We start from the raw sequence: 56,360 nt of genomic DNA, 5'->3' as shown, positions 1-56,360 counted from the left end.
CAAACGCCCATCCCCGGGCGATCCGCCGCCGTGATGGAGCGCGGATCGGGTAAGACTGGTAAGCGTGCAAGGAGGCTGGGACGCCGCTCGCGAGATCTCGCGGCGCGTGGGGCGAGGGGTCGCCGACGCGGGCCGCGCCACCGCACGCGCCGGCCGGGCCACCGTACGCGCGGGAAAGGCGACCGCCGGCGGCACCGCGCGGGCGGGCAAGGCCACGGCCAGGGGGGCGCAGAAGGTCGGGCAGGCCACCCGCCGCCTCACCTACGCCAACGGCGCCGACCGCACCGGGCTCGGCCGCCTGATCGAGCTCACCGCCGGTCACAGCGGCGGCGACGCGCTGGTCACGGTCGCGCTGGCGAGCACCGTCTTCTTCGGCGTGCCCGTCGGCGAGGCCCGCGGCCCCGTGGCGCTCTACCTGGTCATCACGATGCTGCCGTTCGCCCTGCTGGCGCCGTTCGTGGGGCCGATACTCGACCGGTTCAGGTCGGGCCGCCGCTACGTCATGGCGGGCACGCTGTTCGGCCGCGGCCTGCTGTGCTTCGCGATGGCCGCCGCCGTGGGGCCCGGCGACCTGCCGACGCTGTTCGTCGGGGCCTTGGGCGTGCTGGTGCTGTCGAAGGCGTACAACGTGTCACGCGCGGCCATCATGCCGAGCGTGCTGCCCGCCGACATCACGCTGGTCTCGGCCAACGCCCGGGTGGCGCTGTTCTCGCTGGTCTCGGCGGGTGTGATGGTGCCGGTCGCCGCGGGCCTGACCGCGTGGCTGGGCAGCGCGGCGGTGCTGCGTACGGCGATGGTCGCCTTCCTCCTGATCGGCGTGCTCGCCGTACGGCTGCCGCGCCACGTCGACTCTCCCGAGCTGGAAGAAGAGGAGGCGGGGGGCAGGCCGCTCCGCTGGCGGACCCTCCTGAACGTGGGCCCGGCGGTGGCCGAGGCGGTCTGGGCGAACGTGGCCATCCGCCTGTTCTCCGGCTTCCTGCTGTTCTTCCTGCTGTTCCTGGTGCAGGACAAGGGCGTGCCGTGGCTGGCCGTACGCGATCCGTTCTTCGACATCCCCAAGACGATCGCGCTGCTCGCGGCGGCGGCCGGGCTGGGCGGCCTGGTCGGCGCGATGGTCGCGAACTGGACCCGCAACCACTCCCCGCAGCTCATCACGCTGCTGACGCTGGCCGTGACCGGCGCGACCACGATCGTGGCCGCGGTGTTCTTCGGCCTCTGGACCGCGGTCGCGGTCTCGCTCGTCACCGCGTTCGCGCAGGAGCTCGGCAAGCTCGCGCTGGACGCGATCGTGCAGCGGGAGATCGGCGAGGAGGTGCGCTCGTCCACGTTCGGCGTGGTCGAGGCGGTGCTGCAGCTCGCCTGGGTGTTCGGCGGGCTGGTCGGGCTGGTGCTGTCACTGGCCGAGAGCAGCGCGGCCGGGCTGATCACGCTGGCCGTGGCGCTGACGGGCGCGTTCGGCTGGCTGATCGTCCGCCGGCGTCAGCGGATCCGCGCGGCCAAACTCGGCGCCGGCGTCGGGGGCCAGGCCCAGGACCAACGCGTACGGGACCTAGACGCGCGGGACCTTCAGGACCCCGACGAGCGGGACACCGACGTGCGTGACCAGGGCGCTTGGGACCATAGCGCGCAGAATCAGCGCGCTGACCGGCGGGATCAGCGCGTCGACACCATCGACTCGACCAAGCCGCTGACCAACCCCCACGGCTAGGCGTCGAGGTCGTCGGCCACCGCTCTGAGCACCTGCGCGATCTTCTTGGCGTGCGCCGCGTCAGGGTGCTTGCCCCGCTGGTAGGAGGTCGAGACGTCGTCGAGGAGCTTGATCAGGTCTTCGACGATGACCACCATCTCGTCCGGCTTCTTACGCTTGGCCTTGGGCTTGGGCTTGGCCAGCGTCGGCGGCTGCTCGAGGATCCGCACCGAGAGGGCCTGCTGGCCGCGGCGTCCTTCGGCCACGCCGAACTCGACCTTCTGGCCGGGCTTGAGCGGACCGGCGCCAGTGGGTAGCGCGGAGGAATGCACGAAGACCTCACCGCCGTCGTCGCGGGTGAGGAAGCCGAAACCCTTGTCGGCGTCGTACCACTTGACCTTGCCACTCGGCACAGGAGGAACCTCGTTCAAACAGTCGTAAAAGATGAATGGATGTAGGTTATGCCCCGCGAGGCTCGGTAGCGACCAGGAATATTCGTGGCATTTACCAGAGTTGGCCGGCCGAACGCCAACCGGCGAACCAGTCGGCGAATTCCGTCAGGTCCCCAAGCGCCACATCCGCTCCATGGTCCCGAAGTTCTCCCAGCGTGTAAGGCCCGGTCGCGACCGTCACGCTGACGGCTCCCCCGGCCCGCGCGGCCTCGATGTCCGCCACATGGTCACCAACATAGGCGGCGGCGCCGAAGCGCGCGAGTGCCGAACCCTTGTCCGCCCCGAAGACCGCCCCGACCACCTCGTCGACGGCGAGCCCGAGCAGCTCGACGGTGCTGGTCGCGTCACGCAGGTTCTTGCCGGTCACGACGATGATCCTGCCTCCTTGCGCGCGTACGGCCTCGATGGCCTCCGCGGCTCCGGCCATGGCCGTGTGCACCGGCACCCCGAGCTCCGGATAGATCTCCCGGAAAAGGCGCACCGCCTCGGGAATCGCCGCCGGCGGCAGCCAGTTCGCCAGCTCCTGTTCGAGCGGCGGGCCGAGTCTGGTGATGATCGCCTTGCTGTCGATGAGCACGCCGAGGCGCGCCGATAGCTCGTCGTAGACGGCCGCGATGCCCGACCGTGTGTCCGCCAATGTCATGTCTAGGTCGAAACCCACCGATGTCTGCACAAGGTGGAGGATGCCAAACGAGTCCGCATTACGGGTAACGGGCCCTTGTTGTGGGACGGTTGGGAGTGGGAAGAAAGGAATTACTTATCGGGAGGAGTGGCCGTGACAGAGCCCCCCAAACCGCCGGAAGCGGGAGATCGGCTGGTCGCCGCCGCCAACCGGCCCAGTCCGCTGGAACGGCCCGTTTCGCTCACCCAGCCGCGCCCGCACCGGCCCGCACTGCCACGGCAGGTGACGGGACCGGTCAGGGTGTGGCGAGGCGTGGTGGCGTTCCTGGCCTCGGCCGTCCGGCTGGCGTCGCGGCTGGCCGCGCTGATTCTGGCGCTGTACGCGATCTTCACGGTGTTCAGGGCCAACCCGGCCAACATCTGGTACCAGTTCGTCGCCTCGCTCGCCTCGTCGTTGTCGGTGGGGCTGGCCAACCTGTTCCAGCTTGCCGACATACGGTGGACGACACTGGTCAACTACGGGCTCGCGGCGCTGGTGTGGCTGATCGTCGGCTCGGTCGTCGCGGGGCTGATCCGTCGCGCCGCGCCGTGACGGCTACGCTCCTTTACGGAGGTATCAGGAAAGACATGACCAGATCGACGCGTGAGCGGATCATCGACGAGGCTCTGCGGCTCTTCGCCGAGCGGGGCTACTCCGCCACTTCGGTGGCCGAGATCGAGGCCGCGTCAGGGCTCTCGCCGGGCGCCGGAGGGCTCTACAGGCACTTCAAGTCGAAGTACGAGGTGCTCTCCGCGGCGATCAACGAGCATGCCACGCGCACCCGTACGCAGGTGGCCGACAGCCTGGCCGAGCTCGGCGACATGGAGTCCTCGGCCGACCTGGAGGCGCGGCTCTCGCACCTGTGCCGGGCCGGGCTGGCCAAGGTACGCGAGGAGTCGGAGCTGACCCGGGTGTTCTTCCGCGACCTGAGCCAGTTCCCCGAGCTGGTGGCGGTGGTGCGCGAAGGGCTGCTGCAGCCCATGTTCGACGCCATCACGACCTGGTTCCGCGCCCAGCCCGAGTACGAGGACGCCAAGCTCGACTGGAACGGCATCGCGGCGGTGCTCGGCGGCTCCGTGGTGCACTACCGGCTGTTCCAGGAGACGGTCGGCGAGTCGCCGGGACACGCGGAGAAGGACCAGTTCGTCACCGCCTGGGTACGCCTGGCCGTCGGCCTGCTACCGAGCCCCGCCCCGGTCAGCTGACCCGGTCGCGCGCTCAGCCGACCAGGCCGCGGCCGGACGGCGCTGAGCCGATCCCCCCGATACCGGACAGCGCTCAGCCGATCCTCCCGATACCGGACAGCGCTCAGTCGGCTCCCAGCAGCCGGTAGGCCAGCCAGGCCACGCCCAACGCTGTGCCGATCATGAACATCACGCCGCTGACGTCGAAGAACTGGACGACGAACGCCTGCACCCCCGGCTCGGCGCCCACCCGCAGGCCACCGACCAGCGCGCCGCCGAGCGTGTAGCCGAGCAGCGGCGCGCCGACTCCGATCACCCGGTCGCGCAGCGCCCAGCTCTCCGAGAACGCCACCAGCAACGAGCCGAACGCCCACACCAGCACCGGCACCCGGAAGATCGCCACCGCCGGCAGGCCGAACGGGATCAGCAGCGCGGCCAGCACCAGGATCGCCATCGCCGCGGTCTCGCGCGGATACTCCTTGACGATGCTGGTGGCGTCCCGACCGCCGGTGGCCATCGGGTTCGCGCTGGACATGGCCGTCCGACGCAGCCCCGCGAACGGCAGGCCGCGTACGGGCCGCCCGGTCAGGCCGTCCTCCGCGCGACGCCACCCGATCAGCCGGTCCTCCGCAAGGCGCCGGCCGAGCTGGACCCCCGGGGGCGGGGCCACGTCGTCGACGATCTTGGGGAAAAACGGCGTCGCTCCTCCGGCTTCCGCAACCCGCTCCGCCTTGGCCACAGCGCCCGGCGTCACGGTTCCCCGAGCGGCCCCGGGCGCGACCCTGGGCGCCGTTCCGGACGGGGTGCCCGGCGGGACACCGGACGCGGTGTCCGGCGCCGTCTCGGCCAGCCTGCGGGCCTCACGTTCGACCAGCGCCACCGGGTCGCCGAAGCGGGCGAGTAGCTTGACCACCTGGCGCGGGTTCTGGCTGCCCTGCCGTTCGACCTCGATCCTGGCCCGCAGCCGCTTGGCGAAGTCGAGCCGCTGGTCGGGTTTGAGCACGCCGTGAGCCGCGTCGGCGGCGGCGCTGACGTAGTTGAGTATGAGCTGGTCGGCTCGCTCAATCACGTGAGCCATGCTGCCCCAATCAGGGTGGACATACCATGGCAACGATGGAGTTCACGGAGTGGATCAGGGGGCGCACCGACGAGCAGCTGCGGGCGCTGGTCTCCGCGCGTCCCGAGCTGATCACCCCGGTGCCCGCGCATCTGGAGGGCCTCGCCGTACGGGCGGGCAGCCCTTCGGCGATCGGCCGGGCGCTCGACCGGCTCGACCGCTTCACGCTCGCCGTCCTCGAAACGCTGGCCGTCGCCGAGACACGCGCCACCGCCGCCGCCCACGCGGAAACAGCGCACGCGAACGCGGCGCATGCGGAAACAGCGCTCGCCGAGACGCAGCCCGTACGACCGGAGCCCATCACGAAGGCCGCCCTGCGCGAGCTGATCCGTGGCGCGCTCGCGACCGGCAAGCCGGAGCCCGCGCTGTCGACGGCGCTCGACCACCTGCGCGACCTGGCCCTCGTCTACGGCCCCGACACCGCGCTCGGCCTGGCCCCCGGTGTGCGGAAGGTGCTCGACGACCCGGCGGGGCTCGGCCCCCCGGCGGTCGAGGCGTTCCGGCACCACGCGCCCGAGCAACTGGAGGAGATGGCCGACGACATCGCGCCGGGCACCAAGGGCTCGGGCAAGGAACGTCTGGCCGCCGCCCTGATCCACCCCGGGAAACTGATCGAGGAGGTCTCGCCCGAGGCCAGGGCGGCGCTCGACCAGCTCACCTGGGGGCCGCCGACGGGCCGGGTGCCCAACGCCAGGCGCGAGGTGCGGATCGCCTCCGCCCGCTCGCCCATCGATCAGCTGCTCGCCCGCGGCCTGCTGGCGGCGACGGGTGAGGAGAGCGTGGCCCTGCCTCGGGAGGTCGGCCTTCACCTGCGCAACGGCCTCGTACACCGCGACCTGTACGCCGTGCCCCCGGCCCTGGAAGGGGCCACACGGGACCAGAAGCTGGCCGACCGCACAGCGGCGGGGCAGGCGTTCACGTTCGTGCGGACGGTCGAGGAGCTGTGCGAGCGGTGGAGCGCCGAGCCGCCGGGCGTGCTGCGTACCGGCGGGCTGGGCGTACGCGATCTGAAGCGCACCGCGACCGAGCTGGACGTGCCCGAGTGGGCCGCCGCGCTGACCGTGGAGGTCGCGCACGCGGCCGGGCTGATCGCGGCGGGCGGCAGCGTCGACGGCGAGTGGCTGCCGACCACCGGCTACGACCTGTGGCGGATCCGGCCGACCGCCGACCGGTGGGCGGCGCTGGCGGTCACCTGGCTGCACACCGACCGCGTCCCCGGCCTGGTCGGCGAGCGCGACGACCGTGACCGGCCGCTCAACGCGCTGCACACCGACCTGCGCCGCTCGTCCGCGCCGGCCGTGAGGTCGGCGGCGCTGGGCGTGCTCGCGTCGGCGCCCGGTCTGGCGCCCACGCGCGCGTCGGTGTTCGATCGGCTGGCGTGGGAACAGCCGCGCCGCCGTGGGCCGCTGCGGGAGCAGTTGACGGAGTTCGCGCTGCGGGAGGCCGAGCAGGTCGGCGTCACCGGGCTCGGCGTGCTGTCGGGACACGGCCGGGCGCTGCTGGCCGGCGAGGACGCCGCCTCGGTGCTGGCGCCGCTGCTGCCCGAGCCGGTCGACCATGTGCTGCTCCAGGCCGACCTGACCGCCGTCGCGCCCGGTCCGCTCACCAGCGAGCTGAACCGCTGGATGACGCTGGCCGCCGATGTCGAGTCCAAGGGCGGCGCGACCGTCTACCGGTTCGGCGAGGGCTCGATCCGCCGCGCGCTCGACGCGGGCCAGGGGGCCGAGGAGCTGCTGGCCATGCTGGAGCGCCACTCGGCCACGCCGGTCCCGCAGGCGCTGTCGTACCTGGTCGCCGACGTGGCCCGCCGTCACGGGCGGATCAGGGTCGGCACCGCGAGTGCCTACGTCCGCTGCGACGACCCGGCCCTGCTCGACCAGATCACCGCCGACCGGCGCTCGGCCGCGCTCCGCCTGCGCAGGCTGGCTCCGACGGTCATCGCCTCCCGCTCGTCGCGCGCCGCGCTGGTCGACGGGCTGCGGGCGATGGGGTACGCCCCGGTGGCCGAGTCGCTCGACGGCGATGTGATCATTTCCCAGCTCGACAAGAGGCGCACCGAGGGCCTGCCGCCGGCCCGGTCCGTGCCCCCGCCCAACGGCCTCGACGCCGAGGTGACGGCCGCCGCCGTACGGGCGCTGCGGGCGGGCGACGCGGCCCACCTGACGCGGCGCGAGCCCGCCGACGCCCCTGACGGCCAGATCCCGCGCGGCCCCGCGACCGCCACGATCTCGGCGCTGCAGGAGGCGATCAGGCAGGGCGTACGCGTGTGGATCGGCTACCTCGACTCCCAGGGCAACGCCACCTCGCGCATCCTGGAGCCCGCCCGGATGGAGGGCGGCTACCTGACGGCGTACGACGAGACCAGGGCCGCCGTCCACCGCTTCGCCCTCCATCGCATCACCGGGGTCGCCGACCTGTCTTGACGTCAGGTGTTGATCAGGCGAGGTTGGGACCGTGAGCGAGCTGACGTTGGGCCGGTTGGCCGAGGAGTCCTGGGGCAGGTTCGACGACTTCGACGCGGTCCATTACGAGGGGGTCTGGCACCGCGGCCACGCGCTGGCCGAGCGGGCGCGCAAGGTCTGCGGCGGGCTGGCCGAGGCGGGCGTACGGCCCGGCGACCGGATCGTGGTGATGATGGCCAACTCGCCGGAGGTGGGCCTGATCTACCAGGCGATCTGGGCGGCCGGTGCGGTGGTGACGCCCGTGGTGTTCCTGGTGGGGGCCGAGGAGTTGCGGCACATCCTGGTCGACAGCGGCGCCACCGCCGTCGTCACCTCGCCCGAGCTGGTGGAGACGGTCCGGGCCACCGACGTACCGGTCCCGATATTTGTGGACACGGTGGAGCTGGAGCGGGCGGCCGAGCGGGGACCCGTCGAGCGGGACGCCACCGATCTGGCGGCGCTCATGTACACCGGAGGTACGACCGGCCTGGCCAAGGGCGTCATGCTGAGCCATCGGGGGCTCTGGCAGGTGGCCAAGGACGCCTACGAGATGTCCCATCAAGAGGGGAAAAATCGCGCGATAGTGCCGGTGCCTCTCTCGCACGCGTACGGGCTGATCCTCACGGTCGCCGGGATGCACGCCACGGAGCCGCAGCAGGCGGTGCTGATGCGCTGGTTCGACCCGAAGGCGTTCCTGGAGCTGGCCGCCGCGCAGCGCGCCCAGTATGGGGCGGTCGTGCCCGCCATGCTCCAGATGCTGCTGGCCGAGCCTCTGGAGTCGCACCCCCTGCCCGACCTGGCCTTCCTCACCTGCGGCGCGGCGCCGCTCGGCAGGGAGACGCTGGAGGAGTTCGAGCGCCGGATGCCCGGCGTGCAGATACTCGAAGGCTACGGGATGACCGAGACCAGCGCCGTGACCACGTTCAACCCGCCGGGCCGGCGCCGGATCGGCAGCGTGGGCCTGCCGCTGCCCGGCTACACGATCACGATCCGCGACTCCTCGGGCGACAAGGCCGAGCCGGGGGACGTCGGGGAGATCTGCGTCAGCGGTGACTCGCTGATGCTCGGCTACTGGGGTGAGCACGCCACGGACCCCGCCGACACCGCGCTGACCGAGGGCGAGCTGCGTACCGGCGATCTAGGTTGCGTGGACGACGACGGCTACCTCTACGTCGTCGACAGGAAGAAGGACCTCATCATCCGCGGCGGGTTCAACGTCTTCCCGCGCGACGTCGAGGACGTGCTCAACGAGCACCCCGGCGTGGTGATGTCCGGCGTCGTGGGCCGTCCCGACCCGCGCGTCGGCGAGGAGGTGGTGGCCTTCGTGCAGCTCAAGCCGGGCGCCACGGCCACCGCCGACGAGCTGATGACCTGGGCCCGTGACCGGGTCGGCCGGGTGAAGTATCCCCGTGAGGTGATGTTCGTCGACTCGATCCCGGTCACGAGCGTGCTCAAGCTCGACCGCAAGGCGCTGCGGTCGAGGCTCGGCTAGTCGTTCTCGTCGATGGCTCCCATGGGGTGCGACTTGACGTTCTTGAGCTCGCCCAGCGCCCGCCCGCCGGAGTCATAGGCGGTCACCTTGCTCAGCACGGCCGGGCGGAAGAAATGATCCTTGTCGGCGTACACCCGCGATCGGCCGATGTAGAAGCCGTTCCGCACGTTGGCCGTCATCTTCCGCCCGTCCGCCCACTCGGCCTCCACCCGGGCCACCCGGGGAGCGACCCGACCGGCCACCACCAGGAAGGACGGGTCGCCGTCCCGGCCCGGGTTGATCTCCGACTGCGTCTCGATGTCGTAGGCGTCGACGCTGAGCGCCCCGCGCAGGGCCAGCTTGCCGGGCGGGTCCTCGCCCCAGTAGGAGAAGATCGGGTCCGTCGGGTAGCTGACCAGCCGGATGCCCGGGGTGCACAGGACGAACCCCTTGCGGCTGCCGACCAGCCGCGTCACGCCCAGTTTGTCCTTGGCCTCCACGAGCCAGCGGTAGTCCTTGACGCCCCCGTACCTGGGCAGCCGCCGGTCGCCGTCCATGTTGTGCACCGGACCGCCCTTGGGCATGCAGTCCTCGACGGTCGCGAACTGCGCGATCGTGTTCCGCGGCAGGCCGGGGATGTCCGGGACGTGCGCGGTGGGGGCCGGGCTCGTGGACCGCGCGCTCGCCGTCGGTGTGCTCGCGGGTGAGGTGGCGGGAGAGGAGGCCGCGGGAGGGGTCGCGAGTTGGTCGTGCGTCCGCAGCGCCACCACCCCGATGGCCACCACACAGGCTGCCGCCGCCATGGCCAGCCCCCATCTCGGCCACCGCAGCCGTGTCCGCCTCCGTAGGACACGCGTCAGCAGCAGCTCGGGATCCACGGGCCGGGCCCGGTCGGCCAGCCTGGTCAGGGCCTCGGCGACCGAACGTTCGTCGACTGGCATCTCAGGCCTCCAGATTGACGGGTTCGCCCACCAGCCCGCGCAGCCGCTTCACGGCCTGGTGGGTCTGGCTTCGTACGGTGCCGATCGAGCACCCCATGATCCTGGCGACGTCGGACTCCGGCAGATCCTCGAAGTAACGCAGAACCAGCACGGCCCGCTTCTTGGCGGGCAGCCTGCGCAGCGCCTGTTCGAGCGTGAGCCGGTCGTCGACCTGCGCGGTGTCGTCGCCGGCGATCCGCTCGGGCGGCGTCTCGACCACGCGCTCGCGGCCCCAGCGCGGGCTGCGCCACCGGCCGACCTGCTCGTGGTACATGACTCGGCGGACGTACGCCTCAGGATCGCCCCTGATGCTCCGCCATCGGTCCGCGGCCTTGGCCAGCGCGCTCTGGAGCAGATCCTCCGCGGCGTGCTGGTCGCCGGTGAGCACGTACGCCAGACGAATGAGGCTGTCCGATCGCGTCGTGACGAACGCCGTGAAGACTCGTAGGTCGTCCGGGTGCAACACGCCTCCCTGCTCTGGGTCTCGCCCTCTAGAGACGTGTGAGAGGGTCCATATCTATGGCGAGACCGCAGACCTGGCCGGGCGCGTGGCCATTCCGTGATAAATGTTGACCTGTTGGGAGGTGGCATGAGCCAGCAAGATCCATCGGGCGAATATCCGTACCAGCCCTACGGCGCACCATACGGCCAGCAGCCGCCACCGCATCATGGCTACGGCTATGGCTACGGCTATCCCCCGCCGCCTCGGCCGTCCGAGGGGCCCAGGGCCACCGCCATCGTCGCGCTGGTGCTCAATCTGCTCGCGATCGTCAGCTGTTGCAACATCCTGGCCATCCCCGGAGCCGTCCTCGCGGGCCTGGCGCTCGGCCGGTCGAGCACGGAGCCGGCCAGTGCCAAGAACCTGCTCGTATGGAGCTGGGTCCTGTTCGGGGTGGGCTTCGCACTGACGCTCGGCACCTTCGTCTTCCTCGGCGTCAACGGCTACCTCGACGACTGATTACCTGTTCGGGGACTGTTCTTGCCGTCGCGAGTGTTGGATAGGCGTCAACCGTAGAAGGGATGTCCGTGAACGACGGCCCGCTCATCGTCCAGTCGGACAAGACGCTGCTCCTCGAAGTCGACCATGAGAACGCCGGCGACTGCCGCAAGGCCATCGCACCGTTCGCCGAGCTCGAGCGCGCCCCCGAACACGTGCACACCTACCGCGTCACCCCGCTGGCGCTGTGGAACGCGCGCGCGGCCGGGCACGACGCCGAGCAGGTCATCGACGCGCTGATCAGTTTCAGCCGCTACCCGGTGCCCCACGCGCTGCTGGTGGACATCGCCGAGACCATGGACCGCTACGGCCGGCTCAAGCTGGAGAAGGACCCGGTCAACGGCCTGGTCCTGACCTCCACCGACCGGGCCGTGCTCGAAGAGGTGCTGCGGTCCAAGAAGATCCAGCCCATGCTGGGCGAACGGCTCACCGGCGACTCGGTGGCCGTGCATCCGAGCGACCGCGGCAACGTCAAGCAGGCGCTGCTCAAGCTGGGCTGGCCCGCGGAGGACCTCGCGGGCTACGTCGACGGCGAGCACCACAAGATCGAGCTGGTGCAGGAGGGCTGGAGCCTGCGGCCCTACCAGCAGGACGCGGCCGACTCCTTCTGGCACGGCGGCTCCGGCGTGGTCGTGCTGCCCTGTGGGGCCGGCAAGACGATCGTCGGCGCGGCCGCGATGGCGCACGCCCAGGCCACCACGCTGATCCTGGTCACCAACACGGTGAGCGCCCACCAGTGGAAGCAGGAGCTGCTCAAGCGCACCTCGCTGACCGAGGACGAGATCGGCGAATACTCCGGCAGCAAGAAGGAGATCCGCCCGGTCACCATCGCCACCTACCAGGTGATGACGACCAGGCGGAAGGGCGTCTACAGCCATCTGGAGCTGTTCGACGCGCGCGACTGGGGCCTGGTCGTCTACGACGAGGTGCACCTGCTGCCCGCGCCGATCTTCCGGATGACCGCCGACCTGCAGGCTCGCAGGCGCGTCGGACTGACCGCGACGCTGGTGCGCGAGGACGGCCGCGAGGGCGACGTGTTCTCGCTGATCGGCCCCAAGCGCTATGACGCGCCCTGGAAGGAGATGGAGAACCAGGGCTGGATCGCCCCCGCCGACTGCGTGGAGGTCCGGGTCACCCTCACGGACGAGGAACGGCTGGCGTACGCGATGGCCGAGTCCGAGGAGCGCTACCGGTTCTGCGCCACCACACCGTCCAAGACCCGCGTGACCGAGGCGCTGGTCCGCCGGCACCTGGGCGAGCAGGTGCTGGTCATCGGCCAGTACATCGACCAGCTCGACGAGCTGGGCGAGCACCTCAACGCGCCGGTGATCAAGGGCGAGACCCGGATCAAGGAGCGCGAGCGGCTCTACCAGGCCTTCCGCGACAAGGAGATCCAGGTCCTGGTCGTGTCCAAGGTGGCGAACTTCTCCATCGACCTGCCCGAGGCGGCCGTGGCCATCCAGGTGTCGGGCACGTTCGGGTCGCGCCAGGAGGAGGCGCAGCGGCTCGGCCGGGTGCTGCGGCCCAAGGCCGACGGCGGAGGCGCCCGCTTCTACACGGTGGTCAGCAGGGACACGGTCGATCAGGAGTTCGCGGCGCACCGGCAGCGGTTCCTGGCCGAGCAGGGTTACGCGTACCAGATCATCGACGCCGACGACGTGCTCGGCGGCGTGTAAAGCTATGTGAGGCGAAGGCCCGGCCGCTCACCCTCCGAGCGGCCAGGCTCCGACGTCGATTACGTCCACGAGACTCCGCGGGCTGTCGACAATCGAACCACCCCCCTCACCAGCGTGCTATCGCCGCCGCACCTCTCAAGTAGCCAGCGACATACCCCCATGATCCGACAAATCCACCTGATATGCCCGAATTCTCGGTTATTGGCAGGTTGTCGTTATCTTGCCAGCATGCCGCCCAGGAAGAGCACCCCTTCGGCGGCGATCCAGGCGGCCACACTCACGCCCATGAATCGGGTGAACACCCGTGGATCGTTTCTGGCCGAGGGCGCCAACCAGGCGGCGGCCGTGCAGCAGGCGGCGGCCACGGCGAACAGCCCCGACACCGTCGAGACCGAATCGAGCCGTTGAGAGCAGTCCGACGCGGACTCGCCACCCGCGCAGAACGCCTCCAGCCCCCACCCCGCGAACACCGACAAGGCCCACAACGCCGCCAGCAGGAAGCTGGCGACCGTCGGAATGATCGGAGAGATACCGATCCGTACCCTTGCCACAGTCTCTCCCTACCCCGGGTAAATGCTGTGGAAGCCTGCCGGGCGCCCCACTAAACTGGTCGATTCGCTGCCTACACCACCTCCGTTACCTTCACCAGGGAGGCACTTCCGCATGCCCGCACACCAGTTGGCCCCCGACATACCCGCCGACGTCCTCGCCGCCGAGCAGGCCCATCTGGCCGAGTCGAGAGCCGCGCTGCAGGCCATGCGCCTGCACGCCCAATCGCTGTCGGCCGACGCGGCCGGCGACTGGGTGTCGCAGCAGATCCTGCAGTCGCTGCTCGACAAGCGGGTGGCCGCGCTGGCCGACCACCCCGACACCCCGCTGTTCTTCGGCCGCCTCGACCGCTCGGCGGATGACGACCTGCCCGGCACGATCTACGTCGGCCGCCGCCACGTGCACGACGGCACCAGCCGCCCGCTGGTGATCGACTGGCGCGCGCCGGTGTCCCGGGCGTTCTACCAGGCCAGCCCCGCCGATCCGATGAACGTCGCGCGGCGGCGCCGGTTCGGCTACCACGGCGGCCTGCTGACCGCGTTCGAGGACGAGCCGCTCGGCGAGGGCGCCGACATCGGCCCCTCGAAGATCCTGACCGAGGAGATCGAGCGCCCGCGCACCGGCCCGATGCGCGACATCGTGGCCACGATCCAGCCCGACCAGGACGAGATCGTCCGTGCCACGCTCGCCCAGACCGTCTGCGTCCAGGGCGCGCCGGGCACCGGGAAGACCGCCGTCGGCCTGCACCGGGCCGCGTACCTGCTGTTCACCCACCGCGAGCGGCTGGCCAGGTCGGGCGTCATGATCGTCGGCCCCAACCGGGCCTTCCTGTCCTACATCTCCTCCGTGCTCCCCGCGCTCGGCGAGGTCAAGGTCGACCAGACCACCGTCGCGGGCCTGCTCGGCGAGCACGCCACGCCGGAGGACCCGATGGTGTCGGCGCTGAAGGGCGACACCCGCATGGCCGCCGTGCTGGAGCGGGCGCTGTGGCTGCACATCGTGAAGCCGGAGGAGGGCGTCGTCTACAGCAAGGGCGCCTACCGCTTCCGGGTGGCCGACTACGAGGTACGCGAGATCGTCGCCTCGCTGCGCGGCACCACCCGCTACGGACCCGGCCGGGCGGCGCTGGCGCAGCGGCTCGCGCACATGGTGCTCGTACGCATGGAGCAGCGCGGGGAGTCGCCCGACGACCGGGTCCAGGATGCCGTGGCCAGGTCCAAGCCGGTCAAGCAGCTCGTCGACGCGGTCTGGCCCAAACTGGTGCCGCAGCAGGTTCTCTTCAAGCTCCTCTCGGACCCCGACTTCCTCGCGCGAGCCGCCAAGTCGGATCTGTCGCCCGAGGAGCAGCAGGAGCTGCTCTGGCGCAAGCCGTACCGAGGCTGGAAGTCCGCGAAGTGGTCGGCGGCCGACGCCGCGCTGCTCGACGAGCTCGGCGACCTGATCGAGCGCACGCCCTCGCTCGGCCACCTGGTCGTCGACGAGGCGCAGGACCTGTCGGAGATGCAGCTGCGCGCGCTCGGCCGGCGCTGCCGCAACGGCTCGGCCACCGTGCTCGGCGATCTCGCCCAGGGCACCACCCCGTGGTCCACCAGCTCGTGGGAGACCGTGCTCAGGCATCTGGGCCAGGACGGGGGCGAGGTCACCGAGCTGACGCTGGGCTTCCGCGTGCCGCGCGAGGTGCTCGACTACGCCGCCCGCCTGCTGCCGTCGATCGCCCCGGCGCTGGCTCCGCCGCGCTCGCTGCGTCCCGGCGTGGGCTCGCTGTCGGTACGCCCCGGCGGCGCGGTCGCCGACGCGGCGCGCGAGGCCCTGGCCCGGGAGGGCTCGATCGGCGTGATCGTGCCCGACACGCTGGTGGAGGAGGTGTCGAGGCAGCTCGACGGGCTCGCCCACGCCGTGCTCGACCCCGACACGACCGAGGAGCACCGGCTGCTGATCGTCCCGGCGACGCTGGCCAAGGGCCTGGAGTATGACCACGTGATCGTCGTCGAGCCGGCCGACATCGTGGCGGCCGAGCCCCGCGGCCTGGCCAGGCTGTACGTGGTGCTCACCCGCGCGGTCACCTCGCTCACCGTCCTGCACGGGAAGGCACTGCCCGCCCAGCTGACCGCCTGACCGCGAGCGGGCCCGGCCTCTCCCGAGCTCCTAGGATGGCGAGGGTAGTGGAGGATCTCAACCAAGGAGGACGCCGTGCCCGCACCGCTTCCACACGAGCACCTGCCGTCGGTCCCCGCGCTCACGGTCCAGAGCAACGACATCACGGACGGGGAGAGGCTGGGAGACCTCCATGTCTTCAATGACTGGGGCATGACCGGACAGAACCTGTCACCTCACCTGCAGTGGTCCGGCGCCCCGGCCGAGACCCAGAGCTACGCCGTGACCTGCTACGACCCCGACGCGCCCACGGGCAGCGGGTTCTGGCACTGGGTGCTCTTCGACATCCCGGCCTCCGTCACCGAGCTCCCCACGGGCGCGGGCACCGCCCCCGAGTTCAAGGGCCTGCCCGCGGGGGCGACCCACGCGCGCAACGACTACGGCAGCAAGGAGTACGGCGGCGCCGCTCCCCCGCCCGGCGACCCGCACCGCTACGTCTACACGGTGCACGCGCTGGGTGTGGCGGAGCTGGGCGTCCCCAGTGACGCCAGCCCTGCGGTGGTCGGCTTCAACATCACCGCCAACACGCTCGCGCGCGGCCACATCGTCGCCCACTTCGGCGTGTGATGGCCGTCGATTCTGGGATGAAGATCCGCTACGCCGAGCTCGGCGACGTGCCCGCGGTGCTCGACTTCTGGCTCCTGGCCGCCGAGGGCACCGATCGGCGCGACTCGCCCGACAAGGTGGTCGCGTTGATCGAACGCGACCCGGAGGCTCTACTAATCGCCGAGCTCGACGGGCAACTGGCAGGCACGCTCATCGCGGGCTGGGACGGCTGGCGGGCGCACCTATACCGCCTGGCCGTCCACCCGTCCCACCGCCGCAAGGGCATCGCCACCACGCTCCTGGCCGCGGCCGAGGCCCGCTTCACCGCCTTCGGCGCCTTCCGCGCCGACGCGATGGTCCTGGACTCCAACGTCTCCGCCCAGGGGGCCTGGTCCGCCGCGGGCTACACACCGCAGCCCGAATGGTCGCGCTGGGTCAAACCCCTCAAGTAGTCATTCGCCGCAGAAAACACAGACCGGCCCGGGCAACACGCGCCCGGGCCGGTCTGATGAAAAGCGACCTTAGAAGTCCATGTCTCCGCCACCCGGCATGGCCGGAGCGGCAGGGTTCTTCTCGGGCTTCTCGGCGATGACCGCCTCGGTGGTGAGGAAGAGCGCCGCGATGGAAGCGGCGTTCTGCAGCGCCGAGCGCGTCACCTTGGCCGGGTCGATGATGCCCGCCTCGAACATGTTGACGTACTCGCCCGTAGCGGCGTTGAGGCCCTCACCCGGGGTCAGGTTGCGGACCTTCTCCACCACGACGCCGCCCTCGAGGCCGGCGTTGACGGCGATCTGCTTCAGCGGCTCCTCGAGCGCCTTGCGGACGATCGCGGCACCGGTGGCCTCGTCGCCGGTGAGCTCGAGCTTGTCGAACGCCTTGGCGCCCGCCTGCAGCAGCGCCACGCCACCGCCGGGGACGATGCCCTCCTCGACGGCCGCCTTCGCGTTGCGAACGGCGTCCTCGATGCGGTGCTTGCGCTCCTTCAGCTCGACCTCGGTCGCGGCACCGGCCTTGATGACGGCCACGCCGCCGGCCAGCTTGGCCAGCCGCTCCTGGAGCTTCTCGCGGTCGTAGTCGGAGTCGGTCCGGTCGATCTCGGCGCGGATCTCGTTGACCCGGCCGGCGATCGCGTCGGGGTCACCGGCACCGTCGACGATGGTGGTCTCGTCCTTGGTCACGACGACCTTGCGAGCGCGGCCGAGCAGGTCGAGAGTGGCGTTCTCGAGCTTGAGACCGACCTCCTCGGCGATGACCTGGCCACCGGCCAGGATCGCGATGTCGCCCAGCATCGCCTTGCGGCGGTCGCCGAAGCCCGGGGCCTTGACGGCCACGGAGCGGAACAGGCCGCGGATCTTGTTGACCACCAGGGTCGCCAGGGCCTCACCCTCGACGTCCTCGGCGATGATCAGCAGCGGCTTGCCCGACTGCACGACCTTGTCGAGCAGCGGCAGCAGGTCCTTGTTGGCCGAGACCTTGGAGTTGACGATCAGGATGTAGGGGTCCTCGAGCACGGCCTCCATGCGGTCGGAGTCCGTGACGAAGTACATCGACGTCATGCCCTTGTCGAAGCGCATGCCCTCGGTGAGCTCGAGCTCGAGGCCGAAGGTGTTGCTCTCCTCGACGGTGATGACGCCTTCCTTGCCGACCTTGTCCATCGCCTCGGCGATGAGCGCGCCGATCTCGGGGTCGGCGGCGGAGATGGAGGCGGTCGAAGCGATCTGCTCCTTGGTCTCCACGTCCTTGGCCAGCTTGGACAGCTCCTCGCTGACCCGCTCGACCGCCGACTCGATGCCCTTCTTCAGCGACATCGGGTTGGCGCCGGCGGCGACGTTGCGCAGACCCTCGCGCACCAGCGCCTGGGCCAGCACCGTGGCGGTCGTGGTGCCGTCACCCGCGACGTCGTCCGTCTTCTTGGCGACTTCCTTGACCAGCTCTGCGCCGATCTTCTCCCACGGGTCCTCGAGCTCGATCTCCTTGGCGATGGACACGCCATCGTTGGTGATCGTGGGAGCGCCCCACTTCTTCTCCAGCACGACGTTGCGGCCCTTGGGGCCCAAGGTCACCTTGACGGCGTCGGCTAGCTGGTTCATGCCGCGCTCGAGACCGCGCCGGGCGTCCTCGTCAAACGCGATCATCTTGGCTGCCATAAGGCTAGACCTCCCAGATGCAGGGTGGCTTCAATGGACCGAGCCGACGCCCGCGACGGCATGGGCCTGCATCTCCGTTCGGCAGACCCCATCGTCCCGATCCAGTGCTGGCACTCTCGAACAGAGAGTGCCAACGAACTGTTTAGCACTCTACCCTGCCGAGTGCAAGCCGAGACACCAGCATGCCCAGGTCAGTCAGTACGGCGGGCCCGTCATGGACCCGCCGCAACCGAGTCGACGAAGCAGGAGTGGCGGTTTCGCCCGGACTGCGGAGCCGTGCGACCTGCCGGTACTTGCCAACTTCGTGATTCAGACCGCTCGCACGGCCTCCGCTTGGGGGCCCTTCTGGCCCTGGGTGATCTCGAACTCGACGCGCTGGCCTTGTTCGAGGGAGCGATAGCCGTCCATCATGATCGCTGAGTAATGGACGAATACATCTTTACCACCGTCTACCGCGATGAAGCCGTAGCCCTTGTCCGCGTTGAACCACTTGACGGTGCCCTGCGCCACTTCCGACTCCTCTTACTGGGCTCATAGATCCCGCCCATTCCAACGCGAGACCCTCAATCGCCCGACTTATGGAGATATCACCAGGCGATCGCCCTCGACCATACCTGTGGCACAGCGTTTGGCAACAGAGTCAATCTACAAATTACGCATTTCATCCGTGAGTGAGTAGTTCAACATTGAATTGTCGGAAAAAACAGAAGGCGCCCCAGATGGGAGCGCCTTCTGACGTGAGCGAGTGGTCACCCTCCGGCGACCGCCGGGATGATGGAGATCTGCGTGCCTTCGGGGGCTGCCGTGTCAAGACCATCGGCAAAACGGACATCCTCTTCGCCAACGTAAACGTTGACAAAACGACGAATCTTGCCCGATTCATCCAGAATTCTCGCGCCGATCCCCGGGTAGTCGGAGTCGAGCTTCGCCAGCACGTCGCGGAGAGTCGCACCCTCCCCGCTCACCTCCGCGTTACCCCCGGTGTAGGTGCGCAGAATGGTGGGAATCCGCACAGAAACGCTCATGATTAACTCGCCTTTCCTGGTTGTCAGACAGCCGCGCGGAACGCGTCGAGAGAGGGCCGGATCACTGCCGTGGGCTCGGCGTCGTCGGCGACGGCGTCGAGCGTCTTGAGCCCGTCGCCGGTGTTGAGCACCACGGTCTCCGCCTCCGGGTCGAGCTGCCCGGTCTCGACGAGCTTCTTCAGCACTCCCACGGTGACGCCACCGGCCGTCTCGGCGAAGATGCCCTCCGTCGAGGCCAGCAGCTTGATGGCGGCGACGATCTCGGGGTCCGTGACGTCCTCCACCGACCCGCCCGTGCGGCGGGCGATGTCGAGCACGTACGGGCCGTCGGCGGGGTTGCCGATGGCCAGCGACTTGGCGATGGTGTCGGGCTTGACCGGCTGGACCACGTCGAGGCCGGCCTTGTAGGCGGTCGACACGGGCGAGCAGCCGTTGGCCTGCGCGGCGAAGATCTTGTACGGGGTGTCCTCGACCAGGCCGAGTGCGACCAGCTCCTTGAAGCCCTTGTCGATCTTCGTGAGCTGGGAGCCGGAGGCCACCGGGATGATGATCTGCTCGGGCAGGCGCCAGCCGAGCTGCTCGGCGATCTCGTAGGCGAGCGTCTTGGAGCCCTCGGCGTAGTAGGGCCGCAGGTTGACGTTGACGAAGCCCCACTTGTCGCCCAGCGGGTCGCCGATGAGCTCGGAGCAGAACCGGTTGACCTCGTCGTAGGAGCCGTCGATGGCGACCAGCTTGCCGCCGAACACCCGGGCCATGGCGATCTTGGCCTGCTCCAGCCCGGCGGGGATGAACACGCAGGCGTCGAGCCCGGCCCTGGCGGCGGCGGCCGTGACCGCGCCCGCGAGGTTGCCGGTGGAGGAGCACGACAGGGTGTGGAAGCCGAAGTTACGGGCCGCCTCGACGGCGATGGCCACCACCCGGTCCTTGAAGGAGTGGGTGGGGTTGCCCGAGTCGTCCTTGACGTACAGGGACTTGATGCCCAGCGCCCGGCCGAGATTGCCGGCCTTGACGAGCTTGGTCCAGCCGGGGTTCATGTTCGGCTTGGTGGCGACGTCCACGGGGACGGGGAGGAGTGAGCGGTAGCGCCAGATGTTGGCGGGGCCGGACTCGATGTCCTTCCGGGTGACGTCACCGAAGGAGTAGGCCGCTTCGAGCGGCCCGAAACACTCCAGACAGGCGAAACTTGGGCCGAGGTCGTAGCGGGCGCCGCACTCGCGGCAGGAGAGGGCTACGGCGGGTCCGAAATCGTGCGACATGAAGCGAGGCCTTCCCTCATCTTCGCCTGCGGCCACCTTGACCGCAGACCGGAATTGGCACCTGTCCCGGTCGGCCTCGCCAGGTCGCGAGTCTGAATCCGGGAGGGTTGCCGGGGCTTCGCAGGGCCGGTCCCTCCACCCCTCTGGATGAGCAATATTCAGTTGTTTGCTCTGACTGTACCTGGCCAGGCCCGTCAAGCGACCGTCCGTCTCAGGAAGCGAGACGTACGATCTCAGCGATAGTCGTCGCCCAGCACTCCCTGAACATACTTGCGCGCCTGGTGGATGCGTGACTTGGCGGTGCCGAGCGGGATGCCGAGCTGCTCGGCGACCTCGTTGTAGTCGAGCTGCACGATGTCACGCAGCACCAGCGCCTGGGCCAGGTCGGGCTTGTCGGCCTCCAGTGCCTCCATCGCGTCGAGCAGGTCGAGCCGCGACCCGGCGATCACACTGACCCGCCGCGCGTCGGGCTTCTGCATGGGCAACTCGTCGGAGGTCTGCTCGGCCGAGCGGCGCTTCAGCGTGCGGTACGTCGTACGCGCGCAGTTGGCCGTCACGATGTGCAGCCAGGTGCTGAACCTGGCCCGTCCCTCGAAGCGCCCGATGTTGCGCGCAACGGCGAGCAGGGTGTCCTGCGACGCCTCCTCCGCATCCTGGTGGTAGGGGAGGATTCGGGCGCAGTGCCGCATCACGTCCGGCTCGATCCGCTTCAGGAGCTCACCGAGTGCGCGATGATCTCCGGCAGCGGCGGAGCGGGCCAGTTCCTCGGTTAGCTCATCAAGCGCCATAGCTGGGATCCTATGGTCGGAGGGAACTTTAATGAACAGCGTCCTTGTCGCCTCTAACAGAGGACCCGTCTCGTTCACCGTCTCCGACGACGGTGTGCTGACCATGAAGCGCGGTGGTGGCGGGCTGGTGTCCGGGCTCTCCGGGGTCATGAAGGACGACGGCGTGCTGTGGATCTGCGCCGCCCTGTCCGACGGCGACCGGGGCGCCGTACGCCAGGCGCCCGGCGGCCGGCTCGACCAGGCCGGCTACGACACGGGCGCGCTGCGGATGCTGGACATCCCGCCGGCCACCTTCCACCGCGCCTACAACGCCGTGGCCAACTCCACCCTGTGGTTCGTCAACCACCTGCTCTACGACATCCCCAACGCGCCGCTGTTCGGCACCAGGTTCCAGCGGGAGTGGGAGTCCTACCGCGACTACAACGGCGCCTTCGCGCTGGCTCTGGCCGAGGAGGCCGGGCACGGGGCCCGCGTGATGGTCCAGGACTACCACCTCACGCTGACCCCGGCGATGCTCCGCGCCGAGCGGCCGGACCTGCGCATCGCGCACTTCAGCCACACGCCGTGGGCGCCGCCCGAATACTTCTCGCTGCTGCCCGACGACGTCGCCCGCGAGGTCCTGGAGGGCATCCTGGGCGCCGACCACGCCGGGTTCCTCACCGAACGCTGGGCGGGCGCGTTCATGGACTGCTGCCGGGCTCTGCTGGGCGCCGAGGTGGATCTGACCGGCCGTACGGTCACGCACGAGGGCAGGACCACCCACATCGGCGTGCACGGCCTCGGTGTGGACGGCGCGGCGCTGTGGGAACGAGCCCACGAGCCCGACGTCGAGTCCAACATGGCCGCGCTCAGGGAGCAGGTCGGCGACCGCCGGCTGATCGTCCGCATCGACCGCACCGAGCTGTCCAAGAACATCGTCCGCGGGCTGGTGGCCTACCGGGAGTTCCTGCACGCGCATCCGGAGTGGCACGGCCGGGTGGTGCACCTGGCGTTCGCCTATCCCAGCCGGCACGACCTGCCCGAATACCGCGAATACACCGCCTCGGTGCAGCGCTGCGCCCAGGAGATCGAGGACGAGTTCGGCACCGAGGACTGGGAGCCGCTGATACTCAACGTCAACGACGACTACCCGCGCTCGCTGGCCGCCTACCGGCTGGCCGACGTGCTGCTGGTCAACCCGATCCGCGACGGCATGAACCTGGTGGCCAAGGAGGGCCCGATCCTGTCGCCGCGGGCCGCACTGGTGCTGTCGCGCGAGGCGGGCGCGGCGGCCGAACTGGGCGCGCACGCGCTCCTGGTCAACCCCTACGACGTGACCGGCACCGCCGTCGCGCTGCACGACGCGCTGGTCATGCCCGAGGAGGAGCGCACGCGCCGCCGCGAACTGCTGGAGGTCGCGGCCACCGCGCTCCCGCCGCAGAAGTGGTTCGCCGCCCAGCTGGACGCGCTGGCCTAGGATGTCGTCGATCTCAGAGCGCGTCCGCCTGGTCAGGGACCGGCCGACCTGGCTGATCTACCTGCAGCTGGGCACGTTCGCCACGTTCATCTACGGCCTGAGCGGCGCCCTGCCGCTCCTGCGCCTCGACCAGCGGACCTCCGGCATGGTCGCCGGCCTGCACGGCACCGCGATGGCCGTGGGCACGATCCTCGCCGGCCTCTCCCTCACCTTCCTCACCAGGCGCTACGGCAGGCGGGTCACCACCTGGGTCGGCCTCGCCGGGATGAACGCGGGCGTGCTCCTGGTCGTACTCACCTCCGCGCTGCCTTTGACGCTGCTCGGCTACGGCGTGGCCGGCGGCTTCGGCTCGGTCGCCCTCTACACCGCCATGGCCGCGCTCAGCGAGCACCACGGACCGGCGGGCCCGGCCGCGATCAGCGAGGCGAACGCCGTCGGCGTCGTGGTGGGCGTGGCGGCGACGTTCCTGCTCAGCGCGATCGCGCAGACCACGCTCGGCTGGCGGGCCGCGCTGCTCCTCACCCCGGCGCTCACCGTGCTGCTGGCCCTGACCCTGGGGCGGGTCTGGACCCGGACCACGACCGTGGCGGCCCCGTCCACCGGCGAGCGGCCCGTGCGGCCCGGGTGGCGCTTCCATGTGGCGGGCGGCGTGCTGTTCTGCTGCGTGGCCCTGGAGTTCACGTTCAACCTGTGGGCCGCCGAGCTGTTCGCGGCGCGCACCGGCCTGAGCCCGGCCGCCGCGGCCACCGGGTTGACGGCGTTCCTCGCCGGGCTGGGCGCGGGCCGGTTCGGCGGCGCGTACCTGGCCTTACGGCTGCCGCCCGCACGGCTCTTCCTGGGCGCGCTGGCAGTCACCGCGGCGGGCTGGCTGCTCTTCTGGCTGAGCACCCTGCCCGTCCTGTCCTACGCCGGTCTCGCGCTCAGCGGGGTCGGCGCCGCCCTGCACTTCCCGCTCGCGCTGGCCGGGCTCATCACGCACTCAGGCGACCGGCCGGACCGGGCCGGCGCGGCCGCCCCGATCTGGGCCGGGTCCGCGATGGCCGTCGGTCCGCTCGCGCTCGGCGCGCTCGCCGACGGCTTCGGCACCTGGAACGCGTTCCTGCTGGTCCCCGTCCTCATCTGCCTGGCCGCCGGCGGGGTGCTCATCGCCAGGTCGCGTGCTTGAGCACGCCGGGCAGACCGGGGGTGTTCCATGAGTCGACGACGAGCACGCCGCTCTTGGGCAGGTACCACTCCCGCTGGACGAAACGGGCCCGCACCTTGCCCGTCCCGGTGACGCAGGTGCCCTTCCACGCGCGGTAGTACGCCTTGTGGCCCGGCCCGACCTGGCGCAGCCCCTTCGCCGCCGCGCCGTTGAGCACCTGGCCCCACTTGTGGTTGACCGGGCAGGGCTCCACATCGGTCGCCGAGTAGAAGGGCCGGTCGGGCGTGTACGGGTTGAGCTCGTGCCCCAGCTTGATGGCCGCGGGCCCGAGCACCCAGAAACCATCGCATTCCGGAGTGAAGTATGCCCCCTTGGGCTTGGCGCACTTGCCGGTGACGACATGGAGCCAGTCGCCCTTCCCGTACACCTTCCATGAGCTCGGCAGGGACAGCGTCAGCCCGTTGCGCAGCTTGAGCGGATGACCGGCAGCGCTCGCGGAAGCGGAGGCGGGGGCGGCCATCACGAGGACGGCGGCGGCCACGGCGAGACCCGCCACGGCAAGGTTTCTCTTCGACATTTCGCGAATGTACCGACATGCACTTGCAGACAGATGGGGACCGGCTGAAACTCAGGGCCGGCTGTAGGCCGAAGCCAGCTCCCGCAGCAGCGCCACCACGCCGTCGGGGCCGTCCACCACGATGTCGGCCCGCTCGGCCAGCGCGGTCACCTCGGCCGAGCCGCTGCACACGGTCACGCCCGGCAGCCCCGAGTTCTTGACCGCGTCGAAGGCCGCCAGGTCCCCGAGGTCGTCGCCGACGAACATGACCGACCGGGCGGCCCGTTCGGCCAGGAACAGGCCGAGCGCGTGCCCCTTGTCCATGCCCGGCGGCCGCAGTTCGAGCACCAGGCGGCCGGGCTCGACGACCAGGCCGTGCTTGTCCGCCAGCGCGGCCAGCGGCTCGCGCAGAACCGCCAGGGTGCCTTCGGGGTCGGGGCTGCGCCTGGTGTGCACCGCGACCGCCCGGCCCTTGTCCTCGATCGTCGCGCCTTTCACGCCGAGCGAGCCGAGCAGCAGTTGCAGCTCCGCCTCGGCCTGGAGCACGCCGTGCGGGGGCGGCGGCGCCGAGATCTGGCCGTCCTCCCAGCGCTCGAACCCGTAGTGCCCCAGAATCACCAGGCCGGGTACGTCGGCCAGCCCGGGGCCGAGCTCCAGAGCCGTGGCCACCGGTCTGCCGGTCACGATCGCCACGGCCCCGACGTGCCCGCCGAGTTCGGCGAGGACGGCGGGCGCTTCCGGGTGGATCCTGGCGGAGGCGGGATCGGCCACGATCGGCGAAAGGGTGCCGTCGAAGTCGAGCCCGATCACGGCTCCCGCCGGATCCTTCAAGATCGCTTCCATGCCGGGTGATCCCGTATGTCTGATGTTCTTCACGCGCCTGCCTTACCCAGCAGGTCAGGGGCGCATGCCAAGCCGCCGGGCGGCGCGGTCGCGCTGGCGGGTGGAACGCAGCCGGCGCAACCGCTTGACCAGCATGGGATCCTGCTGGAGCGCCTCCGGCCGGTCGATGAGTTCGCCGAGGAGTTGGTAGTAGCGCGTGGCGGAGAACCCGAAGGTCTCCTTGATGGCCTGCTCCTTCGCACCCGCGTAACGCCACCAGTGGCGCTCGAAGGCGAGGAGTTCGAGATCGCGTTCGGAGAGGGGCTGTCGGGACGGTTCCTGGGCAGCACTGTCACCGCTGACCGGTGCAGTGTCCATGGTGTCCTCCTCGGAGGGCGCGCGACGATCACATCGAGGGCACGCGGGCCCGTGCCAATCGTAATGTGCGGAGTGCGGGTGTTCACGGCGGATTGAGAGACGTACAGTCACGAAATGTGACCTCAGTCATCACACTTCTCACCGACTACGGGCTCGAAGATGGCTATGTAGCGGCCTGTCATGGAGTGATAGCCGGAATCGCCCCCGAGGCCCGGGTGATCGACGTGTGCCATCTGATCCCGTCAGGCGATGTACGGCGCGGCGCCGCGATCCTCTCCCAGACCATCCCATATCTCCCGAAAGGCGTGCACATCGGGGCAGTAGACCCCGGCGCGGGCGGAGCCAGGCGGGCGGTCGCCGTGGAGGCGGGCGGGCGGGTGTTCATCGGCCCCGACAACGGGCTCCTCTCGTGGGCCATGCACGCCTGCGGCGGGGCGGAGGCGGCCTACGAGATCAGCAACGCCGAGTACTTCCTGCACCCCGTCTCGCCGACCTTCCACGGGCGGGACGTGTTCTCGCCGGTCGCCGGGCGGCTGTGCGTCGGACTCAAACCGGCCGACCTGGGACCCGAGGTTCCGCTCTCACGGCTGATCTCGCTGCCGGAGCCGACCTCGCAACTGCGCGAAGGCTCCGTCGAGGGCGAGGTGGTCTCGGTCGACCGCTATGGCAACACCCAGTTGTCGATCGCCGCGGGCGACCTCGCCGCGCTGGGCGTGCGGATCGGCGACACGATCGGGGTCTGGCTGGGGCGCAGGCAGCTGGCCCTGCCGTACCGGGAGACGTTCGCGGCCGTGCCGCCGGGCGAACTGGTGGCCTTCGCCGACTCGGCGGGGCTGATCGCGATAGCGGTGAACTCGGGTGACGCGGCCCAGCGCCTCGGCCTGCCGCCCGGCGCCCATGTACGGCTTTCTCCCTCCCCCTAAGACGAAAGCCACCAAAGGGAAATTACACCGCGTATCGGTCTGTTTACCGAAGCGTCAGATTGAACCGGCGATCGCATGTCAGAATGCACGGGCATCGGGCGACCCCTCCCCTGCCCGCGAGGTGCACGTTGTTCCCCTTTTCTGTTGCGCTGCTCTCTTTACTGTTCGCGGCCCTGCCGTCGGCGGAGCCACCCGTGCCGGAGCGCTGGCACGCGTGGCCGGTGGCCAGGGTGTTCCCGGGCTCGGTACCCGGCACCAGCCCCTCTGGGGCCCGCGTGACCTATGTCCTGGCCGGCGTCGCCCCTGAGGCCCCCTGCCGGGTGGCCTTCCAGCCTGGGGTCTTGCGGCTGCTGCGGGGATGCGTCACGGCGTTACGCGCCACGTACGCGGACAGCACGCAGACGTTCGTGGCGACGGTCGGCATCGCGGTCCTGACCACCCCAGCCGCCCGCCTACCGGCCCCCGGGGGCAATCTGCCCGGCACGCCACCGGAGACCGGCAACGACCGTCTGTCTGCCGGATCGCCGGAGACCAGCACCGGCTGCCTGCCCGCCAGATCGTCAGCGACCGGTATCGGCCGCCTGCCCAGCGGGCCGTCAAAGACCGGCACCAGTTGCCTGCCCGCCGGGCCGTCAGGGACCGGTATCGGCCGCCTGCCCGGCGGGCCGTCGGAGACGGGCACCGGCCGCCTGCCCAGCGGACCGTCGGAGACGGGCACCGGCCGCCTGCCCAGCGGACCGTCGGAGACGGGCACCGGCCGCCTGCCCAGCGGACCGTCGGAGACGGGCACCGGGACCGGGTGCTTGCCGGGCCGGGGGCGGGAGACTAGCGCTGGTCGTCTGCCGGAGACCAGCGGGCCGCTGCCGGAGACGGGCGCCAGGCGCTTACCGGGGCTGGGGGCGACAGCCGGCGCGCAGGCCGATGCGCCGGTTGACCGGTCCAGGACCGTCGTGGGACGGCCGCCGACCGTGCGGCCCGTGGCGTTTCCCGACGGGCCGGCCGAGCGGTTCGGTGAGTCGCAGTACGTCACCGGCGCGCTGATCTCGTCGAACGACACCTACGTCGTGGCGACGGCCGCCGGATACGCGGACGGCCGGCCGTACAAGCCGGGCGACCTCGCCGCCAGACGCCTCGGAGACACCGCCGGCCGCCTGGCCACGGTCCTGTACCGGAGCCTGACCAGATGACCGGGCCACTGGCTGCCTTCCTGATCAAGCCACTCACAGCGCGGCTACCGCTGGCCGGGTCGCTGCTGGCCGGTTTCCTGGTGGCCGGGCCGCTCGGGGCGGGGCTGTTGGTGGTTGCGGCGGGGCCGTCCGCCTCGGACGACGCCGGCTCGGTGGCGCGGGCCGCCCAATGGCAGCTTGCCACGCTGCGCCTGCCGGAGGCGTGGCGGCTGAGCAGGGGCTCGGGTGTTCTGGTAGCCGTACTCGACACCGGCGTGAACGCCCGCCACCCCGATCTGACCGGCTCCGTGATCGCCGGCCCCGACCTGACCGGCGACGCCGGTGAGCCGGTCATGTGGGGCCACCACGGCACCGCCATGGCCAGCCTCATCGCCGGCCACGGCCACAGCGCCTCGAAACCGGGCAATGCAACACAGAGCGGCCACAGCACCTCGACAACCGGCGAACCCGCACAGAGCACCCGCGACACCCCGCCGACCCCCGATCCCGCACAAAGCGGGCACAGCACCGTGGCAACGGGCGATGCTACGCAGAGCGGCGCCTTGGCAGTGGGCGATGCCGCGCAGAGCGGCGCCATCGCGACGGAAGGCCCCGCACGGAGCGGACCGGCGGACAGCGGCGTGATCGGGGTCGCGCCCGCCGCCCGCGTGCTGTCCATCAGGGTCACGCTGGAGAACGGCGACCCGCTCCGCGAGAAGCAGCGCGCCGGCGGCCGCGACGCCCTCGCCAAAGGCATCCGGTACGCGGTCGACCACGGCGCCGACGTGATCAGCATGTCGCTCGGCGGCGGCAGCGGCGCCTGGGAGGGCTCGGCGGCCGAGGAGGAGGCCGTCCAGTACGCGATCAGCCGCGGCGCCGTGCTCGTGGCCTCGTCCGGCAACGACGGCGACACCACGAACAGGAAGAACTTCCCCGCCGCCTACCCCGGCGTGATCGCGGTCGGCGCGGTCGACCGTCGGCTGGAGGTGGCGGCGTTCTCCAACCGGCAGGACTACCTCTCGGTGGTCGCGCCGGGGACGGGCATCGTGACCGCCGACGGCGCCGACTCGTACGTGGTGGGCGACGGGACGAGTTCGGCCGCCGCCATGGTGGCCGGCATCGCCGCGTTGATCAAGGCGGCCCACCCCGACCTGTCGCCGTACCACGTACGCACGGCCATCGAGCAGGGCACCAGACGGCGGCCCGCCGACGGCTACAGCCGCGCGTCCGGGCACGGGGTGGCCAACGCGCTGCTCGCCCTGCGCGCGGCCGACCGCCTGGCGAATCCTGCCACCACGGCGGCCGCGGCCGGCGTGGGCCCCGGCGGCTACTTCGGCGATGGCCCGGTTTCCCGGCCGTCCCAGCCGCCGTCGTCGCGGCTGCCGGTGGTGTTCGCCATGGTGCTGCTGACGGCGGTCATGTCGGCCCGGGTGCTCGTACGGCACCGGTGCCGCGGCAGGGATGTAACCTAGCAAGCGCTTGTGTGATACTCCTGCCTATGAGCCTTGCGATCGACGGCTGGTTCGCCATAGAAGAGGACGGCACCCACCTGATCGGCACCCGGTGCGCGGCGTGCGGCACGGTCTGCTTCCCGCCGCAACGCGGGTTCTGCCGCAACCCGCACTGCGACGGGGAGTCCATGGAGGAGACCAGGCTGCCGAGGCGCGGGCGGATCTGGTCGTACACGAGCGCCTCCTACCCGCCGCCCGAGCCGTTCGTGGCCGCCGAGCCGTACACGCCCGTGACGCTGGCGGCGGTGGAGCTGGCCGGCGCGGGCATCGTGGTGCTGGGGCAGGTCAAGGACCTCACGGCGGACGAGCTGGAGGTCGGCATGGAGGTCGAGCTCACCCACGGCCCGCTGGCCGACGGACCGCTGGTGTGGATGTGGGGGCGCGCCTCGTGAGCGTCGTGGTGCTGGGCACGGGCATGCATCCGTGGGGCAAGCAGGGTAGGCCGTTCGCGGAGTACGGCGTGGCGGCGGCCAGGCAGGCGCTGCGTGACGCCGGGATCGCCTGGACCGACGTCCAGTTCCTGGTGGGCGCCGACACGATCAGGAACGGCTATCCGGGGTTCGTCGCCGGAGCCACCTACGCGCAGGCCCTCGGCTGGTCCGGCGCCCGCATCGCGTCGTGCTACGCGGCGTGCGCGTCGGGGGCGCAGGCGATTGACATCGCGCGCACCCGGATCATGGCGGGACTCTGCGACGTGGCGCTGGTGGTGGGCGCGGACGCCACGCCCAAGGGCTTCTTCAAGCCGGTCGGCGGCGATCGCCCGGATGATCCGGACTGGTTGCGGTTCCGGCTACTCGGCGCCACCAATCCCGCATATTTCGGGCTCTACGCGCGGAGGCGGATGGCCCTGTACGGCGAGACCGCCGAGGACTTCGCCGCCGTCAAGGTCAAGAACTCCCTCGCCGGTTCGCTGAACCCGATGGCCCGCTACCGCAAGGCCGTCACGGCCGAGGAGGTTCTGGCCTCGCCCATGGTGGCCGACCCGCTGCGGCTCATGGACATCTGCGCGACCTCGGACGGCGGCGCCGCCCTCGTCCTGGCCTCGCCGGCGTACGCCCGCGGGCTGGGCGTGACGGACCCGGTGCGCATCGCCGCCGTCTCGACGGTGACGCCCACGTTCCCCAACACGGTTCTGGAGCTGCCGAACTTCGCGACCGACTCGTCCGCCGCCGTACCCCCTCCGGAACGTCCCTTCAGGGCCGCCATCGCGCACGCCGCCTACGAGGAGGCGGGCATCGGGCCGAATGACGTGTCGTTCGCCGAGGTGTACGACCTGTCCACGGCCCTCGAACTCGACTGGATCGAGGACGTGGGCCTCTGCGCCCCCGGTGAGGCCGGCAAGCTGCTGCGGGCGGGCGACACCGCGCTCGGCGGGCGCGTGCCGGTGAACCCGTCCGGCGGGCTCGCCTCATTCGGCGAGGCCATCCCCGCCCAGGCCATCGCCCAGGTCTGCGAGCTGACCCGGCAGTTGCGCGGCCGGGCGGGCGAGCGCCAGGTCGAAGCCGCCAGGGTCGGCCTGGCCGCCAACCAGGGCCTGTTCGGCCACGGCTCGGCCGTCATAGCGACCCGCTGACCCACCCGCCGTACACGAGAGACCGCACGCGAAAGGCCCTCCGCGGAAAGCTTCCGCGGAGGGCCTGGCGCCGGTGGTCAGCCGACGTGGACCACGTCGTGCGTCTCGGCGAAGTGGCAGGCGCTCTCGTGCGCCGTCCCCGGCCTGATCTGCAACAACGGCTCCTCCTCCGCGCAGATCTCCTGCGCCTTCCAGCAGCGGGTGCGGAAGCGGCAGCCCGACGGCGGGTTGGCGGGCGACGGCGGGTCACCCTGCAGGATGATCCGCTCGCGCTGCTCGCGGCCCTCGGGGTCGGGGACCGGCACGGCCGACAGCAGCGCCTGCGTGTACGGGTGGGCGGGCTTGTCGTAGATCTCGGTGTCCTTACCGAGTTCGACCATCTTGCCGAGGTACATCACCCCGACCCGGTCGGAGATGTGGCGCACCACCGACAGGTCGTGGGCGATGAAGATGTACGCCAGGTCGAACTCGTTCTGCAGCCGCTCCAGCAGGTTGATGACCTGGGCCTGGATCGACACGTCGAGCGCGGACACCGGCTCGTCGCAGACGATGATCTCCGGCTGGAGCGCCAGCCCGCGGGCGATGCCGATGCGCTGACGCTGCCCGCCCGAGAACTGGTGCGGGTAACGGTTGATGTGGTCGGGGTTGAGCCCCACGACCTCCAGCAGCTCCTGCACCTTGCGGCGGCGGTCTCCCTTGGGAGCGACCTCGGTGTGGATGTCGAACGGCTCGCCGATGATGTCGCCGACGGTCATCCGGGGATTCAGGGAGGTGTACGGATCCTGCATCACCATCTGGATGTTGCGTCGCATCCGCTTGAGCTCAGGGCCCTTGGCCTTGGCGATGTCCCGGCCGTTGATCGTCACCGAGCCGGAGGTCGGCCGCTCCAGCGCCATGAGCACCTTGGCCAGCGTGGACTTGCCACAGCCCGACTCGCCCACGATGCCCAGCGTCTCACCGCTGTTGAGGTCGAACGAGACGCCGTCGACGGCCTTGATCGCGCCGATCTGCTTCTTGAACAGGATGCCCTGGGTCAGCGGAAAGTGCTTGACCAGGTCACGGACCTCGAGAATGCGCTCACCCTTGGTCGCCATCGAGGACCTCCCTCCAGTAGTGACAGGCGCTGCCGCGCGTGCCGCTGATCTCGTAGAGCGGGGGGTTGTCCGTCACGCAGTTGTCCTGGCGATACGGGCACCGCGGGTGGAAGGCGCAGCCGGTCGGCATGTCGAGCAGGTTGGGCGGCAGGCCCTTGATCGCGTACAGCTCCTGGCCCTTGAGGTCGACCCGGGGGATCGACTCCAGCAGCCCCTTGGTGTAGGGGTGGGCCGGGGATTTGTAGATGTCGTGAACGGGGGCGTTCTCGACGATCCGCCCGCCGTACATGACCGCGATCTTGTCGGCGACGTCGGCGACGACGCCGAGGTCGTGCGTGATGAGGATCATGCCCATGTTGCTCTCTCGCTGGAGTTCGGCGAGCAGCTCCATGATCTGGGCCTGAACGGTCACGTCGAGCGCGGTGGTCGGCTCGTCCGCGATCAGCACCTCGGGGTCCAGCGCGATCGACATGGCGATCATGATGCGCTGCCGCATGCCCCCGGAGAACTGGTGCGGATAGTCGTTGACGCGCTGCCTGGCGGCCGGGATGCGCACCTTGTCCATCAGCTCGATCGCCTTGTTGTAGGCCTCGCGCTTGGACAGGCCACGGTGCACCCGGAACATCTCGCTGATCTGCCAGCCCACGGTGAACACCGGGTTGAGCGCGGACAGCGCGTCCTGGAACACCATCGCGATCCGCTGGCCACGCACCTGGGTGCGTGCCTCGTCCGAGAGCTTCAGCAGGTCGGTGCCGCGGAAGCGAATCTCACCCTTGGGGATGCGGGCCGGCGGCACGTCCAGAATGCCCATGATCGCCTGAGCGGTCACGGACTTGCCGGAACCCGACTCCCCCAGTACGGCGAGAGTCTCACCGGGGCTGAGCGAGTAGCTCACCCCGTTGACCGCACGCACGACGCCCGCGCGGGTGGCGAACTCCACGTGCAGATCTTCCACGGCGAGCAGCGGCTCGTTGCCCAGCCCTCCCTCGGCGGGCAACACGTCCGTAGATGCCTTTCTCACTTGAACCCCCTTCCTACCTGAGCTTCGGGTCGAGAGCGTCGCGTACGGCGTCGCCCAGCATGATGAACGCGAGCACCGTGATGCTCAGGAACACCGCCGGGAAGACCAGCGGCAGCGGCGCTTCCAGGAACCGGTTGCGGGCGTCGGCGATCATCAGGCCCCAGGAGATGTCCGGGGACTGGACCCCGACTCCCAGGAACGACAGCGCCGCCTCGGCCGAGATGAACCCGCCGAGGTTGATCGTCGCGATGACGATCACCGGGGCGACCGCGTTCGGCAGCAGGTGCCCGAACATGACCCGGCTCTGACTTGCGCCCAGGGCACGGGCCGCGACCACGAAGTCCTGGTTTCTGGCGGTGATGACGGCGGCCCGCATGATGCGGAACGTCATCGGCCAGGCCAGCACGGCCAGCGCGATGACCACGATCCAGATGCCCAGGTCCGCATCCCTGAAGGTGGCCGAGATGAGCAGCGCGCCGAGGATCCACGGAATCGCGAAGAAGACCTCCGTGACCCGGGACGTGACCGTGTCGACGGCTCCGCCGCGGGCGCCCGCGAGGAGACCGAGCAGACCGCCGACGATCGCCGTGATGATGGTGGTGCTCACGCCGATCACGATCGAGTTGCGCGCGCCGTAGATCGCCCTGGCGTAGACGTCGCAGCCGAGGCTGTCGCGGCCGAAGATGTGGCCCGCGCTCGGCCCCTGCCTGGCCGTGGCCAGCTCGCAGGTCTTGGCGTCGAAGGGGTTGATCGAGGTGAACAACGACGGCCAGAACGACATGACCAGCAGGATCGCGATGAGGACGCACGAGAGGATGAACATCGGCCGACGTCGCAGGTCATAGAAGGCGTCGCTCCACAGACTCGCCGGCTTCGCCTCCTTCTTGAGCTTGTCCGGAGGGGTCGGCGCGGTGGCGGTCTGCACAGGTCCGACCTGTGGGTCGTTACTCATAGCGAATCCTCGGATCGAGCACGGCGTACAACAGGTCCACGACCAGGTTCGCCACGATGTAGACCAGCACCAGGATTGTCACGATACCTACGACGATAGGTTGCTCTCGTAGGTATACGCCTTGATAGATCTGGAGGCCGATACCCGGGATGTTGAAGATCGTCTCGGTGATCACCGCACCGCCCATGAGCGTGCCGAGGTCGGCGCCCAGGTAGGTGACCAGGGGGATCAACGCGTTACGCAACCCGTGCCGGCCGATGACTCTTCGTCTGGACAGCCCCTTCGCGGTCGCTGTTCGGATGTAGTCGGATCTCAGCGTCTCGACCAGGCTCGTTCTGGTGAGCCGGGTGAGATACGCGATCGACGTACCCGCCAGCACGAATCCGGGGAGCAAGTACGATTTCAGCCCCGCGCTGATTCCCGCGATCGGGAAGATCTCCGCGCCCACGGTCTGCTTCAGCCAGACGCCCAGCCACAGCTGCAGCACGAAGCCGGTCACCAGCGGCGGGACGGAGATGAGCAGCAGCGTCGCGGCCAGGATCATGGTGTCGATCGCCTGGCCGCGGCGCAGCGCCGCCCACAGGCCGAGCAGGACACCGATGATCGCTTCCATGACGAGGGCGACGAGCGCCAGGTTCAGCGTGACCTGGAACTTGCCCGCCATCAACTGGGTGATGGGCACACCGGCGAAGGTCTTGCCGAAGTCTCCGTGCAGGAAGATGTTGCTGATGTAGTACCAGTACTGCAGCAGCAGCGGATCGTTGAGGTGATACTGATCCCGCAGGATCAGCACGATGTTGGGGTCTTGCCTCTTCTCGCCGGCCAGCGCCGCGATGGGGTCGCCAGGGAGCGCGAAGACGATGGCGAAGATGAAGAGGGTGGCGCCCAGCAGGACTGGTATCGCCTGGATCAGGCGCCGGATAACATAACGGCCCATTCAAGCCTCCCGTACATGCCAAGAAGGCAGTCGCCGGGACCTGGGGTTCTCACGGCCCCCAATGACTGCCTTCGTAGCGGGCTCTCGAGGGGCGGGCGACTAGGCGCCCGCCCCCGCGAACAGCGTCAGGCCTTCTCGACGTCGGCCCACTCAACCTGGTTGAGCAGGTTGATCTTGACGTTCTTGACCTTGGTCGAGTACCCCGAGTTATTACGGTAGAAGTACACAGGGATGTACGGAAGGTCCTTGATGAGGATGTCGTCCGCCTGCTGGTAGAACTTCAGCCCCTCCTCCGGAGTCGCGGCCTGGTCGCCCTTGGCGACCGTCTCGTCGAACTCCTTGTTGGAGTAGCCGGCGTAGTTGGAGCCGGTCTTGATGGCGCCGGTCGAGAAGATCGGCGTCAGGTAGTTCTCGGCGGACGGGTAGTCGATCGCCCAGCCCATCCGGAACATGCCCTTGTATTCCTTCTTGTCGAGGGCGTCAAGGATGCTCGCGAACTTCTCGAACGGCTTGACCGTCACCTCGACGCCGAGGTTGGCGCGGAGGTTGTTGGCCGCGGCCTCGATCCACTCCTTGTGGCCACCGTCGGCGTTGTAGCCGAGCTCCAGCTTCGCCGGGCCCTTGGCCGCGGCGTACTGCTCCTTGGCCTTGGTGGGGTTGTACTGGCAGGCCTGGCAGGCGCCCTGGCGGTAACCGTCGATCGCCGGGTTGATGAAGTCGTCGGCCGGCGAACGGGTGCCGGTGAAGACCGTCTCGGCGATGGTCTTCCGGTCGATGGCCATCGAGATGGCCTCACGAACCTTGACGTCCTTGTACTCGTCGTTGTACTTCAGCGGGAAGCCGATGTACCCGACGCCGGCGTCCGGCTGGTCCTGGTAGCGGTCACCGAGCGCCGTCTTGGCGCTGGAGATCGCCGAGGCGGGCAGCGAGTCGTGGATGTCGACGTTGTCGGCCTGGAGGTCGTTGTAGGCCGTCTCAGAGCTGTTGTAGAGCTTGAACTGCAGCTTGGTCCAGCCGGTCGGCTTCTTGGCCGGGTACTTGTCGTAGACCGTCAGATCGATGGCCTGGTCAGTACCCTTCTTGTAAGGCTTGTCCAGCTTGAACAGGCCCTGACCGATCGGCTTCTCGCCGTACTCCTGCGTCACCTTGCCGTCGGCGCCGAAGGCGCTCTTGGGCAACGGGTAGAACGCGGTGTAGCCCAGCATGGTCTTGAACTGGGAGAACGGTGCGGTGAGCGTGACCTGCAGCGTCGAGTCATCGACCGCCTTGAGGCCCTTCATCTCCTTGGTGGCGACCTTCTTGCCCTCGCCCGGGTTGAGGTCGGCATAACCCTCGACGCGCCCGAAGAAGTAACCGGCGCCCTGAGCGTTGTCCTGGTTTGCCGCGTAGTTCCACGCGTCGACGTAGTTCTGCGCGACGACCGGCTGGCCGTCCTGCCACGTGTAGGGCTTGAGCTTGATCGTCCACACCTTGTTGTCGGTGCTCTCGATCGAGTCTGCCGCTGCCAGGACGACCTGCTTGTTCTCGTCATAGTTGACGAGCGGCTCGAACACCGCGGCGAGGACTTCGGCGCCCTCCGACTCCGTGGTGTTCGACGGGACCAGCAGGTTCTGCGGCTCGCCCAGTTCCATGCGGACCGGAGTGTCGCCGGCTCCGCCCGACGCGGGGTTGCCGGTCGTGGCTCCGCCGCCGCCACACGCGGCGACCGCGAGGGCTAGCAGCGCGGTACCGGCGACGATCTGTGCGCCCTTAGTAACACGCATGGTAAAAAGATTCCTCCCTCAAACAGGTGGGCGTAAGCGCTGAGCTGCGATGATCGTGAGCAGCCTGACGGGGGTGCCTTGTCGTCCCCCGGGTTTGGCTGACCTGGTCAAACCAGCCGACGCCCTGCCAGTCGATCGCGACTATCCCTTACTACTTGCCACCAGCGAGTCTCTGGTGCGTTGCAGTTCGGTCACACGTGCGCTTATCCAACGTCACAGTCATTTCTCGCAGAGAGCACCAAACCCACAGAGGAACCCCTAAAGCGGACAGTATGGGACGTGAACAGCGGATGAAAAATACCTCCTTGCTGCCACTAGTCACGCCCTAGCCGCCATCCCGCGTGTCGCTGAGTTACGGTTGGGCAAGTCTTGACATGCCCTGGGACCAGCCTTGGAACCGGGCAGAGCGGGACACCGTCCAACAGTCTGTCGCGAACCGCCGCGACAGACACCTCACCGAGCCGGATCCAATAGAGTCCTTGCCATGAGCCAGCCGGAATCCGCTGTAGCGGACGCCCAGGCGGGCGGCCGAAGCGGGCAGGAGCCGCTGGCCAAGCTCGCCGCGAGATACGGGCTTCGTCGTGCCATCGCACGGCCGAGGTTTCTTGTCTATGTGCGCCAGTTGTGGGAGCGGCGTCACTTCATCCTGACGTACGCGACCTCGCGCAACGTCTCGAAGTACTCCAGCTCGACCCTGGGCCAGCTGTGGCAGGTCCTGACCCCGCTGCTGAACGCCGCCATCTACTTCCTGATGTTCGGCCTGATCCTCGGTGGCAGCAAGAACGTCCCCAACTACCCGGCCTTCCTGCTGACCGGGATGTTCATCTTCACCTACACGCAGCGGACGGTCACCGCGGGCGCCAAGTCGATCTCCGGCAACCTGTCGCTGATCCGGGCACTCCACTTCCCCAGAGCCTCCCTGCCGCTGGCCTACACGATCCAGGAGCTGCAGCAGCTCGCCATCTCCATGGGCGTGCTCCTGGTGCTCGTCATGTTCACCGGTGAGCCGCCCAACTGGTTCTGGCTGCTGATCCCCGTCGTGCTCCTGTTGCAGACGCTGTTCAACATCGGCGCCGGCCTGGTGATCGCGCGGCTGGGCTCCTCCATGCGCGACCTCAACCAGCTGCTGCCGTTCATCACCCGCACCTGGCTCTACGCCTCGGGCGTCTTCTTCTCGATCCAGGACAAGGTGGTCAAGTCAGCGGAGCTGCCCCAATGGGTGGCCAACGTGATGTATCTCAACCCCGCGGCCTCGTACATCGAGTGGATGCGCGACATCCTCATCAAGACCTACCATCCCGAGAACGGGCACAACCCCCCGACGATGGTGTTGGTGTCATGCGTATTCTGGGCAGTGTTCGCACTCGGCTTCGGCTTTTGGTACTTCTGGCGGGCTGAGGAGAGGTACGGGCGTGGCTGAACTGACCAAGGAGCTGTCACAGGTGAAGGGCCAGGAGCCCGCCGTCCCCAACGAGGCCGTTCCCGACAAGAACGTGCCCAACAAGGACGTCAGGGTGCACCCCAACCCGGCCCCCGCCGGCAAGCGGCCTCTGGACGTCCCCACGGGCACGCCCACGGTCATCGTCGACGACCTCCACATCGTCTACCGGGTCTACGGCGCGGCCAGCGACAACGAGAAGGGCAACGCGGTCAACGCCCTCACGCGCCTGGTCAAGCGCCAGGGCCGCCCGCAGATGAAGGAGGTGCACGCCGTCAAGGGCGTGTCCTTCGTCTCCTATCACGGCGACGCGATCGGGGTCGTCGGCCGCAACGGCTCGGGCAAGTCCACGCTGCTGCGCGCCATCGCCGGCCTCCTGCCGCCGCACGCGGGCGCCGTCTACACCGACGGTCAGCCGTCGCTGCTCGGCGTCAACGCGGCGCTCATGCGCGAGCTCACGGGCGAGCGCAACATCGTGCTCGGCTGTTACGCCATGGGTATGACCCCGAGCGAGGTCAGGGAGAAATACCAGGAGATCGTCGACTTCTCCGGCATCGATGAGTTCGTTCAACTGCCGATGTCGACCTACTCCTCCGGCATGGGCGCCCGGCTGCGCTTCGCCATCTCCTCGGCCAAGACGCACGACGTGCTCCTGATCGACGAGGCCCTGGCCACCGGCGACCGCGAGTTCCGCCGCAAGAGCGAGGAACGCATCAGGCAGATCCGCGAGTCGGCCGGCACGGTCTTCCTCGTCGCTCACGACCTCAAGGTCATCGAGGAGACCTGCAACCGGGTCATCTGGCTGCACAAGGGCAAGATCAAGATGGACGGCGATCCGAAGGAAGTCCTCGCCGCCTACAACAAGGGCTGATCCCCCACCGCACTCCGCGAACGCCGCGTTCAGGCGTTCGCGGATCTGTCATGCCCGGGCGACTCGCGGGGCAAATGACTGACAGCGTGGCCGGTGTTCCGATATCATTCGAACGTTGTTTCGATACGAGGATGCCGATGGAGCGGGAGCGTGCGATGGGAGAGCTTGCGGCCGCGATCGACCACCTGGCCGTCGAGGACGTGGCAGACGTTCCCTGGGCCCAACTGACCGAGCAACTCGTCGACCTTCACTGGCAGATGGCCAGACTGCAGGCCCAGATCGCCCGCCGCACCGGCGTACGCCTGCCTTAGACATGACGATGCCGCCGGCCCCGGAGATCCGGGGCCGGCGGCGGGTGCGACTCATGCGGCACCTCAGCCCTGCAGTGTGGCGCGGTGCACGAGCGCTCCCGGGCCGGTCATGAGACCACCCGCTCTCGCGGGCGGCTCGTGACCTGTGCGCGGCGGCCGTAGCGAGCACCCGGCACCTTTGGGGGCTCGCCGACCGGCCACGCCGGTTCTATGGCGGTGTGTCTGGGGACGCACCACCCTCGATCATGCGCCTCGCCGGACGCGACACCTCGTCGCCGCCGCGGCCCGTTCCCGGGCACCGGCACCTTGAAGCCCGCGAACCTCCGCCACGACCCGAGCGGCCGGCATCCGGAAGGCACCACGATCAGTCGTGGGGCAAGTAGTCCGAGATCTCGCCCGTCATCGCGCGGCGGTCGAGATCATCGCGTCCCTGCGGCTCACGGAGGCCTTCGCCCCCGTGGCCGGAACCATCGCGTCCCTGCGGCTCACAGCGGCCTTTGCCCCCGCGCCCGGGAGCAGCGTGTTGCCCGCCCCCTTGGCGGAGACCACCGCGTCGCCGTGGCTCACGGCGGTTCCCGCCTCAGCGGTCGGGATCACCGTGTCACTGCGGCCCGCGGGGGCCTTCGTCCCGGCGGTCGAGACCGCGCGGGACGCGCCCTCGACGAGCGGGGCGATCTCGTCGATGGACGCGACCGACCCGGCCGGACGCGACGCACGGGGCACCCGGCCCGTAACCTGCGTCGACCCCGTACGCCCCTCGACCGGACGCGACGCAGCAGGCAGCCCGCTGGTAACCCGCGTCGACCCTGTACGCTTCCCGGCCGGACGCGAAGCAGCGGGCCCCCAGCCCGTGACCCGCGCCTCGTCCGTACGGCTCTCGGCGGGACGCGACGCCCTGGGCACCCGGCCCGTGACTCGCGTCGACCCCGTACGCCCCTCGACCGGACGCGACGCGTCAGGCAGCCCGCCGGTGACCCGCGTCGATCCCGTACGCCTTTCGGCCGGACGCGACGCAGCGGGCACCCCGCCCGTGACCCGCGACTTGTCCGCACGCCAGCCCGCGACCGGCGCCTCGTCCGTGCGGCTCTCGGCGGGACGCGACGCCCTGGGCACCCGGCCCGTGGGCCGCGTCGATCCCGTACGCCCCTCGACCGGACGCGACGCAGCGGGCACCCCGCCCGTAACCTGCGCCTTGTCCGTGCGGCCGTCCGTAACCCGTGTCCTGCCCGCACTGTCGTCCGTGACCCGCACTATGCCCGTACGGTCCCCTGTGACCCGCACCGTGCCCGTACGGTCGCCCGTGACCCGCGCCTTGTTCGCACGGTCGCCCGTGCGCTCGCTTGGCGGGGGGTTCAGGCGGCGTCCGAGGTACTCGACGTTGGACCCGAGGCCGGCCCGCCTGGCCGCGTCCGCAGCCCCGAACTGCCCGCCCAGCAGGCCACTCCCGCCGACGCCGCTGAACAGACCGCTCAGACCACCGATCGGATCCCCGCCACCCGGCAGGGTCCCGACCGCGGAGTCGCGGGCCTCGGCCTGGGCCGCCGGCCCGACCGGCACCGCGGCCAGTCCGAATACAGCGACGGCGACCGCCAGTTTTATTACAGGTTTCATATTTGCCTTCCCGGCTCGTGATCGATCGCTCTCGAATACAGCGGAGACGCGTATCGATAACCCCCGATTGCCGCGGCGTACACGCTATGGGCACCACACGAAGCGCGCCGTCCCGGCTGAGCTACCGACGCAGTTGTATCACCGCGACCGGCGGGGCGCAGACTGCGGAAAGTCCGTGTCACACGGCCTTCCCGGCCCTGGGAGCGATCATGGAACAGGCAGCGAGTCGGGAGACAAATCGCGAAATAGCAGGGGCCTATTCCGGATATTCCGTTGACGTCACCCGCGTTCGGAAGGTGCACCCCAACGGCCCGTTGACAACGGCCGGGAAAACAATTGTCACGGGCCGGGGGCTCAATTTTTCCGCTTGCGGGACACGCGCTTGACCGCTCAGGCCGGCACGAGCACGTTCTCCGCGGCGATCTCGAAGGGGAACCGATCGGCGAACGCCGGACGCAGATCCGTCAGCCACCGCGCGGACGGGTCGTACTCCGCGAAGAACGGCCGGCCGACCAGAGAGGGGTCGCGGGCCTGAATCAAGTGGAGGACGAACACCCGCTGCCCGGCGATCTCCGCCACCCCGTCGACGCACACCTTCCCAGGGGTGGCTGACATGGAAGGCCCCCGGACGGTCCGGCAGAGCCCGGAGACCGTCGAGTAGGCCTCCCTGAAGATCTCGTGCGCCCGCGCGAGCGGGACCGCGAAGTAGTCCTGCGGGCCGGTGTCGCGCTCGACGAACATGTAGTACGGGATCATCCCCATCGTGTGCTGGCGCCGCCACATGCTCGACCAGATGGCGGGATCGTCGTTGATCGACCGGATCAACGGCGCCTGGGTCCTGATCGTCGCCCCGCTGCCGAGTATCCGCTTGACCGCCGACTCGACCAGCGGCGACTCCAGCTCGCGCGGGTGCGTGAAGTGGGCCATGAACGCCAGGTTCTTACCCGCGTCCACGACCTGCTCGAACAGTTCGAGCGTGGCGTCGGCGTCGGGGTCGGTCACGAACCGCTGCGGCCAGTAGGCCAGCGCCTTGGTGCCGATCCTGATCGACTCCAGTTGCTCCAGGCCGATCAGCGGCTCGATATAACGCCTGATCACCGACTCGCCCATGATCATGGCGTCGCCGCCGGTGATCAGCACGCTGGTGACCGATGGATTCTGGCGGATGTAGGAGACCATCTGGTCGATGTCGTCGGAGGCGAACTTCAGGTCCGCGTCCCCGACGAACTGTGCCCACCGGAAGCAGTAGGTGCAGTATGCATGACAGGTTTGCCCCTGCTTGGGGAAGATGAGCACGGTCTCGGGGTACTTGTGCTGCAGTCCCGGCACCGGCTCCTCGCCGATCCGGGGAACGTTGAGCTCCTTCTGCCCGGCCGGGTGCGGGTTGAGCTGCGCGCGCACTCGGTTGGCCTCGGCCTGGATCTCCACGTTGGGCGCCTCGGCCTTCAGCAGGTCGGCCAGCCGGGCGACGTCCGTGGACGGAAGCATGTCCTCCTGGGGAAAGACGAGACGGTATATGGGATCGTCGGGCGCCGCCGACCAGTCGATGAGCTCGTCCACCACGTAGGCGTTCGTCCGAAAGGGCAGCACCGTGGCAACGGCGCGTACCCGCAGCCGCTGCTCATCGTCGAGCCCCGCACGCTGCAGGAGCTCGTCGAGGTGCTTGGACGTGTACGCCCGGAAGCGGCGCGTGCCCGCCTGGTTCAAGATCACTAGGCCTTTCCCATCTTTTTTGTTCGATCCGCTGTAAACCTCTGGCGCCTGTCATGCGTCTACGGTTCTTATACCCGGACGCTATGCACAGCGTCCCCGGTTCCCTTGGGCTCCAAGTTTTCCTTGAGGTTTGACCACTCGCGACATATCGCGATTGCGCATAGAATGATGAATCGTGACCTCAGACCCCGTCCTGCGTGCCTCCGACGCCGACCGCGACCGCGTGGCCGCGGTGCTCAGCGAGGCACTCGCCACCGGAATGCTCACCAGCCTCGAACACGCCGACCGCCTCGACGCCACCTACTCGGCCAAGACCGTCGGCGACCTGACACCTATCACCCGTGACCTGCCCGACGTGACGGCGCCAAACATCGGCTCTCTCACCATCGAGCAGCAGACGATCGACTCGAAGTTCAGCAAGGTGATCAGGAAGGGCCGCTGGGTCGCCTCCCGCCACACCAGGCTGTCGGCGAGGTTCGGCGCGCTGATCATCGACCTGTCGGAGGCCGTGCTGCCCGGCCGGGAGATCACCATCGAGGCCGACGCCCGCTTCAGCAAGCTGATCGTGCTCGTGCCCGACAACGCCCAGGTGATCGACGAGGGCGGCTCCATGTTCGGCAAGCGTCACGTGACCGGCGGCGGCACCCGCGAGGACGGCCCGCTCATCCGGGTCACGGGCCGGTCGATGTTCTCCAAGGTCATCGTGTCGCGCGAGGTCTCCGACTGGAACCTGCGCAGCGTCGGCTGAGCCGGCCACCCGCCGACCGGCCCGGTGCGCAGCGTGCCTACGATGCGGACAGGGGGGCGACCGCATCGCGACCGCGTTCCGGCCACGCCACAGGAACGCACCGCGAGCCGTACGAGGTGACCTTTTGTCCGACACCAAGCCGATCGCGCTCGACGCCATGGGCGGCGACCACGCGCCACACGAGATCGTGGCGGGGGCCGTGCACGCCGTGCGGGAGCGCGGGCTGTCGGTGATACTCGTCGGCTCGCCCCGGGTGCTCTACGAGGCGCTCGCCGACCACGACGCCACCAAGGAGATCCCGATCGTCCGGGCCGAGGAGACCATCGCGATGGACGAGGGCGCGCTGGCCAGCCTGCGCCGCCCCCGCTCCAGCATCGCGATCGCCTGCCATCTGGTACGGCGGGGCGACGTGTCGGCGGTGGTGTCCGCCGGCTCGACCGCCGGGATCGTGACCACGGGCCGGCTCCGGCTCAAGGCCCAGCCGGGGGTGCTCCGGCCGGCCATCGCCGTCGCCCTGCCCACGCTGCCCAAGCCCACACTGCTGCTCGACGCGGGCGCCAACGCTGAGGTCAAGCCGGAAATGCTCCTGCAGTTCGGGCATCTGGGGTCCGTCTACGCCGAGCTGGCCTACGAGATCGCCAAGCCGAAGGTCGGCCTGCTCACGATCGGCAGCGAGGCCGAGAAAGGCAACAAGATCGTCAAGCGGGCCCACGAACTCCTGCAAGGCTCCCCCGGCCTCCACTTCATCGGCAACGTTGAGGGCCACGACCTGCTGACCGGCGTCGCCGACGTGATCACCACCGACGGCTTCACCGGCAACGTCGCGCTGAAGACCATGGAAGGCGCGGTCCGCTACGCGTTCAGCGAGCTCCGGCAGACGATCGACGGCAGCAGGATGTCCAAGCTGGGGGCGTTCATGCAGCGGTCACGCCTGCGCGAGCTGCGCCGCCGCCTCGACGCCGAAGCCCACGGCGGCGCCGTGCTGCTCGGACTGAACGGGACCGTGGTGATCGCGCACGGCTCGTCCAGAGCGGCCGGCATCAGCGCCGCCTGCCGGCTCGCCGCCGATCTGTCCGCGCAGGGCGTCGTCGCGCGCATCGGCGACAGAATCGCGGCCACACAACGCCCGCATCGGCTGAGAACCTCATAGTCTGTGGCAGATCCACAAAGCTGGGGGTTGCGTGGACGGGCTGACTTCGGCACAGGTCTCGGGGGCGAAGACCAACCATGTGCCGCGCCGATCGAGCAGGTCGTTCGGCGCGATCATCAGAGCCAACGTGTTCACGCTGTTCAATCTGGTCATCGGCCTGCTCTGGGCGCTGGTCCTGATCTTCGGCGCGTGGCAGGACGGGCTGTTCGGGCTGGTCATCGTGGCCAATTCGCTGATCGGCATCGTGCAGGAGTTACGGGCCAAGCGCACGCTCGACAAGCTCGCGGTGATCAACGAATCGCCGGTCAGGGTCCGCCGCGACGGCCGCGACCAGGAGCTCCGGCCGCGCCAGCTGGTGCTCGGCGACCTGATCCTGCTCGGGCCCGGTGACCGCCTGCTGGTCGACGGCGAGGTCGTCGAGTCCGACGGGCTGGAGATCGACGAATCGCTGCTGACGGGCGAGGAAGATCCGGTGCACAAGCGGCCGGGCAACGAGGTGCTGTCGGGCAGCTTCGCCGTCGCGGGCTCGGGCGCGTTCGTCGCGACCAAGGTCGGCACCGACGCCTACGCCGTACGGCTGGCGGAGGAGGCGAGCCGGTTCCACCTCGCGCGCTCGGAGCTGCGTGACGGCGTCACGAACTTCATCAAGTACATCACCTGGCTCGTCATCCCGATCGGCGCGCTGCTGCTCTACAGCCAGCTGCGTAACTCGACCGACTTCGGCACCGCCATCACCGGCGCTGTCGCCGGCATCGTCACCATGATCCCCGAGGGCCTGGTGCTGATGACCTCGATCGCCTTCGCCGTCGGCGTCGTACGGCTCGGCCGCCGCGACTGCCTGGTCCAGGAGCTGCCCGCGATCGAGGGCCTGGCCCGGGTGGACGTGCTCTGCCTCGACAAGACCGGCACGCTCACCGCGGGCGGCATGGACCTCGGCGAGGTACTGCCCCTGCGCGAGGACCAGCCGGTCGACCACGCGCTCGCCGCCCTGGCCAACGTGGACCACCGGCCCAACGCCACGGCCAAGGCCATCCAGGCCCGCTACCGGGCGGCGGCCGACGGGTGGACGGCCGGCGAGGTGGTGCCGTTCTCCTCGGCGCGCAAGTGGAGCGGCGCCGACTTCGGCCCCCACGGGGTGTGGCTGCTCGGCGCCCCCGACGTCCTGCTCGACCGCACGGCCGACGGCTATGAGCGGGCCGCCGAACTGGCCTCGACCGGCACTCGGGTCCTGGCGTTATGCCGTACGGACAGCCTCGAAAGGGCGACGACTTCAGAGACGGTGGCCGTCGCGCTCGTCACGCTCAAGCAGCGCATCAGGCCCGACGCGCACGAGACCCTGCGTTACTTCGCCGAGCAGGGCGTCACGGTCAAGGTGCTCTCCGGTGACAATCCCGATGCCGTCGCCGCGATCGCCACCGGCCTGGAGATCCCGGGCGGCCATCGCGCGATCGACGCCCGTACCCTGCCGGAGAACGACCCCGGCAAGCTGGCCGAGCTGCTCGACACCCACACCGTGTTCGGCCGCGTCACCCCGCAGCAGAAACGCGCCTTCGTCGGCGCGCTGCAGTCGCGCGGCCACACCGTCGCGATGACCGGCGACGGCGTCAACGACGTGCTCGCGCTGAAGGACGCCGACCTGGGCATCGCGATGGGCGCGGGCAGTCCCGCCACCAAGGCCGTCGCCCAGGTGGTGCTGCTCGACGACAAGTTCGCCTCGCTGCCGCACGTGGTGGGCGAAGGCCGCCGGGTGCTGGCCAACATCGAGCGGGTCTCGAACCTCTTCCTCACCAAGACGTTCTACGCGATCGCTCTCTCGCTGCTCACCGGGGTCCTCGGGCTGATGTTCCCGTTCGCGCCACGCCATTCCACACTGGTGAACGCGCTGACCATCGGCATCCCGGCGTTCGTGCTGGCGCTCGCACCGACGCTCGAACGGGCCAAGCCCGGGTTCGTCCCCCGCGTGATGCGCTTCGCCGTACCCGCCGGAGTGCTCTGCGCGGCCGCGGTGTTCCTGGCGTTCTGGGCCGCGCACACCGGCACCTCCACCCTGACCGAGGATCGTACGTCGGGGGTGATCGCGCTCTTCCTCACCACGTGGTGGGTGCTCATCCTGATCACCAAGCCGCTCACCCTGGGGCGGATGGCCATGATCGTCGCCATGGCCGGGCTGTTCGGGCTGTCCCTGGCGATCCCCTTCGTCCGGCATTTCTTCGCCCTCGAACCCGGCGATCTCAGCAACGATCTGACCGCCGTCGGCATCTCCGTGGTGGCTGCCGCGGCGATCAGCGTGGCGGTCAAGCTCGCCGGTACCCTTAGACCATGACCGACCCGCAGATAGTGCTCACCGAGCGCGTCCAGCAGGCGCTGGCGCACGCGTTCGGCTCCGAGTACGCCGACGCAGATCCGCTGATCCGGCCCTCCCAGTTCGCCGACTTCCAGGCGAACGTCGCGCTGAGCCTGGCCAAGCGACTGCGACGGGCACCGCGGGAGGTCGCCGAGGCCATCAGGACGGAGCTGTCCGATTTCCCCGGCACGGTCGAGGTCAGCGGTCCCGGCTTCCTCAACATCACGCTCGACGACTCATGGGTCGAGTCCAAGGCGGCCAGGATGCTCGCCGACCCGCGCACGGGCGTCGGCTTCGCCACGCCTCCGCAGACCGTGGTGGTCGACTACTCCGCGCCCAACGCGGCCAAGGAGATGCACGTCGGCCACCTGCGCACCACGATCGTGGGCGACTCGCTGGCCCGCCTGCACGAGCACCTCGGCAACACCGTCGTCAGACAGAACCACCTGGGCGACTGGGGCACGCCGTTCGGCATGCTCATCGAGCACCTGCTCGACATCGGCGAGGAGGCCGCGGTCGCGCAGCTCGAAGCCGGCATGGGCACTGAGTACTATCAGGCCGCCAGGAGCCAGTTCGACGGCGGCGAGGAGTTCAAGGTCCGCTCGCGCAAGCGGGTGACCATGCTCCAGTCGGGCGACCCGGAGACCCTCCGGCTCTGGCACGTCTTCATGGACGCCACGATCACCTACTTCAACAAGGTCTACAGCATCCTCGGCGTCACGCTCACCGACGCCGACATCGCCGGCGAGAGCATGTACAACCCGCTGCTCGAGAAGACCTGCCAGGACCTGGAGGCCGCCGGGGTCGCCGTGCTGAGCGAGGGCGCGCTCTGTGTCTTCCCGCCCGGCTTCATCGGCTCCGACGACAAGCCGCTCCCGCTGATCATCAGGAAGAGCGACGGCGGCTACGGCTACGCCTCCACCGACATGGCGGCCATCCGCTACCGGGTCGAAGACCTCAAGTCCGACCGCATGCTCTACGTGGTGGGCGCCGACCAGGCGCTGCACTTCCGCATGGTGTTCGCGGCGGCCGAGCTGGCCGGCTGGCTGCCCGACACGGTCTCGGCCGAGCACGTCCAGATCGGCATGATGCTGGGCAAGGACGGGCGCCGGTTCAAGACCCGGTCCGGCGAGTCCATCAAGCTGATGGACCTGCTGCAGGAGGCGGTCGACCGGGCCGCGGCGGCCATCGCCGACCGCGGCTACGACGAGGCCACGCGGGCCGAGATCGCGCAGGCCGTGGGCATAGGCGCGGTGAAATACGCCGACCTGGCGGTCAGCCACGACAGCGAATACGTCTTCGACTACGACCGCATGCTCGGGTTCAACGGCAACACCGGCCCTTACATGCAATACGCGACCGCCCGGATCCGGTCGATCTTCCGCCGGGCGGGAGTGGCGCCGGCCGACGCGACCGACCGCATCGTGCTCGGCCATCCAGCCGAGCGGGCCCTGGCCCTCCACCTGCTGGGCTTCGGCGGGCTGGTGGAGCAGGTCACGACCCTGTCGGAGCCGCACCGGCTCTGCGCCTTCCTGTTCGAGACCGCCAGCCTCTTCAGCACCTTCTACGAGGAGTGCCCGGTGGCCAAGGACGGAGTCGACGCCGAGACGAAGGCGCACCGGCTCGCTCTCTGCGCGCTGACCCTGCGGGTCCTGGAGACCGGGCTCGACCTGCTCGGGGTCCCGGTGCCCGAGCGCATGTAGCACGTCGCGGGCGCGCCTCCACCTGGACGGCGCGCCCCCCGGCTAGGCTTTACGCGGTCATGAACTGAGGCCACTATGGGGGAGTTCTCTGCCTTGAGCACGGACCTGACTGCCGACCCCCAAGCAGCGACCGAGCTGCACCGCTATGCCGAGGCTCTGCTGTCCCACCTGGCCGCCAACGGCACCGTGCCTCCGGCTCCGCCCGACTTTCCCGACAAACCGGGCTACTGGCTGCCGCCCGCCGTCGAGGCGCTGGTCGCGATACTCACCGGTGACGATCCGCTGGCGCCGCTGAGCAAGGCCGCCGGGCGCGACCAGCAGCAGACCGCGCTCTTCCTGGCGCTGGCCCTGGCCGTCGCCGGTCACGGCAGCCGCATCCACGCCTCCTGGCTCGGCACCGCCTTCGGCGACCTGTCGCTCGACCAGCCGGTCACCCATGGCCAGCGCTCGCTCTGGCTGGCCGCGGCCAGGGGCGCCTACGGTCCCGCCGGGAAGATCTTCGTGCTTCGCAAGCTCGACACGGTGGGCGTACCCGAGCACGCGGACGCGGCGCAGTGGACGCAGGCGCTCCTCCCCGGTGAGCCGTCGGTGGTCGTACCCGCCTCGCTGCTCGACTTCCCCGAGATGGCGGAGATCCCCGCACTGGCGAAGCCCGTCCAGGCCGCCGCGCGGCTCGCCCGGCTGCGCGCCCGGTGCGCGGAGATCACTTCGGCGCGGCAGGCCGAGCATGACGCCTCCACCCCGCTCACCAACAGCTCCGGCAGTCCCGCCGGCACGTGGGAGGAGGACGAGCCGCTCGCCGTGCTCCGCTCGCTCATCGGCCTCGGCGGCCCCGCCGGGCCGATGGCCTCGCTGACCTCGCACCTCCTCGACGACCTGCGCCCCGGTGCCGATCCGCATCTGGCGGCGCTCGCCCTGCACGTGGCGGGCCCGATACTGCGCGGTGTCGCCGAGGAGCTCGAATCCGACAGCAGCATGGCGCCGCCCGCCACCGTGACGGTGTCACTGCTCGGCCACCGCATCGAACTGCACCCCGAGGGGCCCGAGGAGAGCTCGCTCGCGGCTGCCGAGCGCGAGATCGTGGTCCAGGGGACCATGCGGCGACGGCCGCCATGGGATGCCATCGCGCTGATCGTGGCGGGGGTCGCTCTCCTCCTCGGAGCCCTGCTGGCCGACGGGCTGGGGGTGCCCGTACTCGCTGGTCCGGGGGTGGTGCTGCTCGGCCTGGCGGGCTGGCGACTCTGGCGGCGCCGCAAGGCCATCGAATCGGACGCCCGCTACGTGACCACGCAGATCGCCGAGCTGAAAGAGCTGGCCGACGGCGCGGTCTGGGCGCTGCACGGATACGCGCGAGAGGCGGTCACCCGTGCGGAGCAGGCCGCGGACGACTCAACCGAGCTCACTCGGCTGATCCGTCGCGGCCCGCGCGCGGCTTAGGAGCTCTCGATCTCCACGTGGGCCGGCGCGAGCAGGAACACGCGGTCGGCGATGCGCTCGATCCGCCCCTCGCAGCCATAGGCCAGACCGGCCGCGAAGTCGACCATCCTGGTCGCCTCCGGCATCGGCATGCCCGTCACATCCATGATCACCGTCTGGCCATCACGGAAGTGCTGCCCGATCATCGGCGCGTCGTTATACTTAAGCGGCTGAACCATCACGATTCGTGACGAGTCGGCGGTCGACCGCCAGCGCCTCGCCGCCCGCTCCGCCGCCGGCATGTACTCCTCTTCGTACTGCTCGTCGTCGTAGCCGTCGTCGTAGTGGTCGATCCCACCCAGGCCAAGGTAGCTCACCACCTTGCGCACTGCCCCCATCGGCTTGTCCTTTCCTCAGGAACTCACCGCAATCGGCTCGTCCCACTATTGGACGGTAACCGACGCCGAGAAGTTCGCCATGCGACACGCCCACAACTAATTCCATTTTGTACGGCTAGCGTCCCGGTTTCACCTGGATATCTCTCCCCCGATAGCCTCCATACATGCGCGTGTTCACTGTAGATGCCTTCACCGACACTTCTTTCCGGGGCAATCCTGCCGCGGTGTGCCTGCTGGAGTCCCCCGCTCCCGAGTCATGGATGCAGGCAGTGGCCACGGAGATGAACCTGTCGGAGACCGCCTTCCTGCTCGGCGATTCGCTCCGCTGGTTCACCCCCGCCGTCGAGGTCTCCCTCTGCGGGCACGCCACGCTGGCCACCGCACATGTGCTCTATTCCACAGGTGCGGCCGGCGGTCAGCTCGAATTCAGTACGGCCAGTGGAACGCTCACCGTGAATCGCATGGCCGACGGCATGATCACGATGGATTTCCCGACGAAGGAAGTGACGCCGGCAGCCGTTCCCGACGGGTTGGAAAAAGCGCTCGGAGCTGCACCGGTGCAGGTCGGGACGAGCAATCTCGACCTGGTGGTGGAGCTGGAATCGGAGGCGGCGATACAGGCACTCACGCCGGACATCGCGGCATTGGCCCAAGTGCCGGCCCGTGGCGTGATCGTCACGGCGAAGGGGTCTTCGACCGACTTCGTGTCACGCTTCTTCGCACCGAACGTAGGGGTGGCGGAGGATCCGGTCACAGGATCGGCGCACTGCGCGCTGGCGCCCTACTGGGGGGAGCGGCTGGGGCTGCGCACCATGGTGGGCGCGCAGCTGTCGGCTCGGGGCGGGCTGGTGCACGTGCGGTTGGACGGGGACCGCGTTCACCTCGCGGGGCGAGCGGTCACGGTGCTGTCGGGAGAACTCCACGTTTGAGGGAGCCTGCCGAGACGTTCGAGGGGGCCCGCCGAGCCTGTACCGTCCCGGCGCCTCAGGGGGCGCTGTGACGACGGCGGTGCAGTTCGCGCACCTGCGCCGCGAGCTCCGGCACCGGCCCCTCCACCACGGCGTCGGGCACGACCTGCTGGATGGGCAGCGTCCGCACAGGGGGCGCGGGGACACCCAGCTCGGCGAGCCACCCGGCAAGCTGCTCCGACGAGCTCGCGTACACGATGCGGCCCAGCCCGACCCACCCGTGAGCGGCGGCGCACATCGGGCAGTGCTCCCCAGAGGTATAGACGGTCGCGGCCGCCCGCTCGTCCACCGTCAAATGCGCCGCGGCCCAGCGAGCCAGCTCGAACTCCGGATGCCGGGTGTTGTCGCCGGAGGCCACATGGTTGTGGTCCTCGGCGAGCACGATCCCGTCAGCCGAAACGAGCACGGACCCGAACGGCTCATCCCCCACCTCCAACGCCTTCGTCGCCAACTCCACGCATCGCCGCAGGTGCCGTAGGTCGGTTTCGGTCGTCACTGTCACTCTCCCCTAGCTCTGATCTTCGAGTTCCATGCTAGGACCTCGAGATGTGAACCTCTCGGGTGGCATAACGTCACATCCGAATCAGCGAGCGGGACGCGGCGGATAGTTGCCGGTCACAGCAGCCGGTTTCCAGCCGCGCGGCACCGCCCAACGGCTCTGGTGCTGCCGGACGAAGGACACCGTTCAGATCACGCAGTCGGCCTCGTCGAGGCTCTGGAGCCCGGCCGCGCGTTCTACCATGCGCCGGTAATCGGGGCATTGGGTGAAGTCGTCCGCGCCGCACTCCATGAGGTGCTCGATCAGCTTCTTGGACGCCGCTATCTCCGCGAGCCGTTGCTCCAGCTCCGCGTGATGCCGCTGGAGGAGTGCCCGGCGCTCGGCCTGGCCGGTGACGTTGAGCACCTCCCGGATCTGCTCCAGGCTCATCCCTCCGCCCTTGGCGCGGATGATCGTCATGACGCGGATGACGTGATCGCGGGTGTAGCGGCGGCGGCCGTTCACTCTGGCGGCCGGAGTCAGCAGACCCATCGCCTCCCAATGGCGCAGCACGTGCGGCGCGAGATCGAACCGCTCGGCGAGCTCCCCGATGCGCATGGTATCGCTTGACTTCATGTTGACATTAACTTGCAGACTTGCCTCCGAGTCAAGCACGACCACTCTTGGAGGCAGACATGTTCGACGTTGTCATAGTCGGCGGCGGCCCGGCCGGGATGGCCGCCGCCCTGACCCTGGGACGGAGCCACCGTTCGGTGCTCCTGCTCGATGCCGGGGAAGGCCGCAACGCCCCGGCCGAGGCGGTGCACAATTTCCTGACCCGGGATGGCATGCCGCCTTCCGCGTTGCGCGAGCTCGGCCGCGAGGAGCTGTCGGCCTATCCGGCCGTTCAGCTCCGCGCCGAGACGGTCACCGGCGTCCGCGTTGTCGACGAGTGCGGCTTCCAGCTGGATCTGTCCGACGGCGGTGCGGCGAACTCCCGGCGGCTCCTGCTGGCCACCGGGCTGAGCGACGAGCTTCCAGGCCCGCGCGGGGTCGAAGCATTGTGGGGCCGATCCGCCTTCCACTGCCCTTACTGCCACGGCTATGAATGCACCGGAAAGCCGGTCGCGGTGATCGGCGCGGAACCGGCCCGGGTACGGCTGGCGCTGCAACTGAGCCGCTTCGCCGCCGACGTCGCGCTCTGCACCGGCGGCGAACCGCTCGACCCCGCGTCGCGGGCGAAGCTGGAGTCGAACGGCGTCACCGTACGATGCGAACCCATCGCCCGCCTGGAGGCGGCGGGCGACAGGCTTGAGCAGATCGTGTTCGAGAGCGGCCCGCCGCTCGCCAGAGACGCGGTGTTCGTCGTCAACGTGCCGCGCCAGCGCTCCGACCTGGCCATCCGCCTCGGCTGCAGGTTCTTCGCCGATGGGTGCGTGGAGGTGAACGAGTTCGGCCAGACCAGCGTGCCGGGCGTCTACGCGGCAGGCGACATGGCGCGGCGCGCCACCGTACCGATGCCGCTGGCCGCGGTCATCGCCGCCGCGGCCAGCGGAACCGTCACCGGCTCGGTCATCGACCAGGATCTGCTCTGTGCCGACTTCGACCTGCCCAATCCGCTCGCGCGGGCGAAGGGCTGAGGGCCATGTCCGCAGAACTCACCCAGACCGCGTCCGACACCCCGCAGGCGACGAGCAACGTTCCGCTCACCACAGCCGGGCTCCTGATCGGCATGCTGCTGTCGGTCCTAGACCAGACGGTGGTGGCCATCGCGCTGCCCGACATCGCCGCGGACCTGGGCGGCATGGACGCGATCAGCTGGATCATCACCTCCTACGTGCTGGCCTCGACCGCGACCGGCGCGCTCTACGGCCGCATCAGCGACCGGTTCGGCCGGCGCGCCGTGTTCATCACCGCGGTAGCCGTCTTCGTCGCGGGCTCCGCACTGTGCGGCGTGGCACAGACGATGTCCCAACTGGTGGCCGCCAGGACCCTGCAAGGCATCGGCGCCGGCGCCCTGTTCGTCCTCCCGACGATCTCCCTGTCAGAGCTGTATCCACAGCGCCTGCGCAGCAGGGTCCAGGGCCTCACCGGCGGCGTCTTCGCCGTCGCCAGTGTGGGTGGCCCGCTCGCCGGCGGCCTGATCACCGACACCGTGGGCTGGCGCTGGATCTTCTACATCAATCTGCCCCTCGGCCTGCTCAGCATGGCCCTCATCGCCTACGCGCTCCGGCTGCCCAAGTCAGGCGGGGACGGCAAGGTCGACGTCGCCGGGGCCGTCCTGCTCACGGGCGCGACGGTCAGCCTGCTGCTGGTGGCCGAATGGGGCGGCCGGACCCGCCCGTGGACATCCGGCGTGATCCTCATCCTGATCGGAGTCTTCGCGGCATCGCTGGCGCTGTTCGCATGGCGACAGCGGCGTGCGGCCAACCCCTTGATCCCGCTCCGGCTGTTCGCCAACCCCGCTCTGCGGGTGGTCCTGCCCGCCACCGCGTTACTCGGCGCGCTGCTCGGCGGCTCGATCGTCTACCTGCCCACGTATCTGCAAACCGCGTACGGCATGGGGGCCACCCAGGCCGGCCTCGCGCTCAATCCATACGTCATCACGTTCATGATGGTGTCCTCTCTGGCCGGTGCCCGCATCGGTGCCGGCGGCCGGTTCAAGCCCTACCTGCTCGTCGGCTCGGCCATCGTCGCACTGGGGTTCGCCCTGCTGAGCCAGCTTGATGCAGGCACCGCCTACGCGCTGCTCGCCCTGGAGCTCGGTGTGCTGGGCGCCGGCTTCGGGCTGCTGATGCAGAACCTGGTGGTCGTCGCACAGAACGCGGCCTCCCCCGCGGACCTGGCCGCCACCACCTCCGCCACCGTGTCCATCCGCGGCCTCGGTCTCTCGCTCGGTGTCTCGGCCTTCGGAAACCTGCTCACCCGGGAACTCCAGGGCCACGCCCCCAGCCCGCAGGCGACGGCCGCGGCCATCCCCGACGTCCTCCTCTGGGGAGTGCCGGCCGCCATCGTCCTGGTAGCGCTGATGACCGCGCTGCCTCGGACGGTCAATCACCCCGTGCCAGGCAAGATAACGGCATGAGCGAACAAGGCCTCGGCAACGGGCAGATCATGGTGATCACGAAAATATGACACCGAACGCGCTCTGCCGGCCGATTCCAGGCTCTCCAGCGCAATCCTGAGGGACGGGCGGGTTTCGGCGGACGGCACAATCCACGGTCGCATGCCGTCATATGCACAGGGCTGTGGAGATCCCGGTCCGGCGCATGCGCCGAGGACGGTTAAGGAGGATCTAAGGAGATCATGGATTCTTGCACTATCGGTGCGCGTGGGTGATGTAGGCGAGGCTGGGGTCGTGGAAGAAGCCCTGGACGAGGGCCGGGGTCTTCTGGAGGCTGTGTAGTGCCGAGAGTATGAGCTTCTTCATCTGTTGGATGCCGTCGACGGCCGCGCGGCCGACCCTGTCGTGTTTGACGTTCTTCCAGACCCACTCGTCGGGGTTGAGTTCCGGCGAGTAGGCGGGCAGGTAGAACAGCCTGAGCATGCCGTTGCTGTCGGCGGCGAACTTCTTGGGAATCTTGGCGTGATGGACCCTGCTGTTGTCGAGGATGAGGAACACAGGGCGGCCGTCGCTGTCTGACATTAAGCGTTTACAGAATGCGATGAAGTGCGTGGCCTTGATGCTCTCCTCAAAGATCTGGAAACGCAGCGTGCCTTGCCGTTCGACCGCTGAGAGCATGAAGGCCGACCTTCGGGCGCCGGTGTGCGTGACGACCGGCGTCCGTCCGGTCGGCGCCCAGGTCGTGCCTCGGTGGTAGTGCGTGGACAGTGCCGCCTCATCTGCGAAGAAGATGATCGCGTTGCACTCCTCGGCCTCCTTGACGATCTTCGGGTAGTCCTCGGCCTTCCATTGGGCGACCAATTCGGGTTTCTGCTGATAGGCCTTGTACAACGGTTTCTGCGGCGACATTCCGAGCTTCGCCAGCACGCGCCCGACGCTCGCGATACTCAGCCTGACAGCAAAGCGCCGCCAGATCAGCTCCTGGACCATTTTGCGGGTCCACAGCGCAAGTCCGAAGCTCAACTGGCGCGGATCACAGCCCACCAGCAGTGCATACAGGCTGGACATCTGCTCGGCGGTGAGCTTGGAGTCAGGCCCGCGCGTCTTCTTCGTCCGCAAGCCTTCCTCGCCGCGCTCGCGGTAATCGCGCTGCCAGCCGAACAACGACCGCCGGGACACGTTGAGAATCCGAGCGACCTCATCCGCGGACTCCCCTTGCTCAAGGAGTCGAACTGCGTGCAGTCGCTCGTCGTATGTGGCTCGCCGACCCTTCAACGCCATGTAATCAGAATCTCACAGAGAGCCATTCCCAGGTGCAAAAACCCGCGAGCTTTTTAGATCCAACGCGCACGTCGTACGGCGGGGCGAGGAGGTCCTGTCGATTACATGACCGATGCTCTACTACATTGCGGGTGTACCGACCGGGCGGGCCTCGGTCGGTACACCCGCAGGTTCTGCCATACCAACGGCGAAGCCCCGCCCTGAAACGCTCGAACGGTCGGCCAGGCGCCGCTGAAAGCCTGACGGCACGGAGCACGCCGGCGCCTCGGAGGCCGGCTTCCGTAGAGTCGGCCTTCCCACCGCCGGCCAGTCCTGTCGGCGGACCGGCCATGGCCGTCAGAAGGCCCCGTAAACGCAGAAAGGGCTCCACGCGTAAACGTGGAGCCCTTCCCGAACAAAAATTGTCCGGCGGTGACCTACTCTCCCACACCCTCCCGAG

The 56,360-nt window shown here is 69.3% G+C and carries 53 protein-coding genes and 1 riboswitch; of the genes, 28 read left to right on the top strand and 25 right to left on the bottom strand.

From position 1 onward, the window contains the following. Positions 1–64 precede the first annotated feature (64 nt). Positions 65–1,708: an MFS transporter gene (locus tag AB0B91_RS57390; RefSeq protein WP_358340372.1), complete on the top strand. Its 1,644-nt coding sequence runs from the start codon at positions 65–67 to the stop codon at positions 1,706–1,708. Here AB0B91_RS57390 and AB0B91_RS57385 read toward each other — a convergent pair. Then, the gene (locus AB0B91_RS57385) at positions 1,705–2,100 is read right to left on the bottom strand and encodes a cold-shock protein (protein WP_219527753.1); all 396 of its coding nucleotides are present in this window, start codon (positions 2,098–2,100) and stop codon (positions 1,705–1,707) included. The two genes, AB0B91_RS57390 and AB0B91_RS57385, sit on opposite strands and share 4 nt — an antisense overlap. A gap of 91 nt (positions 2,101–2,191) precedes the next feature. Continuing rightward, complete coding sequence (locus AB0B91_RS57380; RefSeq protein ID WP_358340603.1) at positions 2,192–2,800, bottom strand: HAD hydrolase-like protein; 609 nt, start codon at positions 2,798–2,800, stop codon at positions 2,192–2,194. A gap of 114 nt (positions 2,801–2,914) precedes the next feature. Between AB0B91_RS57380 and AB0B91_RS57375 the strand changes: the two genes are divergently transcribed. Both AB0B91_RS57375 and AB0B91_RS57370 read left to right on the top strand, forming a co-directional pair. Next, the gene (locus AB0B91_RS57375) at positions 2,915–3,352 is read left to right on the top strand and encodes a hypothetical protein (protein ID WP_358340370.1); all 438 of its coding nucleotides are present in this window, start codon (positions 2,915–2,917) and stop codon (positions 3,350–3,352) included. Between the two features lie 35 nt (positions 3,353–3,387). Further along, positions 3,388–4,005: a TetR/AcrR family transcriptional regulator gene (locus tag AB0B91_RS57370; protein ID WP_219527750.1), complete on the top strand. Its 618-nt coding sequence runs from the start codon at positions 3,388–3,390 to the stop codon at positions 4,003–4,005. A gap of 103 nt (positions 4,006–4,108) precedes the next feature. Here the strand turns inward: AB0B91_RS57370 and AB0B91_RS57365 are convergent, their stop codons facing one another. Then, positions 4,109–5,053: a hypothetical protein gene (locus tag AB0B91_RS57365; protein ID WP_358340368.1), complete on the bottom strand. Its 945-nt coding sequence runs from the start codon at positions 5,051–5,053 to the stop codon at positions 4,109–4,111. A gap of 44 nt (positions 5,054–5,097) precedes the next feature. Between AB0B91_RS57365 and AB0B91_RS57360 the strand changes: the two genes are divergently transcribed. Both AB0B91_RS57360 and AB0B91_RS57355 read left to right on the top strand, forming a co-directional pair. Beyond that, positions 5,098–7,524: a helicase-associated domain-containing protein gene (locus tag AB0B91_RS57360; protein ID WP_358340366.1), complete on the top strand. Its 2,427-nt coding sequence runs from the start codon at positions 5,098–5,100 to the stop codon at positions 7,522–7,524. 31 nt (positions 7,525–7,555) lie between these two features. Continuing rightward, on the top strand, positions 7,556–9,034 hold the full coding sequence (locus AB0B91_RS57355) for an AMP-binding protein (protein ID WP_358340364.1): 1,479 nt from the start codon (positions 7,556–7,558) through the stop codon (positions 9,032–9,034). On the opposite strand, the gene AB0B91_RS57350 is transcribed toward AB0B91_RS57355, so the two are convergent. Both AB0B91_RS57350 and AB0B91_RS57345 read right to left on the bottom strand, forming a co-directional pair. After that, positions 9,031–9,954 carry a hypothetical protein gene (locus AB0B91_RS57350; protein ID WP_358340361.1) on the bottom strand — a complete coding sequence of 308 codons (924 nt, stop codon included), beginning with the start codon at positions 9,952–9,954 and terminating at the stop codon, positions 9,031–9,033. The genes AB0B91_RS57355 and AB0B91_RS57350 overlap by 4 nt on opposite strands. A 1-nt stretch (position 9,955) precedes the next feature. Next, positions 9,956–10,459, bottom strand: a complete 504-nt coding sequence (locus AB0B91_RS57345; protein WP_358340359.1) for a SigE family RNA polymerase sigma factor — start codon at positions 10,457–10,459, stop codon at positions 9,956–9,958. A gap of 123 nt (positions 10,460–10,582) precedes the next feature. Here AB0B91_RS57345 and AB0B91_RS57340 point away from each other — a divergent pair, with 123 nt between their 5' ends. Continuing rightward, the gene (locus AB0B91_RS57340; RefSeq protein ID WP_358340357.1) at positions 10,583–10,951 is read left to right on the top strand and encodes a hypothetical protein; all 369 of its coding nucleotides are present in this window, start codon (positions 10,583–10,585) and stop codon (positions 10,949–10,951) included. Positions 10,952–11,013: 62 nt separating this feature from the next. After that, positions 11,014–12,666: a DNA repair helicase XPB gene (locus AB0B91_RS57335; protein WP_358340355.1), complete on the top strand. Its 1,653-nt coding sequence runs from the start codon at positions 11,014–11,016 to the stop codon at positions 12,664–12,666. Positions 12,667–12,881: 215 nt separating this feature from the next. On the opposite strand, the gene AB0B91_RS57330 is transcribed toward AB0B91_RS57335, so the two are convergent. Continuing rightward, a complete protein-coding gene (locus AB0B91_RS57330; RefSeq protein WP_358340353.1) occupies positions 12,882–13,217 on the bottom strand; it encodes a hypothetical protein in 336 nt (111 codons plus the stop codon). A gap of 112 nt (positions 13,218–13,329) precedes the next feature. Between AB0B91_RS57330 and AB0B91_RS57325 the strand changes: the two genes are divergently transcribed. From AB0B91_RS57325 to AB0B91_RS57315, 3 genes are all read left to right on the top strand, one after another. Continuing rightward, positions 13,330–15,330 (top strand): AAA family ATPase, encoded by a 2,001-nt coding sequence (locus tag AB0B91_RS57325; protein ID WP_358340351.1) that lies wholly within the window; start codon positions 13,330–13,332, stop codon positions 15,328–15,330. 75 nt (positions 15,331–15,405) lie between these two features. Then, positions 15,406–15,936 carry a YbhB/YbcL family Raf kinase inhibitor-like protein gene (locus AB0B91_RS57320; protein WP_358340349.1) on the top strand — a complete coding sequence of 177 codons (531 nt, stop codon included), beginning with the start codon at positions 15,406–15,408 and terminating at the stop codon, positions 15,934–15,936. Positions 15,937–15,953: 17 nt separating this feature from the next. Further along, a complete protein-coding gene (locus AB0B91_RS57315) occupies positions 15,954–16,367 on the top strand; it encodes a GNAT family N-acetyltransferase (protein ID WP_358340347.1) in 414 nt (137 codons plus the stop codon). A 69-nt stretch (positions 16,368–16,436) separates the two neighbouring features. Here AB0B91_RS57315 and groL read toward each other — a convergent pair whose 3' ends face one another. The 5 genes from groL to AB0B91_RS57290 all read right to left on the bottom strand — a co-directional run bounded on the left by groL (position 16,437) and on the right by AB0B91_RS57290 (position 21,131). After that, positions 16,437–18,062, bottom strand: coding sequence for a chaperonin GroEL (groL, locus tag AB0B91_RS57310; protein ID WP_358340345.1), 1,626 nt, complete (start codon positions 18,060–18,062; stop codon positions 16,437–16,439). A 309-nt stretch (positions 18,063–18,371) separates the two neighbouring features. Continuing rightward, positions 18,372–18,572 carry a cold-shock protein gene (locus AB0B91_RS57305; protein ID WP_173525743.1) on the bottom strand — a complete coding sequence of 67 codons (201 nt, stop codon included), beginning with the start codon at positions 18,570–18,572 and terminating at the stop codon, positions 18,372–18,374. A gap of 239 nt (positions 18,573–18,811) precedes the next feature. Further along, on the bottom strand, positions 18,812–19,087 hold the full coding sequence (locus tag AB0B91_RS57300; protein WP_214644534.1) for a MoaD/ThiS family protein: 276 nt from the start codon (positions 19,085–19,087) through the stop codon (positions 18,812–18,814). Between the two features lie 23 nt (positions 19,088–19,110). Continuing rightward, positions 19,111–20,343, bottom strand: coding sequence for a threonine synthase (gene thrC / locus AB0B91_RS57295; RefSeq protein WP_358340343.1), 1,233 nt, complete (start codon positions 20,341–20,343; stop codon positions 19,111–19,113). Between the two features lie 13 nt (positions 20,344–20,356). Continuing rightward, a riboswitch (SAM riboswitch) is annotated at positions 20,357–20,497 on the bottom strand. Positions 20,498–20,576: 79 nt separating this feature from the next. Further along, complete coding sequence (locus AB0B91_RS57290) at positions 20,577–21,131, bottom strand: RNA polymerase sigma factor (protein ID WP_358340339.1); 555 nt, start codon at positions 21,129–21,131, stop codon at positions 20,577–20,579. A 31-nt stretch (positions 21,132–21,162) separates the two neighbouring features. Between AB0B91_RS57290 and AB0B91_RS57285 the strand changes: the two genes are divergently transcribed. Both AB0B91_RS57285 and AB0B91_RS57280 read left to right on the top strand, forming a co-directional pair. Then, positions 21,163–22,587 (top strand): trehalose-6-phosphate synthase, encoded by a 1,425-nt coding sequence (locus AB0B91_RS57285; RefSeq protein WP_358340337.1) that lies wholly within the window; start codon positions 21,163–21,165, stop codon positions 22,585–22,587. A 1-nt stretch (position 22,588) separates the two neighbouring features. Continuing rightward, positions 22,589–23,752, top strand: a complete 1,164-nt coding sequence (locus AB0B91_RS57280) for an MFS transporter (RefSeq protein ID WP_358340335.1) — start codon at positions 22,589–22,591, stop codon at positions 23,750–23,752. Here the strand turns inward: AB0B91_RS57280 and AB0B91_RS57275 are convergent. The 3 genes from AB0B91_RS57275 to AB0B91_RS57265 are packed head-to-tail and all read right to left on the bottom strand — an operon-like array spanning position 23,730 to position 25,487. Continuing rightward, positions 23,730–24,308, bottom strand: a complete 579-nt coding sequence (locus AB0B91_RS57275; protein WP_358340333.1) for a hypothetical protein — start codon at positions 24,306–24,308, stop codon at positions 23,730–23,732. The genes AB0B91_RS57280 and AB0B91_RS57275 overlap by 23 nt on opposite strands. Positions 24,309–24,359: 51 nt before the next feature. After that, complete coding sequence (otsB, locus tag AB0B91_RS57270; RefSeq protein ID WP_358340331.1) at positions 24,360–25,130, bottom strand: trehalose-phosphatase; 771 nt, start codon at positions 25,128–25,130, stop codon at positions 24,360–24,362. 54 nt (positions 25,131–25,184) lie between these two features. After that, a complete protein-coding gene (locus AB0B91_RS57265; RefSeq protein WP_214644527.1) occupies positions 25,185–25,487 on the bottom strand; it encodes a DUF3263 domain-containing protein in 303 nt (100 codons plus the stop codon). Positions 25,488–25,603: 116 nt separating this feature from the next. Here AB0B91_RS57265 and AB0B91_RS57260 point away from each other — a divergent pair, with 116 nt between their 5' ends. The 5 genes from AB0B91_RS57260 to AB0B91_RS57240 all read left to right on the top strand — a co-directional run bounded on the left by AB0B91_RS57260 (position 25,604) and on the right by AB0B91_RS57240 (position 30,660). Then, entirely contained in the window at positions 25,604–26,410 is an 807-nt protein-coding gene (locus AB0B91_RS57260) for an SAM-dependent chlorinase/fluorinase (protein ID WP_358340329.1), read from the top strand. 194 nt (positions 26,411–26,604) lie between these two features. Beyond that, the gene (locus tag AB0B91_RS57255) at positions 26,605–27,597 is read left to right on the top strand and encodes a hypothetical protein (RefSeq protein ID WP_358340327.1); all 993 of its coding nucleotides are present in this window, start codon (positions 26,605–26,607) and stop codon (positions 27,595–27,597) included. Beyond that, entirely contained in the window at positions 27,594–29,048 is a 1,455-nt protein-coding gene (locus tag AB0B91_RS57250; protein WP_358340325.1) for a S8 family serine peptidase, read from the top strand. Before AB0B91_RS57255 ends, AB0B91_RS57250 begins: the two co-directional genes overlap by 4 nt. A 26-nt stretch (positions 29,049–29,074) precedes the next feature. Then, on the top strand, positions 29,075–29,479 hold the full coding sequence (locus AB0B91_RS57245; RefSeq protein ID WP_358340323.1) for a Zn-ribbon domain-containing OB-fold protein: 405 nt from the start codon (positions 29,075–29,077) through the stop codon (positions 29,477–29,479). Continuing rightward, complete coding sequence (locus tag AB0B91_RS57240; protein ID WP_358340321.1) at positions 29,461–30,660, top strand: lipid-transfer protein; 1,200 nt, start codon at positions 29,461–29,463, stop codon at positions 30,658–30,660. The genes AB0B91_RS57245 and AB0B91_RS57240 overlap by 19 nt, the downstream gene beginning before the upstream one ends. A 77-nt stretch (positions 30,661–30,737) precedes the next feature. Here the strand turns inward: AB0B91_RS57240 and AB0B91_RS57235 are convergent, their stop codons facing one another. From AB0B91_RS57235 to AB0B91_RS57215, 5 genes are all read right to left on the bottom strand, one after another. Then, positions 30,738–31,754, bottom strand: a complete 1,017-nt coding sequence (locus AB0B91_RS57235; protein WP_358340319.1) for a dipeptide ABC transporter ATP-binding protein — start codon at positions 31,752–31,754, stop codon at positions 30,738–30,740. Beyond that, a complete protein-coding gene (locus AB0B91_RS57230) occupies positions 31,738–32,775 on the bottom strand; it encodes an ABC transporter ATP-binding protein (RefSeq protein ID WP_358340317.1) in 1,038 nt (345 codons plus the stop codon). The genes AB0B91_RS57235 and AB0B91_RS57230 overlap by 17 nt, the downstream gene beginning before the upstream one ends. Positions 32,776–32,788: 13 nt before the next feature. Then, on the bottom strand, positions 32,789–33,727 hold the full coding sequence (locus tag AB0B91_RS57225) for an ABC transporter permease (RefSeq protein ID WP_358340315.1): 939 nt from the start codon (positions 33,725–33,727) through the stop codon (positions 32,789–32,791). Next, a complete protein-coding gene (locus AB0B91_RS57220; RefSeq protein ID WP_358340313.1) occupies positions 33,720–34,664 on the bottom strand; it encodes an ABC transporter permease in 945 nt (314 codons plus the stop codon). Before AB0B91_RS57220 ends, AB0B91_RS57225 begins: the two co-directional genes overlap by 8 nt. Before the next feature lie 125 nt (positions 34,665–34,789). Next, on the bottom strand, positions 34,790–36,427 hold the full coding sequence (locus tag AB0B91_RS57215; RefSeq protein WP_358340311.1) for an ABC transporter substrate-binding protein: 1,638 nt from the start codon (positions 36,425–36,427) through the stop codon (positions 34,790–34,792). A 484-nt stretch (positions 36,428–36,911) separates the two neighbouring features. Between AB0B91_RS57215 and AB0B91_RS57210 the strand changes: the two genes are divergently transcribed. From AB0B91_RS57210 to AB0B91_RS57200, 3 genes are all read left to right on the top strand, one after another. Beyond that, complete coding sequence (locus AB0B91_RS57210; protein ID WP_358340309.1) at positions 36,912–37,847, top strand: ABC transporter permease; 936 nt, start codon at positions 36,912–36,914, stop codon at positions 37,845–37,847. Further along, on the top strand, positions 37,840–38,736 hold the full coding sequence (locus AB0B91_RS57205; protein WP_358340307.1) for an ABC transporter ATP-binding protein: 897 nt from the start codon (positions 37,840–37,842) through the stop codon (positions 38,734–38,736). Before AB0B91_RS57210 ends, AB0B91_RS57205 begins: the two co-directional genes overlap by 8 nt. Positions 38,737–38,891: 155 nt before the next feature. Beyond that, positions 38,892–39,047, top strand: coding sequence for a hypothetical protein (locus AB0B91_RS57200; RefSeq protein ID WP_214644543.1), 156 nt, complete (start codon positions 38,892–38,894; stop codon positions 39,045–39,047). A gap of 399 nt (positions 39,048–39,446) precedes the next feature. Here the strand turns inward: AB0B91_RS57200 and AB0B91_RS57195 are convergent, their stop codons facing one another. Both AB0B91_RS57195 and AB0B91_RS57190 read right to left on the bottom strand, forming a co-directional pair. After that, the gene (locus AB0B91_RS57195; RefSeq protein ID WP_358340305.1) at positions 39,447–40,658 is read right to left on the bottom strand and encodes a hypothetical protein; all 1,212 of its coding nucleotides are present in this window, start codon (positions 40,656–40,658) and stop codon (positions 39,447–39,449) included. A 390-nt stretch (positions 40,659–41,048) separates the two neighbouring features. Further along, the gene (locus AB0B91_RS57190) at positions 41,049–42,371 is read right to left on the bottom strand and encodes a lysine 2,3-aminomutase (RefSeq protein ID WP_358340303.1); all 1,323 of its coding nucleotides are present in this window, start codon (positions 42,369–42,371) and stop codon (positions 41,049–41,051) included. A gap of 175 nt (positions 42,372–42,546) precedes the next feature. On the opposite strand from AB0B91_RS57190, the gene AB0B91_RS57185 reads away from it, so the two are divergent. The 5 genes from AB0B91_RS57185 to AB0B91_RS57165 all read left to right on the top strand — a co-directional run bounded on the left by AB0B91_RS57185 (position 42,547) and on the right by AB0B91_RS57165 (position 49,753). Further along, complete coding sequence (locus tag AB0B91_RS57185; RefSeq protein WP_358340301.1) at positions 42,547–43,119, top strand: DUF1707 domain-containing protein; 573 nt, start codon at positions 42,547–42,549, stop codon at positions 43,117–43,119. A 124-nt stretch (positions 43,120–43,243) separates the two neighbouring features. Further along, entirely contained in the window at positions 43,244–44,269 is a 1,026-nt protein-coding gene (plsX, locus tag AB0B91_RS57180) for a phosphate acyltransferase PlsX (RefSeq protein WP_358340299.1), read from the top strand. A gap of 31 nt (positions 44,270–44,300) precedes the next feature. Continuing rightward, entirely contained in the window at positions 44,301–46,592 is a 2,292-nt protein-coding gene (locus AB0B91_RS57175) for an HAD-IC family P-type ATPase (RefSeq protein ID WP_358340297.1), read from the top strand. Further along, on the top strand, positions 46,589–48,316 hold the full coding sequence (gene argS / locus AB0B91_RS57170; protein ID WP_358340295.1) for an arginine--tRNA ligase: 1,728 nt from the start codon (positions 46,589–46,591) through the stop codon (positions 48,314–48,316). Before AB0B91_RS57175 ends, argS begins: the two co-directional genes overlap by 4 nt. Before the next feature lie 93 nt (positions 48,317–48,409). Continuing rightward, complete coding sequence (locus tag AB0B91_RS57165; protein WP_358340293.1) at positions 48,410–49,753, top strand: hypothetical protein; 1,344 nt, start codon at positions 48,410–48,412, stop codon at positions 49,751–49,753. Here the strand turns inward: AB0B91_RS57165 and AB0B91_RS57160 are convergent. Then, entirely contained in the window at positions 49,750–50,130 is a 381-nt protein-coding gene (locus tag AB0B91_RS57160; RefSeq protein WP_358340291.1) for a cell division protein SepF, read from the bottom strand. The genes AB0B91_RS57165 and AB0B91_RS57160 overlap by 4 nt on opposite strands. A 164-nt stretch (positions 50,131–50,294) precedes the next feature. Here AB0B91_RS57160 and AB0B91_RS57155 point away from each other — a divergent pair, with 164 nt between their 5' ends. Then, positions 50,295–51,059 (top strand): PhzF family phenazine biosynthesis protein, encoded by a 765-nt coding sequence (locus AB0B91_RS57155; protein ID WP_358340290.1) that lies wholly within the window; start codon positions 50,295–50,297, stop codon positions 51,057–51,059. Positions 51,060–51,114: 55 nt separating this feature from the next. Here the strand turns inward: AB0B91_RS57155 and AB0B91_RS57150 are convergent, their stop codons facing one another. After that, a complete protein-coding gene (locus AB0B91_RS57150) occupies positions 51,115–51,594 on the bottom strand; it encodes a nucleoside deaminase (RefSeq protein WP_358340288.1) in 480 nt (159 codons plus the stop codon). Positions 51,595–51,783: 189 nt separating this feature from the next. Beyond that, the gene (locus AB0B91_RS57145; RefSeq protein ID WP_358340286.1) at positions 51,784–52,212 is read right to left on the bottom strand and encodes a MerR family transcriptional regulator; all 429 of its coding nucleotides are present in this window, start codon (positions 52,210–52,212) and stop codon (positions 51,784–51,786) included. A gap of 59 nt (positions 52,213–52,271) precedes the next feature. Between AB0B91_RS57145 and AB0B91_RS57140 the strand changes: the two genes are divergently transcribed. Both AB0B91_RS57140 and AB0B91_RS57135 read left to right on the top strand, forming a co-directional pair. Next, positions 52,272–53,216 carry an NAD(P)/FAD-dependent oxidoreductase gene (locus AB0B91_RS57140; protein ID WP_358340284.1) on the top strand — a complete coding sequence of 315 codons (945 nt, stop codon included), beginning with the start codon at positions 52,272–52,274 and terminating at the stop codon, positions 53,214–53,216. A 5-nt stretch (positions 53,217–53,221) separates the two neighbouring features. Continuing rightward, positions 53,222–54,661, top strand: a complete 1,440-nt coding sequence (locus AB0B91_RS57135) for an MDR family MFS transporter (protein WP_358340282.1) — start codon at positions 53,222–53,224, stop codon at positions 54,659–54,661. Positions 54,662–54,895: 234 nt separating this feature from the next. On the opposite strand, the gene AB0B91_RS57130 is transcribed toward AB0B91_RS57135, so the two are convergent. Beyond that, positions 54,896–55,921, bottom strand: a complete 1,026-nt coding sequence (locus AB0B91_RS57130; RefSeq protein WP_358340281.1) for an IS630 family transposase — start codon at positions 55,919–55,921, stop codon at positions 54,896–54,898. Positions 55,922–56,360: the final 439 nt, after the last annotated feature.

Origin of the sequence: Nonomuraea sp. NPDC049141 (genome assembly GCF_040648415.1) — a bacterium.
GTDB lineage: Bacteria > Actinomycetota > Actinomycetes > Streptosporangiales > Streptosporangiaceae > Nonomuraea.
Note: the sequence above shows the minus strand (reverse complement) of the source record. Positions and strands in the feature narration are given on the sequence as shown.

Excerpts from the sequence above, each read along its gene's own strand:
- AB0B91_RS57245 (WP_358340323.1), top strand. The coding sequence starts at position 29,075 with ATGAGCCTTGCGATCGACGGCTGGTTCGCCATAGAAGAGGACGGCACC.
- AB0B91_RS57280 (WP_358340335.1), top strand. The coding sequence starts at position 22,589 with ATGTCGTCGATCTCAGAGCGCGTCCGCCTGGTCAGGGACCGGCCGACC.
- AB0B91_RS57315 (WP_358340347.1), top strand. The coding sequence starts at position 15,954 with ATGAAGATCCGCTACGCCGAGCTCGGCGACGTGCCCGCGGTGCTCGAC.
- AB0B91_RS57145 (WP_358340286.1), bottom strand. The coding sequence starts at position 52,212 with ATGAAGTCAAGCGATACCATGCGCATCGGGGAGCTCGCCGAGCGGTTC.
- AB0B91_RS57340 (WP_358340357.1), top strand. The coding sequence starts at position 10,583 with ATGAGCCAGCAAGATCCATCGGGCGAATATCCGTACCAGCCCTACGGC.
- otsB (WP_358340331.1), bottom strand. The coding sequence starts at position 25,130 with ATGGAAGCGATCTTGAAGGATCCGGCGGGAGCCGTGATCGGGCTCGAC.
- AB0B91_RS57160 (WP_358340291.1), bottom strand. The coding sequence starts at position 50,130 with ATGGGGGCAGTGCGCAAGGTGGTGAGCTACCTTGGCCTGGGTGGGATC.
- AB0B91_RS57275 (WP_358340333.1), bottom strand. The coding sequence starts at position 24,308 with ATGTCGAAGAGAAACCTTGCCGTGGCGGGTCTCGCCGTGGCCGCCGCC.
- AB0B91_RS57285 (WP_358340337.1), top strand. The coding sequence starts at position 21,163 with ATGAACAGCGTCCTTGTCGCCTCTAACAGAGGACCCGTCTCGTTCACC.
- AB0B91_RS57335 (WP_358340355.1), top strand. The coding sequence starts at position 11,014 with ATGTCCGTGAACGACGGCCCGCTCATCGTCCAGTCGGACAAGACGCTG.
- AB0B91_RS57200 (WP_214644543.1), top strand. The coding sequence starts at position 38,892 with ATGGGAGAGCTTGCGGCCGCGATCGACCACCTGGCCGTCGAGGACGTG.
- AB0B91_RS57370 (WP_219527750.1), top strand. The coding sequence starts at position 3,388 with ATGACCAGATCGACGCGTGAGCGGATCATCGACGAGGCTCTGCGGCTC.
- thrC (WP_358340343.1), bottom strand. The coding sequence starts at position 20,343 with ATGTCGCACGATTTCGGACCCGCCGTAGCCCTCTCCTGCCGCGAGTGC.
- AB0B91_RS57225 (WP_358340315.1), bottom strand. The coding sequence starts at position 33,727 with ATGAGTAACGACCCACAGGTCGGACCTGTGCAGACCGCCACCGCGCCG.
- AB0B91_RS57250 (WP_358340325.1), top strand. The coding sequence starts at position 27,594 with ATGACCGGGCCACTGGCTGCCTTCCTGATCAAGCCACTCACAGCGCGG.
- AB0B91_RS57290 (WP_358340339.1), bottom strand. The coding sequence starts at position 21,131 with ATGGCGCTTGATGAGCTAACCGAGGAACTGGCCCGCTCCGCCGCTGCC.
- AB0B91_RS57195 (WP_358340305.1), bottom strand. The coding sequence starts at position 40,658 with ATGAAACCTGTAATAAAACTGGCGGTCGCCGTCGCTGTATTCGGACTG.
- AB0B91_RS57350 (WP_358340361.1), bottom strand. The coding sequence starts at position 9,954 with ATGCCAGTCGACGAACGTTCGGTCGCCGAGGCCCTGACCAGGCTGGCC.
- AB0B91_RS57360 (WP_358340366.1), top strand. The coding sequence starts at position 5,098 with ATGGAGTTCACGGAGTGGATCAGGGGGCGCACCGACGAGCAGCTGCGG.
- AB0B91_RS57300 (WP_214644534.1), bottom strand. The coding sequence starts at position 19,087 with ATGAGCGTTTCTGTGCGGATTCCCACCATTCTGCGCACCTACACCGGG.
- AB0B91_RS57210 (WP_358340309.1), top strand. The coding sequence starts at position 36,912 with ATGAGCCAGCCGGAATCCGCTGTAGCGGACGCCCAGGCGGGCGGCCGA.
- AB0B91_RS57135 (WP_358340282.1), top strand. The coding sequence starts at position 53,222 with ATGTCCGCAGAACTCACCCAGACCGCGTCCGACACCCCGCAGGCGACG.
- AB0B91_RS57220 (WP_358340313.1), bottom strand. The coding sequence starts at position 34,664 with ATGGGCCGTTATGTTATCCGGCGCCTGATCCAGGCGATACCAGTCCTG.
- AB0B91_RS57140 (WP_358340284.1), top strand. The coding sequence starts at position 52,272 with ATGTTCGACGTTGTCATAGTCGGCGGCGGCCCGGCCGGGATGGCCGCC.
- AB0B91_RS57325 (WP_358340351.1), top strand. The coding sequence starts at position 13,330 with ATGCCCGCACACCAGTTGGCCCCCGACATACCCGCCGACGTCCTCGCC.
- AB0B91_RS57215 (WP_358340311.1), bottom strand. The coding sequence starts at position 36,427 with ATGCGTGTTACTAAGGGCGCACAGATCGTCGCCGGTACCGCGCTGCTA.
- AB0B91_RS57155 (WP_358340290.1), top strand. The coding sequence starts at position 50,295 with ATGCGCGTGTTCACTGTAGATGCCTTCACCGACACTTCTTTCCGGGGC.
- groL (WP_358340345.1), bottom strand. The coding sequence starts at position 18,062 with ATGGCAGCCAAGATGATCGCGTTTGACGAGGACGCCCGGCGCGGTCTC.
- AB0B91_RS57235 (WP_358340319.1), bottom strand. The coding sequence starts at position 31,754 with ATGGCGACCAAGGGTGAGCGCATTCTCGAGGTCCGTGACCTGGTCAAG.
- argS (WP_358340295.1), top strand. The coding sequence starts at position 46,589 with ATGACCGACCCGCAGATAGTGCTCACCGAGCGCGTCCAGCAGGCGCTG.
- AB0B91_RS57130 (WP_358340281.1), bottom strand. The coding sequence starts at position 55,921 with ATGGCGTTGAAGGGTCGGCGAGCCACATACGACGAGCGACTGCACGCA.
- AB0B91_RS57265 (WP_214644527.1), bottom strand. The coding sequence starts at position 25,487 with ATGGACACTGCACCGGTCAGCGGTGACAGTGCTGCCCAGGAACCGTCC.